This window comes from Micromonospora sp. LOL_021 (assembly GCF_048060215.1).
In the GTDB taxonomy this organism is placed as follows: domain Bacteria; phylum Actinomycetota; class Actinomycetes; order Mycobacteriales; family Micromonosporaceae; genus Micromonospora_E.
In genome coordinates this window covers 1-52,257 of record NZ_JBHMIN010000046.1, presented here as the reverse complement: position 1 = coordinate 52,257, position 52,257 = coordinate 1, and the positions used below count along the sequence as shown (strand labels likewise).

General features: G+C 70.2%; 53 protein-coding genes, 3 tRNA genes and 3 pseudogenes. 18 read left to right on the top strand and 41 right to left on the bottom strand.

The window, feature by feature from the left end; all coding sequences use genetic code 11:
* Positions 1-72: 72 nt before the first annotated feature.
* Positions 73-792 (top strand): dimethylargininase, encoded by a 720-nt coding sequence (gene ddaH / locus ACFHWT_RS24480; protein WP_416597034.1) that lies wholly within the window; start codon positions 73-75, stop codon positions 790-792.
* A gap of 32 nt (positions 793-824) precedes the next feature.
* Here the strand turns inward: ddaH and ACFHWT_RS24475 are convergent, their stop codons facing one another.
* Positions 825-2,030 (bottom strand): ABC transporter substrate-binding protein, encoded by a 1,206-nt coding sequence (locus ACFHWT_RS24475; RefSeq protein WP_416597033.1) that lies wholly within the window; start codon positions 2,028-2,030, stop codon positions 825-827.
* Between the two features lie 200 nt (positions 2,031-2,230).
* On the opposite strand from ACFHWT_RS24475, the gene ACFHWT_RS24470 reads away from it, so the two are divergent.
* Complete coding sequence (locus tag ACFHWT_RS24470; protein WP_416597032.1) at positions 2,231-2,899, top strand: bacterial proteasome activator family protein; 669 nt, start codon at positions 2,231-2,233, stop codon at positions 2,897-2,899.
* Here ACFHWT_RS24470 and ACFHWT_RS24465 read toward each other — a convergent pair.
* Positions 2,854-3,708, bottom strand: a complete 855-nt coding sequence (locus tag ACFHWT_RS24465; protein ID WP_416597031.1) for an HAD family hydrolase — start codon at positions 3,706-3,708, stop codon at positions 2,854-2,856. The genes ACFHWT_RS24470 and ACFHWT_RS24465 overlap by 46 nt on opposite strands.
* A gap of 4 nt (positions 3,709-3,712) precedes the next feature.
* A pseudogene (locus ACFHWT_RS24460) lies at positions 3,713-4,528 on the bottom strand (HAD family hydrolase); the annotation flags it as partial.
* Positions 4,529-4,738: 210 nt separating this feature from the next.
* Between ACFHWT_RS24460 and ACFHWT_RS24455 the strand changes: the two are divergent.
* Positions 4,739-5,746: a lysylphosphatidylglycerol synthase transmembrane domain-containing protein gene (locus ACFHWT_RS24455; protein WP_416597030.1), complete on the top strand. Its 1,008-nt coding sequence runs from the start codon at positions 4,739-4,741 to the stop codon at positions 5,744-5,746.
* Positions 5,747-5,760: 14 nt separating this feature from the next.
* On the opposite strand, the gene ACFHWT_RS24450 is transcribed toward ACFHWT_RS24455, so the two are convergent.
* The 7 genes from ACFHWT_RS24450 to ACFHWT_RS24420 form a co-directional block, all read right to left on the bottom strand.
* Positions 5,761-7,332: a hypothetical protein gene (locus ACFHWT_RS24450; protein WP_416597029.1), complete on the bottom strand. Its 1,572-nt coding sequence runs from the start codon at positions 7,330-7,332 to the stop codon at positions 5,761-5,763.
* Entirely contained in the window at positions 7,329-8,261 is a 933-nt protein-coding gene (locus ACFHWT_RS24445; protein ID WP_416597027.1) for a glycosyltransferase family 2 protein, read from the bottom strand. The genes ACFHWT_RS24450 and ACFHWT_RS24445 overlap by 4 nt, the downstream gene beginning before the upstream one ends.
* 497 nt (positions 8,262-8,758) lie before the next feature.
* On the bottom strand, positions 8,759-8,965 hold the full coding sequence (locus ACFHWT_RS24440) for a hypothetical protein (RefSeq protein WP_416597026.1): 207 nt from the start codon (positions 8,963-8,965) through the stop codon (positions 8,759-8,761).
* On the bottom strand, positions 8,934-9,302 hold the full coding sequence (locus tag ACFHWT_RS24435; protein ID WP_416597025.1) for an alpha/beta hydrolase-fold protein: 369 nt from the start codon (positions 9,300-9,302) through the stop codon (positions 8,934-8,936). Before ACFHWT_RS24435 ends, ACFHWT_RS24440 begins: the two co-directional genes overlap by 32 nt.
* 53 nt (positions 9,303-9,355) lie before the next feature.
* Positions 9,356-9,562 (bottom strand): hypothetical protein, encoded by a 207-nt coding sequence (locus ACFHWT_RS24430; protein WP_416597024.1) that lies wholly within the window; start codon positions 9,560-9,562, stop codon positions 9,356-9,358.
* An 8-nt stretch (positions 9,563-9,570) separates the two neighbouring features.
* Positions 9,571-10,836, bottom strand: coding sequence for a serine--tRNA ligase (serS, locus tag ACFHWT_RS24425; protein WP_416597023.1), 1,266 nt, complete (start codon positions 10,834-10,836; stop codon positions 9,571-9,573).
* A gap of 104 nt (positions 10,837-10,940) precedes the next feature.
* Entirely contained in the window at positions 10,941-11,957 is a 1,017-nt protein-coding gene (locus ACFHWT_RS24420; RefSeq protein ID WP_416597022.1) for a hypothetical protein, read from the bottom strand.
* A gap of 74 nt (positions 11,958-12,031) precedes the next feature.
* On the opposite strand from ACFHWT_RS24420, the gene ACFHWT_RS24415 reads away from it, so the two are divergent.
* The 3 genes from ACFHWT_RS24415 (at position 12,032) to ACFHWT_RS24405 (ending at position 13,769) form a co-directional block, all read left to right on the top strand.
* On the top strand, positions 12,032-12,463 hold the full coding sequence (locus ACFHWT_RS24415; protein ID WP_123606752.1) for an OsmC family protein: 432 nt from the start codon (positions 12,032-12,034) through the stop codon (positions 12,461-12,463).
* A 176-nt stretch (positions 12,464-12,639) separates the two neighbouring features.
* Positions 12,640-12,993, top strand: a complete 354-nt coding sequence (locus tag ACFHWT_RS24410) for a metallopeptidase family protein (RefSeq protein WP_281552250.1) — start codon at positions 12,640-12,642, stop codon at positions 12,991-12,993.
* A gap of 83 nt (positions 12,994-13,076) precedes the next feature.
* Positions 13,077-13,769, top strand: coding sequence for an AIM24 family protein (locus tag ACFHWT_RS24405; protein ID WP_416597021.1), 693 nt, complete (start codon positions 13,077-13,079; stop codon positions 13,767-13,769).
* 58 nt (positions 13,770-13,827) lie between these two features.
* Here the strand turns inward: ACFHWT_RS24405 and pheA are convergent, their stop codons facing one another.
* The 5 genes from pheA to ACFHWT_RS24380 all read right to left on the bottom strand — a co-directional run bounded on the left by pheA (position 13,828) and on the right by ACFHWT_RS24380 (position 17,246).
* Positions 13,828-14,784 (bottom strand): prephenate dehydratase, encoded by a 957-nt coding sequence (gene pheA / locus ACFHWT_RS24400; RefSeq protein WP_416597020.1) that lies wholly within the window; start codon positions 14,782-14,784, stop codon positions 13,828-13,830.
* A 10-nt stretch (positions 14,785-14,794) separates the two neighbouring features.
* Entirely contained in the window at positions 14,795-15,388 is a 594-nt protein-coding gene (locus tag ACFHWT_RS24395; protein WP_416597019.1) for a hypothetical protein, read from the bottom strand.
* Positions 15,389-15,392: 4 nt separating this feature from the next.
* A complete protein-coding gene (locus ACFHWT_RS24390) occupies positions 15,393-15,791 on the bottom strand; it encodes an ACT domain-containing protein (protein ID WP_416597018.1) in 399 nt (132 codons plus the stop codon).
* Between the two features lie 39 nt (positions 15,792-15,830).
* Positions 15,831-16,313 (bottom strand): hypothetical protein, encoded by a 483-nt coding sequence (locus ACFHWT_RS24385; protein ID WP_416597017.1) that lies wholly within the window; start codon positions 16,311-16,313, stop codon positions 15,831-15,833.
* 180 nt (positions 16,314-16,493) lie between these two features.
* Complete coding sequence (locus ACFHWT_RS24380; RefSeq protein WP_416597016.1) at positions 16,494-17,246, bottom strand: hypothetical protein; 753 nt, start codon at positions 17,244-17,246, stop codon at positions 16,494-16,496.
* Between the two features lie 166 nt (positions 17,247-17,412).
* Between ACFHWT_RS24380 and ACFHWT_RS24375 the strand changes: the two genes are divergently transcribed.
* Positions 17,413-18,624, top strand: coding sequence for an arginine deiminase (locus tag ACFHWT_RS24375; protein ID WP_416597015.1), 1,212 nt, complete (start codon positions 17,413-17,415; stop codon positions 18,622-18,624).
* Between the two features lie 12 nt (positions 18,625-18,636).
* Here the strand turns inward: ACFHWT_RS24375 and ACFHWT_RS24370 are convergent, their stop codons facing one another.
* The 17 genes and pseudogenes from ACFHWT_RS24370 to ACFHWT_RS24290 form a co-directional block, all read right to left on the bottom strand.
* Positions 18,637-19,518, bottom strand: coding sequence for a DUF5926 family protein (locus ACFHWT_RS24370; protein WP_416597014.1), 882 nt, complete (start codon positions 19,516-19,518; stop codon positions 18,637-18,639).
* Positions 19,519-19,614: 96 nt separating this feature from the next.
* Positions 19,615-20,040 (bottom strand): ATP-binding protein, encoded by a 426-nt coding sequence (locus ACFHWT_RS24365; RefSeq protein WP_416597013.1) that lies wholly within the window; start codon positions 20,038-20,040, stop codon positions 19,615-19,617.
* Between the two features lie 11 nt (positions 20,041-20,051).
* Positions 20,052-21,512, bottom strand: a complete 1,461-nt coding sequence (locus tag ACFHWT_RS24360) for an ATP-binding protein (RefSeq protein ID WP_416597012.1) — start codon at positions 21,510-21,512, stop codon at positions 20,052-20,054.
* A gap of 78 nt (positions 21,513-21,590) precedes the next feature.
* The gene (locus tag ACFHWT_RS24355) at positions 21,591-21,926 is read right to left on the bottom strand and encodes a rhodanese-like domain-containing protein (protein WP_278173045.1); all 336 of its coding nucleotides are present in this window, start codon (positions 21,924-21,926) and stop codon (positions 21,591-21,593) included.
* A 65-nt stretch (positions 21,927-21,991) separates the two neighbouring features.
* Positions 21,992-23,212, bottom strand: coding sequence for an LCP family protein (locus ACFHWT_RS24350; RefSeq protein WP_416597011.1), 1,221 nt, complete (start codon positions 23,210-23,212; stop codon positions 21,992-21,994).
* 174 nt (positions 23,213-23,386) lie between these two features.
* A complete protein-coding gene (locus ACFHWT_RS24345; protein ID WP_416597010.1) occupies positions 23,387-24,577 on the bottom strand; it encodes an LCP family protein in 1,191 nt (396 codons plus the stop codon).
* An 83-nt stretch (positions 24,578-24,660) separates the two neighbouring features.
* Positions 24,661-25,638, bottom strand: a complete 978-nt coding sequence (locus tag ACFHWT_RS24340; protein ID WP_416597009.1) for an NAD-dependent epimerase/dehydratase family protein — start codon at positions 25,636-25,638, stop codon at positions 24,661-24,663.
* A gap of 68 nt (positions 25,639-25,706) precedes the next feature.
* Positions 25,707-26,273, bottom strand: a pseudogene (locus ACFHWT_RS24335) (flavin reductase family protein); the annotation flags it as partial.
* Between the two features lie 17 nt (positions 26,274-26,290).
* Positions 26,291-28,012, bottom strand: coding sequence for an ABC transporter permease (locus ACFHWT_RS24330; RefSeq protein WP_416597008.1), 1,722 nt, complete (start codon positions 28,010-28,012; stop codon positions 26,291-26,293).
* A complete protein-coding gene (locus ACFHWT_RS24325) occupies positions 28,003-28,773 on the bottom strand; it encodes an ABC transporter ATP-binding protein (protein ID WP_282233132.1) in 771 nt (256 codons plus the stop codon). The genes ACFHWT_RS24330 and ACFHWT_RS24325 overlap by 10 nt, the downstream gene beginning before the upstream one ends.
* 131 nt (positions 28,774-28,904) lie before the next feature.
* Positions 28,905-30,548 (bottom strand): cation acetate symporter, encoded by a 1,644-nt coding sequence (locus ACFHWT_RS24320; RefSeq protein WP_416597007.1) that lies wholly within the window; start codon positions 30,546-30,548, stop codon positions 28,905-28,907.
* Positions 30,549-30,557: 9 nt separating this feature from the next.
* Positions 30,558-30,944, bottom strand: a complete 387-nt coding sequence (locus tag ACFHWT_RS24315) for a hypothetical protein (RefSeq protein WP_416597036.1) — start codon at positions 30,942-30,944, stop codon at positions 30,558-30,560.
* Positions 30,945-31,115: 171 nt separating this feature from the next.
* A tRNA-Phe gene (locus tag ACFHWT_RS24310) sits at positions 31,116-31,189 on the bottom strand.
* Between the two features lie 108 nt (positions 31,190-31,297).
* Positions 31,298-31,371, bottom strand: a tRNA-Asp gene (locus tag ACFHWT_RS24305).
* Positions 31,372-31,402: 31 nt separating this feature from the next.
* Positions 31,403-31,478, bottom strand: a tRNA-Glu gene (locus ACFHWT_RS24300).
* A gap of 124 nt (positions 31,479-31,602) precedes the next feature.
* A complete protein-coding gene (locus tag ACFHWT_RS24295; protein WP_416597006.1) occupies positions 31,603-32,505 on the bottom strand; it encodes a polysaccharide deacetylase family protein in 903 nt (300 codons plus the stop codon).
* 176 nt (positions 32,506-32,681) lie between these two features.
* Positions 32,682-33,597, bottom strand: a pseudogene (locus ACFHWT_RS24290) (IS5 family transposase).
* Between the two features lie 1,071 nt (positions 33,598-34,668).
* Between ACFHWT_RS24290 and ACFHWT_RS24285 the strand changes: the two are divergent.
* Together ACFHWT_RS24285 and ACFHWT_RS24280 are read left to right on the top strand one after the other, a co-directional pair.
* A complete protein-coding gene (locus ACFHWT_RS24285) occupies positions 34,669-35,634 on the top strand; it encodes a trypsin-like serine protease (protein ID WP_416597005.1) in 966 nt (321 codons plus the stop codon).
* 14 nt (positions 35,635-35,648) lie between these two features.
* A complete protein-coding gene (locus ACFHWT_RS24280; RefSeq protein ID WP_416597003.1) occupies positions 35,649-36,029 on the top strand; it encodes a hypothetical protein in 381 nt (126 codons plus the stop codon).
* A gap of 17 nt (positions 36,030-36,046) precedes the next feature.
* Here ACFHWT_RS24280 and ACFHWT_RS24275 read toward each other — a convergent pair whose 3' ends face one another.
* From ACFHWT_RS24275 to ACFHWT_RS24260, 4 genes are read right to left on the bottom strand one after another with little or no spacing between them, the layout of a single operon-like run.
* Complete coding sequence (locus ACFHWT_RS24275; RefSeq protein WP_416597002.1) at positions 36,047-36,994, bottom strand: MerR family transcriptional regulator; 948 nt, start codon at positions 36,992-36,994, stop codon at positions 36,047-36,049.
* Positions 36,984-37,568 carry an isopentenyl-diphosphate Delta-isomerase gene (idi, locus tag ACFHWT_RS24270; RefSeq protein WP_416597001.1) on the bottom strand — a complete coding sequence of 195 codons (585 nt, stop codon included), beginning with the start codon at positions 37,566-37,568 and terminating at the stop codon, positions 36,984-36,986. Before idi ends, ACFHWT_RS24275 begins: the two co-directional genes overlap by 11 nt.
* The gene (gene crtI, locus ACFHWT_RS24265) at positions 37,565-39,052 is read right to left on the bottom strand and encodes a phytoene desaturase family protein (RefSeq protein WP_416597000.1); all 1,488 of its coding nucleotides are present in this window, start codon (positions 39,050-39,052) and stop codon (positions 37,565-37,567) included. The genes idi and crtI overlap by 4 nt, the downstream gene beginning before the upstream one ends.
* Positions 39,053-39,085: 33 nt before the next feature.
* Positions 39,086-40,270 carry a polyprenyl synthetase family protein gene (locus tag ACFHWT_RS24260; RefSeq protein ID WP_416596999.1) on the bottom strand — a complete coding sequence of 395 codons (1,185 nt, stop codon included), beginning with the start codon at positions 40,268-40,270 and terminating at the stop codon, positions 39,086-39,088.
* Positions 40,271-40,335: 65 nt separating this feature from the next.
* On the opposite strand from ACFHWT_RS24260, the gene ACFHWT_RS24255 reads away from it, so the two are divergent.
* The 3 genes from ACFHWT_RS24255 to ACFHWT_RS24245 all read left to right on the top strand — a co-directional run bounded on the left by ACFHWT_RS24255 (position 40,336) and on the right by ACFHWT_RS24245 (position 44,075).
* The gene (locus ACFHWT_RS24255) at positions 40,336-41,328 is read left to right on the top strand and encodes a phytoene/squalene synthase family protein (RefSeq protein WP_416596998.1); all 993 of its coding nucleotides are present in this window, start codon (positions 40,336-40,338) and stop codon (positions 41,326-41,328) included.
* Between the two features lie 4 nt (positions 41,329-41,332).
* Complete coding sequence (locus tag ACFHWT_RS24250) at positions 41,333-42,625, top strand: cryptochrome/photolyase family protein (RefSeq protein WP_416596997.1); 1,293 nt, start codon at positions 41,333-41,335, stop codon at positions 42,623-42,625.
* Positions 42,626-42,689: 64 nt separating this feature from the next.
* Positions 42,690-44,075: a dihydrolipoyl dehydrogenase family protein gene (locus ACFHWT_RS24245; RefSeq protein WP_416596996.1), complete on the top strand. Its 1,386-nt coding sequence runs from the start codon at positions 42,690-42,692 to the stop codon at positions 44,073-44,075.
* Positions 44,076-44,410: 335 nt separating this feature from the next.
* Here the strand turns inward: ACFHWT_RS24245 and ACFHWT_RS24240 are convergent, their stop codons facing one another.
* Both ACFHWT_RS24240 and ACFHWT_RS24235 read right to left on the bottom strand, forming a co-directional pair.
* On the bottom strand, positions 44,411-44,701 hold the full coding sequence (locus ACFHWT_RS24240; protein WP_416596995.1) for a hypothetical protein: 291 nt from the start codon (positions 44,699-44,701) through the stop codon (positions 44,411-44,413).
* A complete protein-coding gene (locus ACFHWT_RS24235) occupies positions 44,679-45,014 on the bottom strand; it encodes a hypothetical protein (RefSeq protein WP_416596994.1) in 336 nt (111 codons plus the stop codon). Before ACFHWT_RS24235 ends, ACFHWT_RS24240 begins: the two co-directional genes overlap by 23 nt.
* A 255-nt stretch (positions 45,015-45,269) precedes the next feature.
* Here ACFHWT_RS24235 and ACFHWT_RS24230 point away from each other — a divergent pair, with 255 nt between their 5' ends.
* Positions 45,270-46,034 (top strand): helix-turn-helix domain-containing protein, encoded by a 765-nt coding sequence (locus ACFHWT_RS24230; protein ID WP_416596993.1) that lies wholly within the window; start codon positions 45,270-45,272, stop codon positions 46,032-46,034.
* Positions 46,034-46,219 (top strand): DUF397 domain-containing protein, encoded by a 186-nt coding sequence (locus ACFHWT_RS24225; RefSeq protein WP_416597035.1) that lies wholly within the window; start codon positions 46,034-46,036, stop codon positions 46,217-46,219. Before ACFHWT_RS24230 ends, ACFHWT_RS24225 begins: the two co-directional genes overlap by 1 nt.
* Before the next feature lie 10 nt (positions 46,220-46,229).
* Here ACFHWT_RS24225 and ACFHWT_RS24220 read toward each other — a convergent pair whose 3' ends face one another.
* From ACFHWT_RS24220 to ACFHWT_RS24210, 3 genes are all read right to left on the bottom strand, one after another.
* On the bottom strand, positions 46,230-46,559 hold the full coding sequence (locus ACFHWT_RS24220) for a hypothetical protein (RefSeq protein WP_416596992.1): 330 nt from the start codon (positions 46,557-46,559) through the stop codon (positions 46,230-46,232).
* A 146-nt stretch (positions 46,560-46,705) separates the two neighbouring features.
* Positions 46,706-47,896 carry a hypothetical protein gene (locus ACFHWT_RS24215; RefSeq protein WP_416596991.1) on the bottom strand — a complete coding sequence of 397 codons (1,191 nt, stop codon included), beginning with the start codon at positions 47,894-47,896 and terminating at the stop codon, positions 46,706-46,708.
* A gap of 261 nt (positions 47,897-48,157) precedes the next feature.
* A complete protein-coding gene (locus ACFHWT_RS24210; RefSeq protein WP_416596990.1) occupies positions 48,158-48,727 on the bottom strand; it encodes a DUF6985 domain-containing protein in 570 nt (189 codons plus the stop codon).
* 436 nt (positions 48,728-49,163) lie between these two features.
* On the opposite strand from ACFHWT_RS24210, the gene ACFHWT_RS24205 reads away from it, so the two are divergent.
* From ACFHWT_RS24205 to ACFHWT_RS24190, 4 genes are all read left to right on the top strand, one after another.
* On the top strand, positions 49,164-49,604 hold the full coding sequence (locus ACFHWT_RS24205; protein WP_416596988.1) for a DoxX family protein: 441 nt from the start codon (positions 49,164-49,166) through the stop codon (positions 49,602-49,604).
* Between the two features lie 82 nt (positions 49,605-49,686).
* Positions 49,687-50,067, top strand: coding sequence for a PPOX class F420-dependent oxidoreductase (locus ACFHWT_RS24200; protein ID WP_416596986.1), 381 nt, complete (start codon positions 49,687-49,689; stop codon positions 50,065-50,067).
* Between the two features lie 315 nt (positions 50,068-50,382).
* Positions 50,383-51,699 carry a hypothetical protein gene (locus ACFHWT_RS24195; RefSeq protein WP_416596985.1) on the top strand — a complete coding sequence of 439 codons (1,317 nt, stop codon included), beginning with the start codon at positions 50,383-50,385 and terminating at the stop codon, positions 51,697-51,699.
* A gap of 152 nt (positions 51,700-51,851) precedes the next feature.
* Positions 51,852-52,169 (top strand): hypothetical protein, encoded by a 318-nt coding sequence (locus ACFHWT_RS24190; protein ID WP_416596984.1) that lies wholly within the window; start codon positions 51,852-51,854, stop codon positions 52,167-52,169.
* Positions 52,170-52,257: the final 88 nt, after the last annotated feature.

The window sequence follows — 52,257 nt, the reverse complement described above, 5'->3', positions numbered from 1 at the left end:
GAGATCTTTCGCATTTACGGATTACGTTGAGAAGCCCGGTAATAGTTTCGGGAAGTCCTCCCGCAGTTACCGGTGGATACCGAACTCGCCGTCAAACAATGGGAAGGGCTGCGCGAGACGCTGACTGGTATCGGGCACCAGGTCCGGCTGCTGCCGGCCCGCGCCGACCTGCCCGACATGGTGTACGCCGCGAACGGTGCATTTTCCGTCGACCGCACCGTCTTCGGTGCCCGGTTCACCTATCCGCAGCGGGCCGCGGAGGCCATCGCACATCGGGAGTTCTACGAGGAGCTCGGCTGGCGGTACGTACGGCCCACCGAGACCAACGAGGGCGAAGGCGACTTCACCTACCTTCCGGGGGCGTACGGCGGCACGATCCTCGCCGGCTACGGGTTCCGTACCGACCCGGACGCGCACCGCCGGCTCCAGGAGACGCTAAGCCGGCCGGTCGTGTCGTTGCGCCTGGTCGACCCGCACTTCTACCACCTGGACACGGCGCTGGCCGCCCTCGACGACGAGACCGTCGCCTACTACCCACAGGCCTTCTCCCCCGCCTCGCAGCGGGTGCTCCGGCAGTTGTTCCCCGGGGCGGTGATCGCCGACCGGTCCGACGCGCTGGCTTTCGGGCTGAATCTGATCAGCGACGGCCGGCATGTGGTGGTCAACAGCGAGGCGACCGGGATGGCCGGCAAGCTGGCCGCCGCCGGCTACCAGCCGCTGCTGGTCGAGTTCACCGAGCTGCGCAAGGGCGGCGGCGGCGTGAAGTGCTGCGTCGCCGAGCTGCGCGGCTGACCCTACCGTTCCAGACCAGCGCGGCGCGGCGCTCAGCCGAGCGTGGCAAGCTCGGTGATCAGCACGTTCGACAGCACTGGGCCGTCGCGCAGCACCTCACGCAGGTACCACTTCTGCTGCGGCGTACGCGGCTGGTTGAACTGCCACAGCCCACGCGGGCTGTCAATCTGACCCACCCGACCGAGCGCCAGGTTCAGCTCCTGGGACGAGACACCCGGTCCGGCGGACCGGATCGCCTTGTCCAGCACCTGAGCCGCGTCGTAGGACGACATCGCGTACGTGGTCGGCGACGCCCCGTACCGCTTGCGGTAACCGGTAGCGAACTGCAGGTTAGCCGAATTGTCCAGGTCAGCCGAGTAGTTGAGAGCGGTGACGATGCCACTTGCCTCTTCACCCAACTGGTCGATGACGTTGCCTTCGGTGAGGAAACCCGGACCGTAGATCGGACCTTCGAAGCCGGCGTCGCGCAGTTGCCGGATGAACTCGACCGCCGCCGAGCCGGTGAAGTGGCAGTAGACCGCCTCCGGATCCCGGAAGATCACCTCCTGGACCGGCGCGGTGAAGGTGTCCCGACCCGGGTTCGGGGTGGCGTTGGCCCAGATGACCGCCCCGGAGATCCGATCATCGCTGGCCCCGAAGCCTTCCCGGAACCCCTGCACCACGTCGCGGCCGGCGGGCTGGTCGGCGGCGACGATCGCCACCTCGCCGTTGGCGGACACCTCTCGGGCCAGGTAGCCGCCGAGGGCAAGGCCGGGCTCGTCGGCGACGTACGAGGTGCGCCAGATGTAGACGACGCTCTGCAGGCTGCGTGGCGAGGCGTTCGAGCCGATCAACGGCACCCGGGCCTCTTCCACGGCGTCCCGGATGGCGAGCATCACCGCGGAGTTGGCCACCCCGGTGAGCGCCAGCACCTGCTGCTGGAGCAGCGAGTCGACCGCCGCCCGCCCGGACTCGGGGGTCTCCCCCTCGTCCGCGATCACCAGGTCGACCGGGCGGCCACCCAGCCGCTGCTGGTGGGTGTCCAGGTAGAGCTGGAAGCCGTTGAGCATCTCGTCGCCGATCGGTTTGTAACCGCCGGTCTGCGGGACGATCAGGCCGATGCGTACTGGCCGGTCGCTGACCAGGCCGTCGTCGTCGTTCGAGTCGTCACCCGCGCCGACGCTGCAGGCACTGGCCAGCCCGGTGGCGCCGAGCGCGGCCAGCAGCTTGAGGGCTTGCCGGCGGTCGATGTGCGGCACAGGGGTGGTCCTCTCCCATGGGTACGACGGTCGGTCGCGCAGGTGGAGTACGCCGACGGTGGCGAGCTGGTCGACAGTCCACTCGGCGTTCTACCCGCTCAGCTGCGTCCAGTCAATGCTAGGTGATCTGCCGGTTCATGCCGCCGACGGGCGGGGTGATCGGGGGACCGGCGAGCGGCCGGCCCTGGTGCTGCGTCAAGATGGAACCCATGACCGAGACGTCAGGCTCCCCGGAAGAGACCAACGAGTCCGCCTCGGCGGCTGGCCGGCCCGGCGCGGTGGTGGTGGTCGGCCCGGACGGACGACCGGTCGGCACGGTGAACGCCGGCGGTGCCGGTGCCGCAGGTGCCCCCGGTGACGCCACCGGTGCCGGCGACGAGCCGGTCGACCCGGAAGACCCGTCGCAGCTGATCGAGCAGCCGGCCAAGGTGATGCGGATCGGCAGCATGATCAAACAGTTGCTGGAGGAGGTTCGCGCCGCCCCGCTCGACGAGGCGAGCCGGCAGCGGCTGCGCGAAATCCACCGACGTTCCATCACCGAGCTGGAGGACGGTCTGGCCCCGGAGCTGCGCGAGGAGCTGGCCCGGATCTCGCTGCCGTTCGAGGACGGCGCCACCCCGAGCGAGAGTGAACTGCGGGTCGCCCAAGCCCAGCTGGTCGGCTGGTTGGAAGGGCTGTTCCACGGCATCCAGGCGGCATTGATGGCCCAGCAGATGGCGGCCCGGCTGCAGCTGGAGCAGATGCGTTCCGGCGGGCGGCCGGCGCTGCCGGTCGGCCCCGGCGGGATGATCCCCGGCATGCCGGGGCAGCCGGGCCAGGCCGGTCAGCCAGGCGAGGGCGGCGGCACCCGGACCGGCCAGTACCTCTGACTCTGCGCCAGCAACTGCTCCAGGTAGGCAGCCACCCCGTCGTCGGCGTTCGACGCCGTCACCGCGTCCGCGATCTCCTGCACCGCCGGGTGGGCGTTCGCCACCGCGACCGCCTGCCCGGCCCAGGTCAGCATCGGGACGTCGTTCGGCATGTCGCCGAAGGCGACCACGTCGGCGGCGCTGGTCTGCCAACGGGCGCAGAGCCAGGCCAGCCCGGCCGCCTTGGTCACCCCGGCGGCCGAGATCTCCACCAGCCCGGACTTCGATGAGTGGGTGGCCTCGGCCAGTCCGGCGAGCGCCCCGGCGACGATCCGGACGAACACCTCCGGGTCGTCGTGGCTGCTGCGGGCCAGCAGTTTCACCGCTGGCGCGGTGAGCAGCTCCGCCGAGTCGGCGACCTGCCGGGCGGTGGGGTGATCGCTGTTCCAGTGCGCCGGCCAGTCGGTGCCGTGCCGCATCAACCGGCCGTCCTCCACCTCGACGGCGAAGACCACGTCCGGGACTTCGGCGCGCAGCCGCCGGGCGACCTCGGCCATGATCTCCGGGGCGAGCGGGTCGGCGCGCAGCACGGTGTCGGTACGTGGCTCGTAGACCACGGCACCGTTCGCGCAGACCGCCGGCACTGGGGCCCGTAGCTGTTCGTAGACGGCCGGCAGCCAACGCACCGGTCGGCCGGTGACCAGCACCACCTGCCCGCCGCGCCGCTGGAACTCGTCGAGCGCGGTGGCGGTCCGGGCACTGAGCGACTTATCGGGCCGCAGCAGTGTCCCGTCGAGGTCGGTGGCGACCAGACGTGGATGCACTTCCATCTCCGGACAGTAGCCGGTCGAGGTAAATCGCTACGCCGTCATCATCATTACGCAGTGTAACCTCATCGGCGGCTCGGCGTACTGTCGGATGGGCGTTCGACACCGCCACCCGCGACCACCCGGCCCAGGCGAACATCGGCAGGTCGTTGGGCATGTCACCGAAGACCAGCACGTCCGCCGGGTCGACGCCGAGCGACTCCGCGACGACCGCCAGACCGCTGGCCTTGTCGACGCCGGGCGGGCAGATCTCGATGAAGCCCAGTCCGGCCTGGGTCACCGTCGCCAGCGTCGGTGGGACGACCTGCACCGCGGCGGCGAGCAGCGCGTCCACGTCGTGCGACGGCGTCCGGGCGAACGCCTTGATCACGTCGGTGGCCAGGCACTGCTCCCGGGTACGGGCCTCGAACCGTTCCGGGTACCGCCACTGCGGGTCGAAGTCGCCCCACAGCGGCGCCTCGTGCTCGTCGGACGCTTCGACCATCACGATCAGCGGACCGACGGCCGCCTCCAGCTCGGTGATCAGCTGGGCCAGCACGTCGGCGGGCAGCCGCTCGTCGCGCAGCACCCGTACGCCGGTCGGGTCGCTCTGGTCGACCACCCGCCCGCCGCCGGCCATCACCAGGTAGTCGGCGGCCCGGATGTCATTCCGGGTCAACTCCATCAGCCGGGGTCCGCGACCGGTCGCTCCGACGACCGGGATGCCGAGGTCGCGGGCACGGTCGAGCACCCCATGGGTGTACGCGGAGACGGTCTCGTCGCTGCGGACCAGGGTGCCGTCGAGGTCTGTCGCGATCAACTTGGGTAGACCGGGGCGCGGCATGCTGTCCTCCTTGATCCCCGGGTCGACGGGTCAGCAACCGTACCTCGCGTACCGTGACCTGACCATGACATCCGCGCGAAGCCCGGATGCACACTGACCAGCGCCGGGAGACGGGCGGTGGGGAGACGGCCGGGCGTGGCGGCCATGCGGCACCGGAACCCGGCCGGGGAGACCAGCGACCACAGCCGACGTACGAGTAGGGTGCCTGGCGTGCATCCCCCGGCGCGGCACCGTCCCAATCTGCTGCGACGAGCGCTGCAGGTCGCCGTGGTCGGCGCCTTCGCCGGATTCATCGGTTGGGCCCTCGCCGGCCAGTGGTCGCAGGTCCGGGCCACCGCTGCGGACCTGACCGTCACGAGTCTGCTCCTGGCCACGGCCGGGGCCGTCGTCGCCCTGTGGTTCAACTTCCTGAGCTGGCGGACGATCCTCACCGACTTCGGCAGCCGAATACCGCTTCGTGCCGGCATGCGGATCTTCTTCGTCGGGCAGCTCGGCAAGTACCTGCCCGGCAAGCTGTGGCCGATGCTCACCCAGGCTCGGCTGGGCCGGACCTACCAGGTTCCCGGCCGGGCCTCCGTAGCGGCGGCGCTGCTGGTCATGGCGGTCTCGCTCGGCACCGGCCTGCTTCTCACGGTGTGCCTGCTACCGCTGGTCGGCCCGGATGCCATCGACCGCTACTGGTGGGCGTTGCTGGCCCTGCCGCTGGCAGCGGTCGGGCTCTGGCCCCCGGTGCTCAACCGGGGTCTGACGATCGCCATGCGCCTGGCCCGCCGCGAGCCGATGCCGCGACCGCTGTCGCCGCGCGGGATCGGCCAGTCGGTGCTCTGGTCGGCGCTGGCCTGGCTGGCGTACGGCGGGCACATCTGGGCGCTGCTGTGGGGACTCGGCGCAGCGGACGGCCCGCGTCTGGTGTTCCTGTCGATAGCCGCGTTCGCCGGCTCCTGGGCGATCGGATTCCTGCTGATCGTCGCGCCGGCCGGGGCCGGGCCGAGGGAGGCCGCGCTGGTGGTCATCCTCGGTGTCAGCGTCAGCCAGCCGATCGCTCTGGTCGCGGCCGTGGTGTCGCGACTCTTATTGATCATGGTCGATGTGACCGCACCGGCGTTGGCAGTGCTGCTGGCCAACCGTCGACTCGGCGGCAAACCGCGGCCGCCGGACCAACCCGGCCGGACCGATCAGGTGGACGGCGCTCATCACAGCCGATCCGCATCTGACTAGACTGCACCCGCGGATCAGTCGGCGGCGGCCGGCAACGCCGCGCGGATGTCCGCCACCCGCAGCAGGCCGTACCGGCCCTCGGCGTCGACCACCGGCACCGACTCCGGCACCCATCCTTGACGTAGGTCGGTCCGGAAGAGGATCAGATCGTCCGGTTGTGCCTGCGACAGCACGTCGGGACTCATCACCGCCGGTGGGAGATCCCAGTAGTAGGCGACCCAGCGGGGGGTGCTGATGTTCATGACCCAGGCGCGCTGCTGCTGTGGGCCAGGGGCATAGGCCTCGATCAGCCGGCCGGCGTCAGCTGGCTCGTAGACGTAGTCGCGGGCCGTCGACCCCAGAGCTATCGTCCCGAAGGCGACCGACAGACCCACTCCGGCCGCGATGCCGGCGCTCGCCGACACCCACGTCGGGACGCGCCGGACGATGAGATCGAACAGGACACCCATCGCGACCACACCGGGAATGAGCACCGGGTAGGCCCAGTAGTCGTGGATGAACGATCCGTTGTTCAGCCCGATCACCCACGCCCCGACGAAGGCGAGCGTAACCACCAGGTAGAACCGGGTCCGCCGGACGAACAGGCCGGCGACGGCGGCGATCGGGAAGATCACCAGGTACCAGGTGGGCAGCAACTCGGTCGCGTAGTCGCGCTGGCGGACCAGGAACTGTCGGGCGGTGAAACCACCACCAGCTGTCCGGAACTCGGTCTGGCTGGTCAGGTCCTCCAGGCCACTGACGCCGACGATGAAGGCGAGGCTGACCAGGACGCCGAGCACCATGCTGGCTCCGACGGCTACGGTCACCCGGTCCAGCCGGCGGGCGGCCAACAGCCACAGCCCGAGAACCGCCGCAAAGCCGATTCCCGGCCAGGACGCCAGGGTCGTGAGCAGTGCGGTGACGCAGGCGCAGACCACCAACCAACGTGGTGGATCGGCACGCTTCCGTAACGCCACGATGGTGGCGGACAAGGCCAGGATCAGCCCCATGTCGAAGGTCAGCTGGCTGTACAGCCAGAACATTCCGGTCGCCGCCATCGTCCCGACTGCGACGAGGGTGGGGATCCAGGCAATCGCGAATGCCCGGAGCAGTGCCGCCGCAGCCGGCACCACCAGGAGGCCAAGCAGGAACGGGCTGATCAGGACCTCATACGTGCCACTGCCCGGCAACAGCCCGAAGGTGGCGTCGAGCATGTTCACCAGCGGCGGATGATGTGCGTACGCTTGGTTGCTGTACGGTGACCAGTCGGCGCTGAACGACGAGCCGACCAGGCCCTTCTCCTGCAGATTGCGCAGGTGCAACGCGTGCCGGGCGAAGATCCGCCCGACGTGGTTGTCGCCCAACGGCAGCGCCAGCTGCGGTGCCCAGGTCGCCGCGACCGCCGCGGTGATCGCGGCGATGCCGAGCCAACCCCACCGATCGGCCCGCCGGGCCGACGCACCCGTATGGTCGGCGGCCGGACTCGGATCCGGACGGCTTCCAGGCTGGCCGGTCCGCCTCTCCGGCGAGTGCTTGTCGGCACCGTCTCCGGGCTGCTCACCGGTGTTGGTGGTCTGGTCGGCCGTGCTGGAACCGGGCATGGTCATCCGTCGGACCTCGATCGCACAATCAGGTCGGCGAGTAGCGCCACCGCCCCGATGATCAGCGCGGTCATCACGATCATGATGGTGTTCGTCGCGATCCTGACCGGGTTGGTCACGACGTCGTATACCACTTTGCCGATGCCGAGCGCGAGCAGCCACAGGGCCGGCGGCATCAGCACCTTGAGCGGATTGAAGTACATCACCATCCGCAGGACCTGCAGAATGTAGCGGTAGGCGTCCTTGACGAAGTGAAACTTCGACGAGCCGGAACGCTTGGCGTAGTCGATCGGCAGATACCGGACCTCGTGCTGGTTGTGCAGGAACGCCATGGTGATCGTGGTGACGCAGGAGAAGCCGGGCGGCAACAGGCGCAGGTAGGGCAGAGCGACCTGCCGCCGGAACGCCCGCAGACCGGAGTTGAGGTCCGGAATCGTCGTCCCGGTCAATCCTTCCGCCACCTTACGGATCAGCCACTTCGCTGGGACCCGCAGCACCTTGTGCGTACCCTGTTCGCTGGTCCGGGCACCGACCACCTGGTCGATGGCGGGTTCCTTCTCGAGCATCTGGACCAGCTCGGGGATCCGCTCGTTGGGGTACGTCATGTCGGCGTCGGTCCATACGACGATCTCGCCACGGGCCTGCTGACTGCCGATCCGACGGGCGGTGCCGGACCCGCCGTTGCGGTGGAACGGCATCAGACGAAGATGCGGGAACCGCGCCTGGGCTTCCTGCAACACCTGCAGGGTCTGGTCGGTAGAGGCGTCGTCGATGGCCAACAACTCGTAGTCGTAGCCGCTGTTGTCCATCGCCTCCGTGATCCGTTCGATCTCCCGGAGTACGTGGTCCTGCTCGTTGTAGCAGGGCAGTACGATCGTCACGTCGAGGGGCTGGCCGATATTGCCACGGCTGACCTCGCCGCTCGGCTCGGTCACCGGCCAGACACTATTTCCTGGCCGCGCGAACCGGCTCGTCACCGTCATGCGAGTCTCCGGGGGGTCGTGGAGCGACGTTGGCGGGAGTGTGCTCTCCGCTTCGCAATGCGCCATGGTACATCGGAAGGCCTGCTCCGGCCTGCCTTTCGCCACCTCGACGAGATGACATACCTGGCTGCGGCTACCCAGGGTCGATGGTGTGTCTTGATCCAAAATGAGGACCAGGTGAAGCCCAGGTGTCCAGTCGACGAAGACAAGCTGGCGATCGGGTGTGCAGCCGACGGACTGCCTCCGAGGAAGGCGGCGAACTCGCCGGGGTCTCGGGCGTTCGTTGGTCTGGTCGGTGGTTGGGGTCGCCCCGCCGCTTGCGATCCGGCGGGGCCACCACCAAGTGGGAGAAGCTTGCCGACCACATCCGCAAGGGCCTGGTCGAGAGTGCCCACGGTGTTGGCGTGTTCGTGGCTGACCAAAGTAGGGCGGCGTCATCTGATCGCCCGTCAGTCAGGCCGCCACAGCCAGCGCAGCGCATCCGGCAGCAGCACGCCGTTGTGGTTCGGGTGGTGGCCGCCGTCGCCGAGCACGAGCCGGAAGTCGTACCCCGCCTCCGCCAGTGCGGCCGCGACCCGCAGGTTGCTGGCGAGCCAGTTGTGCTCCGGCTCGTTCCAGTGCAGATCACGGTGCCCGGCCTGCAGGAAGATCCGCAACGGCTTGCGTGGGGTGTCCCTGATGATCTCGGGGTAGGGGGTTGCCGCCCGGCATCTGAACAAAGCTGGACAGACAGCAGAGCACCCGGCGGAACCTGTCCGGGCGCAGCCAGGCAGCGGTGAAGGCGCAGTTGCCGCCGCTGCTGCCGCCGCAGATCCCCCACTGGTCCGGGTCATCGGTGATCGAGAAGCGCCCGGTCACCTGCGGGATGATCTCGGTCAACAGGAAGGTGGCGTAGCGGTCGTCGAATGCGTCGTACTCGACGTTGCGCTGCTTGCGTCCACCGCCGCCAGTGCCAGGACCAGCACCGTCAACGCCAGCACCATCGTCAGGCATTGCGCCGGGGTCGACGAAGAGGCCGACCGTGGGCGGGAGGTCGCCGTGCTGGATCAGGTTGTCCAGGACGATGGCGCCACGGACCGCGCCGGCAGGTGCACCCAGAACTTCCGTGCCGTACCCGGATAGGCAGCGCTGTCCGCCCAGTCGAACTCGATGGTCCGGCCGGCCGGCACGCCGGGCTGCCGTACCGAGTCGGGGCCGTGCAGGTAGCGGACGTCGGACTGGTCGACCGGCAGCGGCCGGAACGGCACCTGCACGGCGCGGGTCAGGCGGTGGCCAGGGGTTCGAGGACGTCGCGGCCGCCGAGGTACGGCTGAAGCGCCTTCGGCACCCGTACCGAGCCGTCCGGCTGCTGGTGGTTCTCCAGGATCGGGATCAGCCAGCGGGTCGTCGCCAGGGTGCCGTTGAGGGTGGCCACCGGCTGGGTGCGGCCGTCAGCGTCGCGGTAGCGGATGTTCAGCCGGCGGGCCTGGAATGTGGTGCAGTTCGACGTGGACGTGACCTCGCGGTAGCGGCCCTGCGACGGCACCCACGCCTCGCAGTCGTACTTGCGGGCCGCGCTGGTGCCGAGGTCGCCGGCGGCGACGTCGATCACCCGGTACGGGATCTCGACCTTGGCCAGCATCTCCTCTTCCCAGGCCAGCAGCCGCAGGTGCTCGTCATGGGCCTGCTCCGGCGGGCAGAAGGAGAACATCTCCACCTTGTCGAACTGGTGCACCCGCAGGATGCCACGCACGTCCCGGCCGTACGAGCCGGCTTCCCGCCGGAAGCACGACGACCAGCCGGCGTAGCGCACCGGGCCGTCGAGGGTCAGGATCTCGTTCGAGTGGTACGCCGCCAGCGGCACCTCGCTGGTGCCAACCAGGTACAGGTCGTCGGCTTCCAGCCGGTAGATCTCGCTGGCGTGCTCGCCGAGGAAGCCGGTGCCCTCCATCGACTCCGGCTTGACCAGCACCGGGGTGATCGTCGGGGTGAGGCCGTACTCGACGGCCTGGGCGATGGCCAGCTGCAGCAGACCGAGCTGCAGCAGCGCGCCGACGCCGGTCAGGTAGTAGAAGCGGCTGCCGGAGACCTTCGCGCCTCGTTCGACGTCGATCGCGCCGAGCGCCTCACCGAGCGCCAGGTGGTCGCGCGGTGCGTCGATGTCGGGCCGGTCACCGACCTCCCGCAGGACGACGTAGTCGTCCTCGCCGCCAGCCGGCGCACCCGCCTCGATCAGGTTGGGGAAGGCCAACTGCGCCCGGCGCAGCGTCTGCTCGGCCTCGGTGGCGGCGGCTTCGGCCGCCTTCACCTGGGCCGACAACTCCTTGGTACGGGTCAGCAGCTCGGCCTTCTCGGCCGGTTCCGCCCGGGGCAGTCGCTTGCCGAGCTGCTTCTGCTCGGCGCGCAGCGCCTCGAAGGCCTGCACCGCCGCGCGGCGGGCCTCGTCAGCGTCGATCAGATCGTCCACCCGGGACTCGGACTCGCCGCGGGCACGCTGGCTGGCACGGAAGAGGTCCGGGTCGTCACGGAGCAGTCGGAGATCGATCACGGAAGTCAACGATACCGGCCCACCGCGTCGGCCCGCGCGCAGGTTTTCGGCCGGCTCACCAGCGGGGCGTCCTCACCAGCGGGGCGTCCTCACCAGCGGTGCGTCTAGTGCGGCGGGTTGTCCGGCCGGACGAACGGGGCGGTCGGCCCGACCGTCAGATCGGCGGGTGCACCCCCGCCTGGATCCGGGCCGTCGTTAGGTGGCCGACGCCACGGCAGGTCGGTCGGCGCGGGCGCCGTACCCGCCGGATCGCCGGTCGCCGGTCGCCCGCTCCCGTTAGACCCCCGACCGGGTTCGGCACCGCCGCCGATGTCCGCACCGCCACCTCCAGTGGTGCCGCCGCCTCCGGTGATCCCGCCACGGCCGGCCGTGGTCCGCCCGGCCAGGTACAGCGCCAGCAGCAGCGCGCCGACGCCGACCAGGCCAGCGGTGGCCGCCGTACCACGGCTGACCAGCACCTCCATCTCGGTGGGAACCTGCAGCGACGACCTGATCAGCTCGTCGCTGTTCAGCATCACCGTGACCAGCAGCGCGACCAGCCCGGCACCGACGGTCAGCCCGGCGATCCGGGTGTCGGGGCGGTTGCGGTGGGAGCCGAACAGCGTCAGGGCCGCACAGACCAGCAACGCCAGCAGACCGAGCAGGTACCCGGTGCCGAATGTGCCGAGGTCGGCGAGCCGCACGGCGGCGGCGTAGGGGCTGCCGGTTCCGACGTCGATTCCGGGGATCTCGAAGGCCAGCCACTTGCCGCCGAGCGAGCCGGCAGCCGCGAGCACCCCGACGGCGGCGAGCAGCAGGCTCGGCAGGTTGCCGCGGCCGGGTGTGCCGAGTCGGGTCCCGGCTGCGGCGCGGGCCCGGTCTACCGTCGCGGTGGTCGCACCGGACAGCCGCTCAGCGACGGCGGTCCACCTGCCGGGGCCAGGGCTCGGTCCGGATCCAGGACCTGGACCGTCGGCCGGCGGGGTGGCGTCGCCGCCGAGCTCGATCACCACCGGCTGGTCGGCCGGTGGGCCGGGTGACGTCGGCACCGGAGCCGGTGTGGTGCGGACTATCGGCGGCTCCGGCGTGGTCCGGGGTGGTACGGGTTCTGCGCCGCTGCGGCGGCAGTCGTCGTCGGGCATCGGGTCCTAGCCTCCTCGGTGACCTTGCACGGGCATCGTCGCGTCGGGCATCGAGGTGAGCTAGCGTCATGCCCATGCCTATCCGTACCGCATCTGCCCGCTGGCAGGGCAATCTGACCGAGGGTTCTGGCACTATCCGCACCGGGAAGGGCGGGTACGAAGGGAACTACTCGTTCCGGTCCCGCTTCGAGGAGGGCGAGGGCACCAACCCCGAGGAGCTGATCGGCGCCGCCCACGCTGGCTGCTTCTCGATGGCGTTCTCGAAGGGTCTGGCGGACGCCGGGTTCACCCCGACGTCGGTGCAGACCACCGCAAGTGTGCACCTGGACAAGACGGACGCCGGGATGACCGTCACCCGGATCGACCTGGAGACGGTGGGCGAGGTGCCCGGCGTCGACCCGGAGACCTTTCAGAAGCTGGCCGAGGCGGCGAAGGCGAACTGCCCGATCTCCCGCCTGCTGTCGCCGGGTGCCGAGATCACTCTGAACGCCAGCCTCTCCGTCTGACCGCCCGCCCACGACTCCACCCTGACGATCCTGGGCTTGTCCGGCACCGTCGGACGATTTCGCGTTTTGCCGATACCTGGACAAGCCCGGGATCGATACCAGAGCAAGCCCGGTGATCGATACCCGGGCAGGCCCGGAAACGCCTCGGGGAGCCGGTGGTGCGGCAGAATGGACCGATGCCGGTCGACATGAGCCGCGAGCGCTTCGAGGAGCTGGTCGGGGAGGCGCTGGACGAGGTCCCGGCGGAGCTGCTGCGGCTGATGAGCAACGTGGTGATCCTGGTCGAGGACGACACCCCGCCGGGCGAGCCGGAGCTGCTCGGTCTGTACGAGGGACACGCGCTCACCAGTCGGGGCTGGGACTACGCCGGCGTACTGCCGGACCGGATTCTCATCTTCCGGCACCCGATCCTGCGGATCTGCGCGACCGAGGCCGACGTGGTCGATGAGATCGCGATCACCGTGGTGCACGAGATCGCCCATCATTTCGGCATCGACGACGAACGGCTACACGACCTGGGCTGGGGTTGACCAAGGATGGTCCGGCCGGGCGATGACGTGCGGTTGCGCGGGTTACCTACCCTTCGGTCGATCAACCTGACCAGGAGGAACCCATGCGCAGTGCCCTGTTCTCCGCCGATCACCTGGAGAAGGAGTCCGCCCAGCCCGGGCTGCGGCTGCAGAACTCCAAACTGCTGAAGATCGAGCTCAACGGCGAGGCGATGGCCCGGACCGGGTCGATGGTCGCCTACCAGGGCCACGTGCAGTTCCAGGCACTCGGCTCCGGCGGTCTCGGCAACTTCATCAAGCAGAAGCTCACCGGCGAAGGCGTACCGCTGATGAAGCTGACCGGCCAGGGTGACGTGTTCCTCGCCAACGAGGCCGCCGACGTGCACCTGATCGACCTGGAGCCGGGCGACGCGCTGTCCATCAACGGCTCCAGCGTGCTGGCCTTCGACTCCACGCTGCAGTACGACATCCGGATGGTCCAGGGGATGGGCTTCGCCTCCTCCGCTGGCCTGTTCAACTGTGTCTTCACCGGGCAGGGCCGGCTCGCCATCACCACCAAGGGCACCCCGGTCGTGCTCTCCGTCGACCAGCCGACCTACGTCGACCCGCAGGCCGCCGTCTGCTGGTCGGCCGGTCTGCAGACCGGCTACCACCGGGCCGAGCAGCTGGGCATCGGTACGCTGCTGGGCCGGCGAACCGGGGAGGCGTTCACGATGAGCTTCGCCGGTCAGGGCTTCGTGATCGTGCAGCCGTCCGAGGAGCCGCCGGTGCGCGGCGCCGGCCAGATCCCCCAGTAGCCCGGCCGACGCGCGGGACGCGCCGGTGACTGACCCCCGCTGGCGGTGTCCGCTCGGCTCAGTCCAGTTGGCCGGCGCGGATCCGGGCCAGCCAGGCGGCTGCCTGCGCGTACTCGTCGTCGTGCCGGCCGGCCGGCCCACCCGTGGTGCGGCCGCCGGCCGCCGGCGGCCAGTCGTGTCGCGGGTAGGAGCCGAGGAACCGTACGTCGGCGCAGACCCGGCAGAGCCCGCGCAGCGCGTCGCCGAGCCGGTCGTCGGCGACGTGCCCGGAGCAGTCCAGGAAGAAGGCGTACCGGCCGAGTGCCTCCCCGGTCGGCCGGGACTCGATCCGGGTGAGATTGACCTCCCGGACGGCCAGCTCCATCAGCACCGCGAGCAGGGCGCCGACCCGGTCGTGGGCGATGTAGACCGCCAGGGTGGTGATGTCGTCGCCGGTCGGGGCCGGCGGCGGTCCGGGGCGCCGGACCAGGACGAACCGGGTCACCGCGTCGGCGTGGTCGGCGATCTTGTCGGCCAGCACGGTCAGTTGGTGGCCGCTGGCACCGATCGGCGCGCAGATCGCCGCGTCGTATTCACCGGCCGCCGCGCCGACGGCCGCCGCGCCGTTTGACAGTACGTCGACCACGGCGGCGTTCGGCACCTGCTGCCGCAGCCAGGCCCGGCACTGGGTGGACGCCTGCGGGTGGGCGGCGACGGTGCGGATCTGCTCCAGCGTCGTGCCGGCGGGTGCGGCCAGCACGAAGTCGACCGGCAGCACCACCTCCTGGGTGATCACGAGCGGCTGGCCGTTGGTCAACTCGTCGAAGGTGACGCCGACCGCTCCGCCGACGGAGTTCTCCAGCGGCACCAGGGCAGCGTCGACGTTGCCGGCCCGGACCGCGTCGAGCGCCTCCGGCACGCTGCGGGCCGCGACCCGCTCGCCCTGTCGAGCCGCCGGGATGGTCAGCAGGGCCTGCTCGGCGAAGGTGCCCTCGGGGCCGAGGAAGGCGAATCGGGTCGGCGCGGGGACGGACATGCCGGCCAGCTTACGGAGTGCTGGGTGGGATCGGCACCGACTCGCAGGCGAGGGTACGGATCCCGGCCGGCGCGCCGACCCGGACCGGGATGACGCAGACGTCCGTACCGGCGGTGACCAGCGTGAACGAGGTCGGCGACCCTTCGGTGACCACCTGCAACGGCTCCCGGGACGGGATCTGCACCACGGTGTACTGCCAACTGCCGGCGCAGCGGGGTGCCACCGGCACACTGACCTGGGCGCCGGCCGGTAGTAGCCCGTCGGTGCGGCGCAGCAGCGCCACCACCTGGGCGGCGGATGGCCGGCCGGCGCAGTCGACCGCGACAGCCACCGGGAAGCCGTCGGCCGACGGGGAACTGCTCGCAGTGGCCGACGGCGGTTTGACCGGCGACGGCGTGCGGGTACCGGACGGTTCGGCCGACGACGGCGTGCCGGTCGGTGCCGGAGCCGCGTCCGCCGTCGGTGCGCCGACGCCGGGCGGCCGACCGCAACCGGCGAGTAGTGCCACGCCGACCAGGGTCGCGCTGATCAGCAGCAGTCCGCAGCCGGCGTGCCGGCTGGGGGGCCGGCTGCCGGCCCGGGACCGTTGACGTGCGGACAGCACCAGCTCATGGTACGGCTGCGCCGGCGACCCGGTGGCCGCTGCCGGTCAGCGTGGCCAGAGCTTCAGACAGCCGGACCGTCGGCACCAGCAGATAATCCGTGTCGAAGGTCGAGAATGCCACGATGTTGACCCGGGCTTCGGCCAGCGGGCCGACGAGCGACGCGAGGACCCCGGTCAGCGCTAGGTCAAGCGGGCCGACCACCCGCAGGCAGCGCCACGGTGTCTCGACTTTGGCGCCGGGCGGCACCCGGTCGGTGCGGCAGATCACCGACACCTCGTCCTCGGTCCAGGTCACCGAGACGACTCCGGCGGTGGGGCCGGCCAGGAACTCGGCCGGCAGCGAGGACCCGGCCGGTAGGCGGCAGACGGCGTACTCCGCTGGCAGCAGGTCCAGGTCGAGCATGAGGGCAGCGTACGGCAGAGGTGTCGAGCGGCGGGCCGGTCATCCGGTCGAGTACGCGGTGGTGATCGGGGCGAAGAAGGTCAGCGACCCGGTCACCTTCTTGCCGATCCACACCGGGGTGGCGATCGCGTCCACGGTGCCGTCGCCCTGCGCGGTGGCCGCGTCGCTGTCGACTCGCAGCAGGCCGCGGGCGAGCCGCCCGGAGCTGAGCGCGAGCAGCGGCGGGATCTTGTCGATCTCGGTCTCGTCGAGCTCGCCGCGTTGCGCGGTGAAGTCGACCAGCCGCAGGCCGGCCAGCAGCGGCCGGCCTTCGACCTGGCCGGGTTCGCCGAGGCCCAGCAGGTCGCAGCAGGACCGGGAGATCGCGGCGACGGTCAGATCCTGGCGCAGGACGAGACACGGCTCCAGCGCGGTAGCGGCGGTGGCCACCCACAGCTGGAAGTTGTCCACGCGCATCGGCTCGATCGGCTCGCGGGCCTGGGGGACCAGCGGTTCCGAGATCGAGAGCTCGACGTGCGCCACCCGCGCCTCCCCTGACTCAACCGGACAACAGCAACGCTATCCGGTCTATGCCGGGTCCGTCGACTGGTGCCGAGCAGGCTCCGGATCGGACATACCAGGGTAAACGGGTGCAGTCGTCACAAGCCGGTCGGCAGCGGGACGTACGCCGTAGTGAGGTCGTCAGCGCCTTCGCCCCGAAGGCTACCGCCGGCTGGTCGGCTTGTCAGCGGCCGAACGGCCGGCCCCGTACCACCGGTAGTCGGTCGCCGAGCGGTACGGAGCATTCAGCCAGGTCTCCGGATGCCGGGCCACCTGGTACAGCTTCTCGGCGGTGGCCGAACTGATCCGGGTCCCCCCGGCGATGAGCAGTCGGTCCAGCTCCCGATGGGTGGTGACCATGCACTCCTTGGGCAGCCCGTACACGCTGATCACCCCGGAACCGACGAAGGTGAGCACCGGGGCGACCGGGATGGTGTGCCCGACCGCGGCGGACATCGCCTTGCTCGCCCGCTTGGCGTCCCGACGGGCCTCGGCGACGTACGTCGGTCGCTTGCCGTTGATCTGCACCACGTCACCGGCGACCAGGACCCGGCTGCGGCCGTGGTCGACGACGGTGACCGCGAAGAGCCCGCTGGGCCCGATGGCCAGGAATCCGGCACGTTCCTCGCGCCCGGCGGTCTCCAGCCCGAGCGCCCGGTCCGGGCTGTCGGTACGCGGCCAGTTCACCACGTGCCAGGACGGGCCGAGCTGGTCCAGGCGGTTCAGCGCGCGGGCGCCGGCCGCCTCGATCCGCTTGGCACCGCGCTCGGCCCGACGGCGTCGGGCCCACTCCATCGGCGACGGCCGGATTGCCTCCAGCGTGCCAGGTGGGGACTCCTCCATGGCCCGTTCGTCCGCTCGGCGGGGTAGCGCCCGCTGGGCGGGCAGCACGCGGCGCTCATGGAAGACAGTCATCACGACCTCCGGCAAAGGTCCCCTGGACGATGGACTACCAACTACCGTACGTGGCGACACCGGTACTGAAGCAAGACGCCAGGCCGGAGTGAGTAGGGATGAATGCCCTATTCACCCCACGACTCTTTCAACAGATGGTGCCAAACGACTGCCATAGGCTGCGAGTGTGACGCACTACGTCGACAGTGAGGTAGGCCACCTCCGGGTGGTCCTGCTGCACCGTCCGGGCAGCGAACTGGCCCGGCTGACCCCCCGCAACAGCGGCGCCCTGCTCTTCGACGCGATCCCCTGGGTCGCCGGCGCCCAGGCCGAGCACGACACGTTCGCCGCCGTGCTGCGCGAACGCGGCGTCGAGGTGCTCTACCTCGAACAACTGCTCGCCGAGACGCTCGCCGCCGCCCCGGCCCGCGCCGAGGCCGTGGCGACCGTACTGGCCGGCCGCCGGCTGGGCGAGACCCTGCGCGACCGGGTCGCCGAGCAGCTCGCCTACCTCGACCCGGCCGGGCTGGCCCGGGTGCTCGTCGCCGGCCTGGCCCGTGGCGAACTGCACCGCCGCGACGACCGACCGGCCGGGCTGGTGCACGCCCTGCTGCGCGAGCACGACTTCATCATCGACCCGCTGCCCAACCTGCTGTTCACTCGCGATTCATCGGTCTGGATCCGCGACCGGGTGGCGGTGACCAGCCTGGCGATGCGCGCCCGCCGCCGGGAGGGCCGGCTCACCGATCTGATTTACCGGCACCACCCCCGGTTCGCCGGGACCGAGCTGATCCACCGACCGGACCAGGAACACGTCGAAGGCGGCGACGTGCTGCTACTCGCCCCTGGTGTGCTGGCCGTCGGCGTCGGCGAACGGACCACACCCGCCGGGGTGGAACGGCTGGCCCGGCGGGTACTCGGCGACGGGCTGGCCCACACCGTCCTGGTGGTGCCGATCACCCAACGGCGGGCGACCATGCACCTGGACACGATCTGCACGCTGGTCGACGTGGATGCGGTGCTGATGTACCCGCCGATGGCCGAGGAGCTCGCCGCGTACACGGTGATCCGTACCGCCTCGGGCGACCTGCAGGTCGCCGGACCCGCGTCGTTCCTGCGGGCCGCCGCCGACGCGATGGACATCGACCGGCTCCGGCTGGTCGGCACCGGGCTGGACCCGGTCACCGCGGAACGGGAGCAGTGGGACGACGGAAACAACACCCTGGCGCTGGCCCCGGGGGTATGTGTGGCGTACGAGCGGAACACGGCGACCAACGCGCAGCTGCGCCGGGCCGGGATCGAGGTGGTGACGATCCCTGGCGCCGAACTCGGGTCCGGCCGGGGCGGCCCACGGTGCATGTCGGCGCCGCTGGTCCGGGATCCGCTCCGGTCCGACTGACCGGCCGCCGGGTCAGCGCAGCGTGAGCTGCCGGCCCAGCAGGCCCTGCCGGGACCGGCGGGCGGCGGCGTCGAGCGGATCGGTGACGCTGGCCGCCGCCGCGAGCCGCTCGGCGAATTCGGTCAACGGCTGCTCCCATTCGGCGGCCTCCGGCCCGGACGGCAGGTCCCACACCGGCACCAGCAGCCCGTGGGCCCGGAACATCCCGGCGAACCGGGTCTGTGGACCCATCGGCAGGTCACCGGCGGCGCTCAGCCGGGCCAGCGTGTCCAGCGTCCGGTCCTCGTCACCGGGCAGCACCCAGCGCACGTGCGCCCGCTCCCCCACCCGGCACCAGTACGCGGCGGGCGCCGCCGCCATCCGGGTGGTCGGGTAGATGGACGCGTCGGCCCGCTCCAGGGAGGCCTGCACCGCCGGGTTGGCGGCCGCTTCGGGCTCCACCCAGAACGCGAAGCTGTCGTGCACCTGAACCGTCAGCGCCCCGTCGGCGAGCACGTCCTGCAGCCGGGGGCCGGGGCCGGGCAGCGGCGGCACCGGCACCGTGTCGCCCGGCTCGGTCTCCAGCGCGGCCAGCAACGCCGCCGCCAGGTCGCGGGAGACGTCCCCGGACTGGGCGTGCCGCTGAAGCCCGATCATGATCTGGCCGTCGGCTCGGACGACGGCCGGGGCCGCCATCGGCAGTACGGTGGCCAGCGTCACCGTCCGGTCGGCGTACTTGCCGGCCAGCTCGGGTTCGAGGATCAGCGGCGCCGTGGCCGCTGGGACGAGTTCGCGCAGCGCGACCCAGTCCGGCTCGTCGGCCAGCCCGGCGAACGGCCGGGGCACGAATACGTCGCGGATCTTCTCCCGCTTGCCGCCGCTGGCGGCCCGGTCCTGCTTTCGGCGCTTGCCCACGGCCAGACAGCCTAGAGGAACCGGCCCGCCGCCGAGGGAGCCGCCCGGACCCCGGGCCTGTGACCGGAGGGCATCCCGCCCGAGTCCCGCCCCGGCTCAGCCCGGATCCGGCTCGCCGATCTCGGCCCAGACGCAGCGGCCGGAAGCGGCGGGCTCCACCCCCCACCGGCGGGCCAAGGCGGCGACGATGCCCAGGCCACGGCCGTTGAGCGCGTCTGACGGGGCGGTCCGGACCTGCGGCACGTCCCCGGATCCGCCGTCGGTCACCCGTAGCAGGACCGTGCGGCTGTGCCGGCGCGGGGCAAGTTGCCAGGTCACCCGGATCATCCCGTCCGACAGCGGCCGGGCGTGCCGAACGGCGTTGCCGACCAGTTCGGCCACGACCGTCATCACGTCGGACAGGAAGTCGGGGCGGATCCGGTCGACCAACGTCCTGGCGAGCTGGTGACGGGCGAACCGGGCACCGCTGGCATGGTGCGGTACCAGCACGCTCCACACCCGTCCCGCCAGTGCCGAGGTCACGCCGCCTCCTCTCAGCTGCGGGGCAGCCGCACCTCGGCGACCGTACCCCCGCCGTCACGGGGCCGCAGGGACACCCAACCGTGCTGGCGCTCGACGATTTGTCGGACCAGGTAGAGGCCGAGTCCGGCGCCGGGGTAACGGCGCTGGTCGCCCGATTCGCCCTGCCAGAACCGATCGAACGCTCGTTCCACGTGTTCCGGACGTACCCCGATGCCGCGATCACTAATCCGCAAGGCCACCGAGCGTTCGTCGGCGATGGCGGTGACCTCGATCAAGCTGCCCGACGGCGAGTACTTGTCGGCGTTGGTGGCCAGTTCGGTGAGTACGGTGGTCAGGCTCGCCCGGTCACCGACCGCTTTCGGCAGGTCGTCGGGTAGCTCGACGGTGAGCCGCTGGCACAGTCCGGCGGGCAGATCCTCGACTGCGGACCGCAGCGCCTCGACCAGATCGAACGGGGCGGACGGCACGCCGACCGCCGGTCCCGAGTCGTTGGCGGCGGAGAGCAGCCGGTCGACCAGCCGGGCCAGTTCGGTGGCCCGCTGCCCGAGCACCCGGGCGGCCTCCCGTCGGTCCCGGTCGGTCAACGACTCCCAGTGGTCGCTGAGAGTCTCCGCGTACCCTTTGATCACGGTGACCGGGGTGCGCAGCTCGTGGCTGGTGACCGCGATGAACAGGTCAACGTCGTGGTCGCGGTGGTGCTGGTCGGTGATGTCCCGGAAGGTGACCACCCGGGAGGCGACGAAGCCCGGTAGCTCCCCGGAGGTGATCCGCAGCCACCGGCCGTCCGGCAGCTGATGGTCCACGACCTGTCCGGGGGGTGGCACCGGGAACGGGATCGGTCGGTGCAGCCGGTCCTGTGCGGTGCTGCCGGTGAGTCGCTCAGCCGCCGGGTTCCACAGCCGCACGCAGGACTCGTCGTCGACGATGGCCAGTCCGTCGGCGAGCGCGGCGACCACCGGCCCGTCGCCGTGCACCGGCAGCCCGGTCTGGTCGCCGTACATGTGGGCGATGCAGGACGCCAGGTAGGCGATCAGCGTGTGATGGTCAGGGCCGGCGCTGCGGTCCGGATCCGGGTAGTAGGCGTGCAGGCTGCCGATCAGCACCCCGCCGATCTCGGCGCGCGCGATCAGCATCCGGTGCAGGCCTCGGCCGGCGATCTGGTCGGCCACGGCAGCGGTGAGCGCCGTCACCGGGAACTCGACGGTCCGCGGTCCGGTGAGCAGCCGGGCGGTGGTGGGTTCGTCGAGGTCGACGGGTCGGCCGACCGACCATTCGGCGGCACCGGTGGCGGCGATGATCCGTCCCCTGCGTGGTCCGTACTCGGCGAACGAGGTCCCGGCGGCACCGAGCGCACGCTGCGCGAGTCGCAGCAGATGGTGCAGGATCGGCAGCCCCGACTCACCGCTGTTGATCATGTCGAGGACGACGGTGTGTCCAGCGATCAGACTCGGATAGTCGGGGCGTTCCGGCATGCTTCGAGTCTGCCCGGTGCCGGCGGATTTGGGCAGTGCCGGGCCGCCGGTGCCGGGCAACTGGCGTCGGGCCGCCGGTCAGAGGACCCGGGGTGGTTCGCCGGACTCGCTCACCATCGGCCGGGAGTGCGCCGCCCAGTCCTGCATGCCGCCGGTGAGGTTGCGGACGTTGTCCCAGCCGTGCTGGTTGAGGTAGGCGACGACCTGCCCGGACCGGCCGCCGGACCGGCACACCACCACCACGTCTCCCTCCTGCGGGACGTCGGCCAACCGGTGCGGGATCTCCATCATCGGCAGGTGGTGGGCGCCCGGCGCGTGCCCGGCCGCCCATTCCTCGGGCTCGCGGACGTCCAGCAGGTACGCGTCGGCGGATACGTCGGGGACGTCAACGGTGGGGATCGGTGGTCCATGCATGCCGAACAGCCTATGGGAATGCCGGCCGGACACGACTGCCTGTCCGGCCGGCTGACGCTGGCCGGCTATTCCTGACCGGCCAGCACCGACGGGTTGGCGAGGACGAACTCAGCGAGGTTGTCGTTCTTGACCGCCTGGAACATCTCCTGGCTGAGCGGATCGATGTTCTCCCGGCCGGCGTCGTTGCCGTTGAAGCTGCCGCCGTTGGTCCGCAGCATGACCAGGTCGTTGGCGGCCACCCCACGCAGGGTGAAGACGAAGTCCGGCAGCGGCACCTTGCCGGTGTCCAGCACGAACGCCTTGCCGGCCGCCTCGATCAACTCGTTGAGCTTGAGCGGGTTGGTCATCACCCCGTTGGCCATCGCCTTCTTGGCCATGGCCTTGATCAGCTTTTGCTGGTTCTTCTGCCGGTCGTAGTCGCCGTTGTCCAACCCGTACCGCTGCCGGGAGAAGTCCAGCGCCTCCCAGCCCTGCATCTCGCGGCAGCCCTTCTTGTGCACGACCTGCTGCTTCTCCCCGCTGACCTTGGCGGCTTCGGAGTTCCACATCGGCTTGCCGTCGACCAGGGTCATGTGGATCGACGGGGTGTCCTCGTCGACGCAGAGCCGGACGCTGCCGAGGCTGTCGATGACCGACTTGAAGCCGCTGAAGTTGATGATCGCGGCGCCGTCGAAGCTGACCCCGGTGAGGTTCTTGATCGTCTCCGCCATCAGCTGGGCGCCGCCGTCGTGCCCGGCACCGTTCTGCGCGCCGTGGAAGAACGCCTCGGTCGCCTTGCCGACCCCGCCCGGCCACCCGCTCCGCTCGAACGGCGGGATCTCGACCTCGGTGTCCCGGGGGACGGAGATCAGGTACGCCTGGTCGTGGGTGGCGGGGATGTGCAGGATGATGATCGTGTCGGCCCGGGTGTCCGACTCCGCCCAACTGCCCCGGTGATCGATGCCGAGCAGCAACATGTCGATCGGACCTTCGAGGCTGTCACCGCCCTCGGCGTCGGTCTTGCCGGCGACGCCGAGCAGGTTCGACTGCTCGATCCCGCTGGTCGCCTGGGCGATCAGCCATTTGCTGCCGACGATCGTGGTGCCGCTGAGCATCATCAGCAGTGCGCCCAGCACGACCATGGTGCGGGCCCAGATCGGGTCCTTGCGGTGGGGCCGCCGCCCGGAGCCGCTACGGCCGCCGCCCGGCCCCGACCGGCCACTCGACCGACGCCCGGCCGCGCCGCGGGTGGCGAGCGGGTTCCCCGACTCGGTCGACGTCGAACGTCGACGGGTCTGAACCGGCATGCCTGCTCCTGGGGGGCGTAGACAATAGGGCGAGCCCACTGTACGGAAACTTGGTCGATTTATCGACCCTGCTCGGGTTTCAAATTTGTGTCGGATTGACCCGTCACCGGCTGACGACCAATGATGTCCACTCAGTCACCGACCGATGTCCGCCCAGCCACCGACCCCGGGCCGTCAGTCGCTGGCACCCGGGCTTGGCGTGACATTGGCCCGCACCCAGGCGGTCATCTGGTCGGCCGCCATCGCCTGGTACATCGACAATGCCTTCTCCTGGTCGGAGACGACCACCGATTCGCCGTTGATCGTCTCGCTGCCGTTGTGCGGGCTGGTCAGGAAGTGCAGGTTCTCCCCCCGTAGCTTGCGGAACTGCAGCGCCATGTCGACCAGGGAGAAGCCCTGGTCGACCGTCACCGCCCGGGTCGTCGCCTTGAGAAACGCATTCAGTTTGACCGGGTTCGACAGTGTGCCGGAACTCACAGCCTTGTCCATCAGCGCGCGCAGGAACTCCTGCTGGTGACGCATACGCGCAAAGTCACCGTCCGGAAACTGTTTGCGTTGGCGAATCCAGTCCAGCGCCTCGGCGCCGTTCATGTGATTGACGCCCTCGCTGAACTGACGGTACGGCTTGTGGATCGACGTCGTGTCCTGCTCGACAGTCAGGTCGACGCCGCCGAGCGCGTCGGTGACCTCGACGAAACCGGCGAAGTCGATCGCCATCACGTGATCGATCCGTACGTCGGTGAAGCACTCCACGGTCCGTACCGCCAGCGGCATGCCGCCCCAGGCGAACGCGGCGTTGATCTTCGCCCGCTCGCCGGTCTCGCAGGCCGCAGCGGCGTCCGACGGGATCGGCACGTACAGGTCACGCGGGATCGACACCAGATAGGCGCGATCGTGCGACGACGGAATGTGCATCACGATGATCGTGTCCGCCCGCCACTTGCCGGCCTGGTCGACCGGGGCGTCCGGGTCCCGTGAGTCGGTGCCGATCAGCAGGATGTTCAGCGCGCCGTCCACCGCCGCCGGCGGCCGCCCCTGGGTGATCTGTGAGAACGGATCGGTCCGCCCCAGATCCTGGTCCAGCCCGCGGGCGTACGCCCACAGCCCGCCGCTGGCGAGCAGGGCCAGCACCACCAACGCCACCCCGCCGACCAGGGCGATGCGCCCCCAGCGGGGTCGCGGCCGGCGCGGCGGACCACCGTACTGGTTGCCGGCACGACCGCCGACCGGCACCTGCGCCCGGCCGGTCGAGGACCCGTATCCGGTGCCGGCCGGACCGGTCGTCCGGCCGGGGACGCCGGGGACGGCCCGGCCGCCGTGGCGGCTACTGGCTGACCGGTCACCGTGTTGGTTGCTGGCTGACATGCCTCCAGCGTACGTACCGGGCGCTCGCCCGCCGCCGACTCGACTGCCGGGCCGATGTCGCCGATCAGCCGGGTCGCCGCCGATCAGCCGAGTCGCTGGCGGAAGTAGGCGATGGTGCGGCGCAGCCCGTCCTGCGGATCCACCGTCGGCTGGTAGCCGAGCCTGGTGCGGGCCAGGGTCAGGTCAGGACGGCGCATCTCCGGGTCGTCCGAGGATCGGGCGACCAGGTTGATCGTCGACGAGCTGCCCACCAGTTGGACGATCTGCTCGGCCAGCTCCCGCATGGTCAGCTCATGCTCGGTGCCGCAGTTGATCGGCCCGGTCTCGGTGGAGTCGAGCAGCGCGACGATCCCGGTCACCAGGTCCGCCACGTAGCAGATCGACCTGGTCTGCGTGCCGGTGCCGTGCACGGTGATCGGCTCGCCGCGCAGCGCCTGGCTGATGAAGGTGGGGATGGCCCGGCCGTCGTCCGGCCGCATCCGGGGCCCGTACGTGTTGAAGATCCGCACGATGCCGGCGTCCAGTCCGCGGTACCGGTGGTACGCCATCGTCGCCGATTCGGCGAACCGCTTGGCCTCGTCGTAGACGCTGCGCACCCCGATCGGGTTGACGTTGCCCCAGTAGGTCTCCGGTTGCGGGTGCACCAACGGGTCGCCGTACGCCTCGGAGGTCGACGCCATGATGAACCGGGCCCGGTCGGCGACCGCCCGGTCCAGCAGATGCAACGTGGCGAGGGAGCCGACCCGGAGGATCTCGATCGGCAAGGTGGCGAAGTCCGTCGGGCTGGCTGGCGAGGCGAGATGCATGATCGCGTCGAACCGCTGACGCACCGCCGGGTGATGATCCGGCAACCCGTCCGAGATGTCCGCCTCGACGAGGGTGAACCGGGGTTCGTCGGTGAGGTGGGCGACGTTCTCCTTGGAGCCGGTGACGAAGTTGTCTACCGCCACCACCGCGCAACCACGCGCGACCAACCGGTCGACGAGGTGGCTTCCGACGAAACCGGCACCTCCGGTGACAAGCACTCGATGGCCGTCGCCGAATCGGGGAACAGGCAGCATGCCCCCGAGCCTAGTGGTAGTGCCCCGGCCGGGCTGCGGTTGCCACCCAGGTCGGCCCAGGTGGCGCGCTACCGGCCGCGCGGCTCGCCGAGTTCCCGGTACCGGCCGCGGTAGTGGATCAACGGTCCGACGTCGCCTTCGTCGCTGACCGTGACCGTCTCAACGGTCGCCTCCACCAGCATCGCCCACCCGTACGGTCGGGCGTCGTCGAGCCGGCAGCCCGCCCACCCGCTGGCCCCCGCCAGGACCGGGCCGTACCCGGTGGCCTGCCACTCCGCTGCCTTGAACGGTCCGCCCGGGGCCGGCATCAGCCCGGCGAACCGGTCCGCGAGCTGTCGATGCGCCGGACCCAGCGGAACCATCACGAACCTGCCCGACTCGCGGAGCACCTCCCACAGCTGCGACTCCTCGTCGAGCAGCCCGAGCAGTCGCGGCGGGTCGCCATCGGCCAGCACGGTCGACGACACGGTCAGTCCGGCAAGCGAAGCCGACCCACCACCGGCCGTCCACAGCGTCACCGGCGCGGCCAGCCGGCCACGCAGCCGCCGCGCGGGCGAACGGTCCGCACTCGCCGTGGCGAACGGGTCGCGGTAGTGGATCTCGGCACCGGGCTCGGGATGATTCACGTGAAACATTGTGACCCAGTCGGGAGTCACCGGCGCGGGGTCACCGTGGCGAGCAGCTCCGGCATCCGTCGGTCCAGCAGGTCACCGGTGATGTACAGGCCGAGCGCCACCGCGCCCAGGCCGTATCCGACGCCGACCGGCAGGGCCAGCCAGTACCAGACCTCGCCGAGGAACGCGGTGGCCAGCACCATCGGGACCGCAGCCGCCGCTGAGGCGGCCATCGACACCAGCGCCAGCATGCTCTTCGCCACGCCGGCACCGCTGTTCAGCGCGAACGGGTTCGACGTCTCCGGCAGTGAGTAGGCACCGACCACCGAGACGATCAGGTTGACCGCCAACCCGGCACCGTAGGCGGCGAACAGCGTCCCGGCGGCGACCGGGATCCAGCCCGGTTCCCGCAGGAACAACCCGAGACCGGCCGAGATCACTACCAGCAGCGGCACGATGTACACCGAGAACCCGACCACCCGGGCACGTAGCTCCAGCCGGCCCGGCACGCCGGCGATCACGTTCGCCGCGTACGCGCTGCCGTCGAATCCGAACTGGTTGGCCAGGGTCACGGCGGCGAGCGCCCCGACGAAGAGCATCGAGATGCTGACGCTGGTCGCCGACGCGGTCAGTCCGGCGTCCAGCGCACCGTCCGGGTCGTAGGTGAAGGCGCTGAAACCGCCGACGTTGATCAGCGCCGGGATGAACACCCCGACCACGGCGACGGTGATCAGGTTGGCCCGCCGCCGCATGTCCCGCCACCAGTAGCGCACCTCCCGGGCGACCAGTGCGCCGTACCGGTCGCGGGGGGTCCGGGTGAGCAGCCGGGGAAACAGCTGGCTCACCGGGGTACCGGCCGGAGCGGTTACCGCCCTGGCCGGGCCGCTGCTCGCGGTGCCGACCATCGCCGACTCCAGCGACCTCGACCACCACCGGTACAGGCCGGCCAGCGCCGCGGCGGTGACCGCCAATTTCACCGGTACCGCCCAGAGCCGCCCGTCGACCACGTCGACACCCATCGTGTACGGGGCGGCCAGCGGGGTCCAGCCGAGGATCCCCGCCACCTCGGCCAGCCGGTCCCAGTCGGCGTTGCCCAGCCCACCGATGACCAGCAGTTGCAGTGGACCGAGCAGGGCGGCCAGCACAGCGAGCAGCACGGCGGCCAGGTCACGCACCCGGCGTGACCGCAGCATGCCGGCGAACGCGCTGGTGATCGCCCGGCTGCCCAGGACGCAGAGCAGCAGACCGGCGGCGACCCCGAGCAGTTGGACCGCGCCGGCCAGCGAGCCGCCGAGCAGCGCCGCGCTGAGCACCAGGCCCAGGGTGGCCAGGCCGGTGGCGATCGACGGTACGCCGATCAGTCCGGTGACCAGTAGCCCGGTGACCATGGTCCGTCGGCGCAGCGGCAGCAGCGCGAACCGGGCCGGGTCGAGTGTCTCGTCCACCCCGAAGAAGGCCAGTGGCAGCAGCAGCCAGCCGAGCACCAGCAGGGTTCCGCCGAACCCGGCGGCCAGCAACATGCCCTGTTCGCTGTCGACGAACCCCGGCGCGGCGAGGATCAGGAAGCCGTTGCCGGCGAACCACAGCCCGGCGATGATCCCGCCGATGAACAACGCGATCCGCCAGCCTTGGCCCCGCAGGTTGTTGCCCATCACCCGTAGCTTGAGGCGGACGAAGTGACGGGCCCGTACCGGGCGACGGCCGGCGACGGCGGGCACGTCGGTGGCGGGCACGTCGGCGGTCAGCCCGGTCACAGCCATGCCAGTTCCTCGCCGGTGGCCGTGCGACCACCGACGACGTCGACGAAGACCTCTTCCAGTGACCGCCCGGCCCGGACCTCGTCCAACGTGCCGACCTTCTTGATGACTCCGTCGGCGAGGATCGCCACGTGGCTGCAGAGCCGCTCGACCACAGCCATCACGTGGCTGGAGAAGATCACCGTGCCGCCGCCGACGACGTACCGCTGCAGGATGTCGCGGATCAGCGCGGCGGAGACCGGGTCGACCGCCTCGAACGGCTCGTCGAGCACCAGCAGCCGGGGTCCGTGCAGCAGCGCACAGGCCAGCCCGATCTTCTTCTTCATGCCCGCCGAATAGTCGACCACCAGGGTGCGTCCGGCGTCGTCGAGCGCCAGCACGTCGAGCAGTTCGCCGGCCCGCTGGTCGACCACCGCCGGGTCCATCCCGCGCAGCAGACCGTGGTACGCGAGCAGCTCGGCACCGGTGAGCCGGTCGAACAGCCGCACCCCGTCCGGCAGTACGCCGAGCAGTTGCTTCGCCCGCACCGGGTCGGCCCAGACATCGTGGCCGAGGACGTGGGCGTGACCGGCGTCCGGCCGTAGCAACCCGACCGCCATCGACAGCGTGGTGGTCTTGCCGGCACCGTTCGGGCCGAGCAGTCCGTAGAAGGAGCCGACCGGGACGTCCAGCTCGACCCCGGCTACCGCGACCTTGTCGTCGAATCGTTTGGCCAGGCCACGCAGGACGAGCGCCTGCCCGCCGGGCTGGGCAGCATCTGTCATGGTCCGACGGTAACCAGCGGGACCTCGGATACGCTCCCGCTGAGGGACGATCCGGCTCTCATACCCGGGCACGACGGCGACACCGATCCGACCAACCTCGCCGCGAGTCCGTCACGGCAGCCGAAGGCATCTCACGGGCGCAGGCTCTCCGGCGCGTGCAGTCGCAGCATGAGGGCGTTCACCTGGCCCGGCAGCCGCCGCCGGGTGACCACCGACACCAGCATCATCACGGCGAACGCCAGCGGCACCGTCCAAGCCGCCGGCTGGGCGACCAGCACCGCCGGCCAGCCGGTCAGTGGCGGACCCAGCACGGTCCACAGCACCGCGCCGACGGCGGCGCCGCCACCGGTGACGATGCCGGCGGCGGCACCGGCGTCGGTCAGGCCCCGCCACCAGATGCCGAGCACCAGCAGTGGACAGAAGCTCGACGCGGCGACCGCGAACGCCAGCCCGACGACCTGCGAGACATCCAGCCCGGAGACGTTCAGCGCGAGGACCATCGGCACCGCGCCGGCGACCAGGGTCGCCAGCCGGAACCCGCGTACCGAGTTGCGCCGCAGCACGTCGGTCGAGACCGCCCCGGCGACGCTGGTCAGCAGACCGGACGAGGTGGACAGGAAGGCGGCGAACGCCCCGGCGGCAACCAGCGCGGCGAGCAGTTGACCGAGCAGTCCGCCGCCGAGCGCCGCCTCCGGCAGCAGCACCACGACCGCGTCCGAGCGTCCGGTCATCAGCAGTTGCGGCGTGTACACCCGGCCGAGCACCCCGTACAGGGTGGGGAAGAGATAGAACAGGCCGACCAGCGCGAGCACCACCAGGGTGGTCCGGCGGGCGGCGGCACCGTCGGGGTTGGTGTAGAACCGCACGAGTACGTGCGGCAGCCCCATCGTGCCGAGGAAGGTAGCCAGGATCAGCGAGTAGGTGGCGAACAGCCCCTGGTCGCCCCGGTCCGGGTCACCGGGCAGCAGCCAGGCGGCTCCCCGGTCGGCTTCGGCCCCGGACACCTCGGGGACCCGGTCCCCGGCGGCGAAGGTCAGCTCGGTGCCGGGGGTGACCTGCTCGGTCCGTCCGTCGGCGTAGTTGAGCGTCGCGGACCGCTCGACCACCACGGTGGTCGCCTGGGTGAAGGTCAGCCCGTCCGGTGGGCTGACCGGCGGCCGTCCGTCGGACTGCCACTGCATGGCCAGGAAGACCGCCGGTACGGCGAGCGCGGTCAGCTTGAGCCAGTACTGGAACGCCTGCACGAAGGTGACCGCCCGCATGCCGCCGAGCGCCACGTTGGCGGTGACCACCCCGCCGACCAGCAGCGCCCCGAGTGGGTACGGCGCGCCGGTGACCGTGGCCAGGGTCAGCCCGGCGCCCTGCAGCTGGGGCAGCAGGTAGAACCAGCCGATGAAGATCACGAAGACGGTGGCGAGCCGGCGCAGTCGCCGGGAGCTGAGCCGGATCTCGCAGAAGTCCGGCAGGGTGAACGCCCCGGACCGGCGCAGCGGGGCCGCGACGAACAGCAGCAGGGCCAGGTAGCCGGCGGCGAAGCCGACCGGGTACCAGAGCACGTCGACGCCGTACTTGAGGATCAGGCCGGCGATGCCGAGGAACGACGCGGCGGACAGGTATTCGCCGCTGATCGCCGCCGCGTTCCAGGACGGGCTGACGGTGCGCGAGGCGACCAGGAAGTCGGACGTGGTCCGGGCCAGCTTCAGCCCGTAGAAGCCGATCGCGACGGTCACCAGGGTGACCACGACCAGCGCAGGGATCACGTACGGGTTGGTCATCGGCGCCGCTCAGCGTTCCGGCCGGCGGACCAGTGCGACGAAGTCCTGTTCGTTGCGTTCGGCGAGGTGGACGTAGGTCAGGCCGACCGCCACCAGGAACGGGAACGCGGCCACCCCGAGCAGCAGCCACGGCAGGTTGACGCCGACGATCTTGATCTCGGCGACGCCGGGGGCGATCGCGAACAGCATCGGCAGCGACCCGAGGCCGACCACGACCACCACCGCCAGCCGCATCGCCAATGCCAACTGTGCCCGGACCAGGCCGCGTACGAGTGCCTCGCCGACCTGGGTCTGCTCGGCCAGGTCGGTACGCAGCCGGTCGGCGTGCCCGCGCCGGCCGACCTCGCCCAGCACGATCCGCACCCGCCGGGGTGGCGGGTCGGCGGGCGCGGGCACCGCAGCGGGCCCGGTGCCGTCGTGTTCGGCCATGCCGGCAGTCTCACGGCCCGTCGCGGAATGTCAAGAGCGAGCACCACCGTGGGCGTGATCCGTTACGCGTCGTCCCACAGCGAAGCGCCCAACCGCAGGAGGCGATTGGGCGCTGCTGAAGCCCGGCGAGAGGCTTTGTGGCCAGGGGCGGGGTCGAACCGCCGACCTTCCGATTTTCAGTCGGACGCTCGTACCAACTGAGCTACCTGGCCGGGTGTCCGGGACATCATACCCGCCTGCCGGTGAGAACACCGGACCGGTCGGGTCGGCCCCGAAAACGAAACGCCGCGCGTGGGAAACGCACGGCGATCGGCGTTGCGCGGTCCTGACGGGACTTGAACCCGCGACCTCCGCCTTGACAGGGCGGCGAGCACTCCGACTGCTCCACAGGACCTCGGTGTTGCTCCGGCCGGTCGGTCGGCCGGTGGTGCCCCCAACGGGATTCGAACCCGTGCTACCGCCTTGAAAGGGCGGCGTCCTGGGCCGCTAGACGATGAGGGCGGCCCCGTCATCATCGCACATCGCGACTCCGACGGTAGTGCTCCCATCCGGCCCCGCCGGAAGCTTGCGAAAGCATACGTGACGAGTATGCCCCGGACCAAACCAGATCGGCGAACCGGACGGATCAGGGGGAAAGGCTAGCACCGAGCAGGGTGATGCCGTACCGCTGCCTCAGCTCGTGGACCACGGCCGGGAGCGCGGCGACGGTGGCCGACCGGTCACCACCGCCGTCGTGCAGCAGGATGATCGACCCGAGCCGAACCTCGGCGGTGACCTGCGACACCAGCTTCTCCTTGGTGGGCTTGCGCCAGTCCTGCGGGTCGACGTCCCAGTCCAGCGGGACCATCCCCAGCTCCTCGACCACGGTGACCACCTTCGGCGTCCACAGCCCGCCAGGGTGCCGGAAGAGCTCGATCGGCACGCCGGGCACCACCTTGTGGATCTCCTTGTTGGTCCGCAGCAGGTTGGCCCGGATCTCGTCGGCCGACTGCGAGCCGAGGTCGAGCTCGTGGCTCCAGGTGTGGTTGCACAGGGTGTGCCCCTCCCGGACCATCCTCACGACCAGCGCCGGATACCGCCGCACCTGGGCGCCAACGACACAGAACGTGGCCCGCGCCCCGGCCGCCCGCAGTTCGTCGAGGATCAGCGGCGTCCACTTCGGATGTGGCCCGTCGTCGAAGGTCAACGCCACCTGCCGACCACCGGTACGGCGTTGCAGCAGGCTCTCGTCGACGGCGGGCCGGGCGGACGCCCCGGGTGTACCGCCGGTCACGGTGGCCGAGGGTCGCTGGTCGGCGGGGTCGCCCGTCGGCGTCGGCACCGGGTCACGGGTGGCGGGTGAGGGCACCGGCTCGGGGGTGGGAGCAGCGCGCTCCGGCGCGGCACCGAGAGCGGCGGTGGCCGGCACCTGGGTCGGCGCCTGCCGGGCACCACGCAGCGCGGCGATGCTTTCGCTGCCGACCAGCAGCGCGAACACCGCCAGGCCTGCCGCGACCATGGCACGTTTCGACACGGTGCGTTTCGACATGTCGACTCCGGGCGAGGGGGTGGACGGAGATCGAGCGAAGCACACGTTAGTCGATCAATCCGCACAACTCGACCCCGCACATCGGACACCAGCGACATGGATCGTCGACGCTGACAGGGCGTGCCGAATTAGGCCACGAAGCGTGTTGGAGGTGCTAGGGCGTGTATCAAAGTCGGTCACAGCCACTCGTTGATCGCTGCGACCTGCACGGTTGCCTCGTACCGGTCGGCGAGTTTGTCGTAGCGGGTCGCGACGGCACGGTTGCGCTTGAGCCGGTTGATGCCGCACTCGACCGCGTGGCGTTGCTGGTAGATCTCGGGGTCGAAGGCCGGTGGCCTGCCGCCCCTCGACCCAGTCTGCGCCGGTTGGCGTCCTGGTCGGCCTTGGACGGGATCGTCGCGGCGATACCCCGTCGGCGCAGGTAGGCGCGGTTCGCCTTCGAGGTGTACGCCTTGTCTGCCAGGACCCGGTCGGGTCGGGTCCGGGGCCGACCGGACTTCAGCCGGGGCACCCGGATTCGGTCGAGGACCGTCGTGAACTGCGGGCTGTCGCCACGCTGCCCGCCGGTCAGCACGATCGACAGCGGTTTCTGGCCCTGCTCGCAGCCCAGGTGTAGTTTCGTGGTCCGTCCGCCACGGGAACGCCCCAACGCGTGGTCGTCGGGTTCCGACCCGGTACCGCCGGGTGGTTCGGCCTGCGGATCCCCCTTTTACGCGCTCCGGCGGCGTGCTGGTGCGCGCGGGTGATCGTGGAGTCCACGGACACGTCCCAGACGATGCGTCCCGCCGCGTCGGCCAGGGCCTGCAACGCGGTCAGGATCCTGGCCCAGGTGCCGTCGCGCTGCCACCGGCGGAACAGGGCGTACGCCGCCGCCCAGGAGCCGTAGTGGTCGGGGATGTCCCGCCACGGGGCGCCGGCCCGTGTGCGCCACCGGATCGCGTCGATGAGCTGCCGTTTCGTTGATGCGGGCGGTCGGCCCGGCCTCCGCGCGGTGGGCAGGAGTGGCTCCAGGACTGCCCACTGAGCGTCGGTCAGGTCGTGCCGCCTCGTCACCGCTACGCTGGTCACGAGGTCTCCGTGTTGATGGGTCATCTTGGTCGATAAGCCATCTACCGGAGACCTCGCTGTTTACCGGGCAGCGACACGCCCGAAGTTCGTCACCCGCCCGCAGCCGACTTTGATACACGCCCTAGGAGGCGGGTGGCAAGAAGCTAGCCCATTGCCTTGACCACGAACGTTCACGGTGTTGGTTGACACGCCGTCGGCCTGCCGCGCTTGCGGCGTCGTGGCGGCCAGGCTGTCGCGGTGGCAGAACCCGTACGCGTACGGCTACCGAGCAACCGGGAAGGGTCAGCAACTGCTGCGCATCACTCGCAGAGGCACCGGTTCACCGATCCGACTACGGCGGGCCATGGCCGGCCCGGGAAGGCCGCGCCGGTGGGCGCAGCCCGGCGACCGAGGCCGCGCTCGCCGCGATCCGCGCCCGCGCCCCGCACACCTACGCCGGGCGGACCGCGCCCCTGCTCGATACTGCAGTCCACACACATCGTGTGGCCACACCCACTGGAACCTCGGCGCGTTGGCTGGCAGCGCCGTGTTCGAGATCGAGGTGCGGGGCGACGAAGACGGGTACCAGTACCAAGGCGGCTAATACGACCACTCGCCCCTGGTCTTGGTGGTGCCCTACGACGACCACTGGTACCTCGCTATCGACAGCAACCCCCGCCGCGCCAAAGTCGGGTGGAGCCAGGTCTTCGACTGGCCCCCGACCCGTGCGCGGCCGGGCGGACCCCCGATTCTGCGGAATCCCGCCAGCAGATACAGCACCCCGGCCGACCAGGGCCTTAACGACGGTATCGCTCGTTTCCGCTCAAAACAGCACTTTCCTGAACACAGAACGCGGCATCGACGAATGTCCTTGCTTGCGACGTGTGCTAACTGATATTTTCATTTCACCCTGGGACACGCACCTTTGGAGGAGAAGGGCGTCGTTGGACAGCACCCGTAGCGAGTCCCCTTTCGCTAATCGTTTTATTTGCTCTCTCCGTCACACCTTTACAACCCGTAGCCGCATCCGATGACCCGTCGGTCGAGGCTGCCCGCGTCTACGCGGCGGAAAACGGGATCCCGATCGACAAGGCGGCCCTCGCCATAAACGATCAGATGGAAATCGTTGACGCCATCTCCAACCTCGGGATCGAATTGGGTGTCGACGCCGACGTATGGGTCGAGCAACACGACGGCGCACAGGAACTGAAGGTTCGGACGGCACGAAAGGATATCGCCGCCGCCCTCGGCGGTCTCAGCCTGTCCGGTTCGACGAGTGTCACCGTTGTCGACGAGCCGACGATCGCGAGTCGGCGACTCGTCGTCACCGACGAGGTCGCGGAATCCGTTCGAGCGGTTTCTCCCGGAGTTCAAGGACTTTATGTACGCACTGCGGATGGGGCGCTCGTCGTCGACACGACCGACACCGCCGCGAAGGCGGACGTCGCGGCCCTCCAGCGGGCCACCGGGTTTGCGAAGATAGAGGTCACGAGGGTAGAGCCGGCCGGCGACACCGCGATCCTGGTGCGGGGTGGCGTGGCCCTGGGTGGGTGCACGGCCGGTTTCTCTGCCACCTACGGGTCGTACAAGGGATACTTCACTGCGGGGCACTGCGGATCGTCGCAAGTTACGTACAGCAATACCGCAGGTACCGGCAGCTGGGTGACCGGCACGAAGCGCATCCAGGCCTACAACACCAACTCGGACATCGCTTTCTTCAGCATCCCGTCGGACAACTACATCTCCAGCACATTTTTCGGATCGTCCTCGTCGAGTGCCACGTCTGTCGGATTCCCGGCCGATGTGCCGGAGGGCATCACCGCCTGTCACCGGGGCAAGGCGGTCGGCTGGGGATGCGGCACCATCACCTCGATCGCGTATCAGCCGACGTGGTCCGGTGCCTGCCCCGGTGGGACCTGCAACGCGGTATTCGTGCGCGTTGGCACGGGAACGGCCGCTGGCGACAGCGGGGGACCTTGGGTCAACGGAAACCGTCCCATCGGAATTCACAAGGGCGGCGGGTCCAGCTACAGCGTATACTCGAAGATCTACCGTATCCCGGCAGGTACTTCTATCTACTAAGAGGCGGATGTCGAATGCGACTCTTCGTTCTGAGGAAAATTTCCGTCGTGGGGGCGGTCGCATTGGCAATGGCCGGCTGTTCCCAATCAGCGAAGCAGCCCGCCGACACCCCACGGTTCGCGCAGTACGAGCCTGAGGAGCCTGGTGCCGGCGACAGCGCGCTACTGAAGGGGAGCGCCGTGGTGGTCGATGGCTGTCTGGCCGTCGAGGACGCCAGCTCCGGCACGACCTACACGCCGATCTTTCCAGTGCCCGGCAGCGAGCCGGCCTCTATCAGGGCCGGTGACGAGCTGACGCTCCGTGGCGGTGCCGCCGAGCGGCCGCCGGCCGGTGCCCAGGTGCCTGACCAATGCCCGTCGTCAGGGCCGTTCTGGCTAGTCGTGGCTGCGGATTGAGTGGCGGCAGCGGCTAGCTAGAGGGCGAGCCGCCGGGCGACGGCACGGTCGGCGGACCGGCAGAGCGTAACCGCAGCGGTCAGGTCGGCGCAGTGCCGTACCCCGTCAGGCAGCTCGGTGACCGGCCAGCCCGGTCCGACCGCCAGGACCAGCACCGGACGGTGCCGTCCGGATCGGGCCGCGCGCAACTGCCCGAGATCCGCGGTCGCCGGGGTGTGCGACCAGAGCACCACGGCGGCCGGCCCCGTCCGGTCGACGGCGGCGACCAGCGCGGTCGCCGGTACCCGGGCACCGAGCAACCGGGCGACCACGCCGACCTCGACGAGTGCGGCAGCCAGCGCCTCCAACGGCAGGGTGTGCTGCTCCTCGTCGGTGCAGGCCAGCAGCGCTCCGGGGCCACCGCCGTCATGCGGGCTGTCCGCAGAATCACCCGGCGGGGCCGGCCCGGTCACCGAGGCGAACGCGGCGGAGACGCACCGGGACAGCAGATGCTCCACCTCGATGAAGCCGGCGGTGGCCGCGTACCGGTCACCGACGCCGGCCAGCACCGGGCGGATCACCCGGTCCCAGGTGGCGATCACCCCGTCGGTACGCAGCCCACGCTCGATGATCTCCCGCATGGCCAGGTCGTCCAGGCGTACGGCGGCCCGGGCCAGGCCACGGGCGGCCGGGCCGGCGGTGCCGACCGCGATGGTGTGCCCGCCGCCGGCCCGACCCGGCCCAGCGGTGGGTGACGCCGCGTTGCCGCGTGCCCACCGCGCCGCCTCGGCCGGGGACACGCCTTCGGCGGTGAGCCGGCGCATCACCTCCAGCCGGGCCAGATCCTCCCGGCTGTACCGGCGATGGTGCCCCTTGACGTGCCGGGTCGGGCCGAGTCCGTACCGCTGATGCCAGGTGCGCAGCGTGGTCACCGCCACGCCGAGCCGGCGTGCCACGCTGCCCGCGCTCAGCGCGTCATCGCTCACCTGGCCGCTCCGCAGCCGCGCCGTGGTCCCGCCGGCCCGGCGCGAACAACTGGTCGACCACGCCGGCCAGCCACGGGGCGTAGCCGTGCGGGTCGTCGGTCAGGCCGGCCCGCAGCTCATCCGGCGGCATCCAGCGCAGCTGTGCGATCTCCGCCGGATCGGGGCGCAGTGCAGTGGCCGGGTCGAGCTCCCCCAGCAGTACGTGGTCGTACTCGTACTCGGTCCGGCCGGTGACCGGGTCGGTGGCCTGGTAGGTGTGCACACCGAGCTCGGTCAACGGCACCGGCGCGACGCCCACCTCCTCGCCGAGCCTGCGGTTGGCCGCCTCGGTCACCGATTCGCCGGGCAGCGGATGGCCGCAGCAGGTGTTGGCCCAGCGCAGCGGGAACCGGGTCTTCACCGCGGCCCGCTGTTGCAGCAGCAGCCGGCCGGCCGGGTCGACCAGGATCACCGAGAAGGCCCGGTGCAGCTGGCCCGGCGGCTGGTGGGCGGCGGCGACGGTGGCCGATCCGACCGGTCGCCCGGCCGGGTCGACCAACTCGACCAGATGGCTTTCCCGAGACGTCCCGGTCATCGGGCACCCCCCGCACCGGTGATCCGACCGGCGGCCAACTTGCCGGAGATCAGCACCATCGGCACGCCGACCCCCGGCTGGGTGCCGGAGCCGACGAAGACCACGTTCTCCAGGGTGGGGTGCAGGTTGCCGGGCCGGAACGGGCCGGTCTGGAACAGGGTGTGCGCAGCGGCGAACGGCGTGCCGGCGGCCATTCCGGCGTCGGCCCAGTCGGCCGGGGTGATCATTTCGCGGACCTCGATTCCGTCGGCCAGGCCCCGGTAGCCGCGCTCGGCCAGGGTGGCGATCAGCTCGTCGGCGTACCGCTGCGGCAGGTCGCCGCGCCAGTCCAGCCGGCCGCTGTCCAGGTTGGGTACCGGAGCGAGGACGTAGTAGGTATGCCCGCCGGGCGGGGCCACCGACGGGTCGGTCCGGCTGGGGTTGGTGACCAGCAGCGACGGGTCGCTCATCAGCTCGCCCCGGCGGATGACCTCGTCGAAGGTGCCCTTCCACAGCCGGCCGAAGTGGATGTTGTGGTGGGCAATCTGCTGGTAGCCCTGCCGGGCGCCGAGGTGCAGCACCACGCAGGACGGCGAGTAGCGCAGCCGGCGGCGACGGGCCGGCGGCAGCAGCTCGGCGTAGGCGACGGGCAGATCGGGGTTGAGCACCACGACGTCGGCGGGGATCCGGTCACCGTCCGCGGTGAGCACCGCGCGGGCCCGACCAGCGGCGGTTTCCACCCGGGTCACCGTGGTGTCGTAGCGGATCTGTACGCCGTGCTTCTCGGCGGCGCCGGCCAGCGCCCGGGGCACCGCGTGCATCCCGCCCCGGGGGAACGACACCCCGGCCACCGAGTCCAGGTAGGCGATGACGGTGTAGATGGCCAGCGCGTCGTGGGGCGCCAGCCCGGCGTACATCGCCTGGAACGAGAAGATCCGCTGGGTACGGGGGTCGGTGAAGAACTGCTCGATCTTGGTCTGCATGCGCCGGAACGCCCCGGCGGCCAGCAGCCGCAGCAGGTTGCCGGTGAGCAGGTCCGGCGGGCTGTCCAGGTTGCGGTCGATGAAGTCGGCCCGTTCCAGCTGCCACAGCCGCCGCGCGTAGTCGACGAAGCGCAGGTAGCCGTCGGCTTCCCGGGGGCCGCAGACCCGGGCCACCTCGGCCGCCATCCGGGCGGTGTCGGTGACGACATCCAGAGTGGATCCATCCGGATAGTACGCCCGGTAGGCCGGTTCGAGCGGGATCAGCTCCAACCAGTCGGAGAGCTCCTCGCCGACCGCGCCGAGCGCCTTGGCGATCAGTTCGGGCATGGTCAGCACGGTCGGCCCGGTGTCGAACTCGTAGCCGTCGAGCGCCAGCCGCCCGGCCCGTCCACCCGGCACCGACTCGCGTTCCAGCAGGGTGACCTGCCGGCCGGCACCGGCCAGGTGCAGGGCACAGGCCAGCCCGCCGAGCCCGGCACCGACCACGACGACGCGTTCGGTCGCCCCGGTCACGGTACGCATGCCGCCACCACCTCCTCCTGAGCAATGCTCACATCATGCCTGCCGAGTGGTGGCGGTCACCGCCAGGCCGGTGAGCACGCGACGGGCGGCCGGGTCGATCGGGGCGTCGGCCAGTGCGTCGACCGCGTCCCGTACCCGTTGCTCGATCAGCTGTTCCACCTGGTCGGCGGCACCGGTCTCGACGACGATCTCGACCAACCGGTCCACCCGCCGGTCGGACTCCCGGTCGGACTCCTGGTCGGACTGCCAACCAGCGCCGGACGGCGGCCGGGTGAGTTCGGCGCGTTGCGCCTCGGTGGCCAACTCGCGGGCGATCAGCAGCAGCACGGTGGGCTTGCCGGTCCGCAGGTCGTCGCCGGCAGGTTTGCCGGTGGTGGCCGGGTCACCGAAGACGCCGAGCAGGTCGTCGCGCAGCTGGAACGCCTCGCCGACGTTGGTGCCGTAACGCCGGTAGGCCTCGTGGATCACCGGATCGGTACCGGGTCCGGCGAGGGCCGCACCGAGGTGCAGCGGCCGCAGCACGGTGTAGCTGGCGGTCTTGTGCCGGGCCACCCGCAGCGCCCGGTCGACCGACCAGGTGTCGGCCTCGGTCTCGCCGAGGACGTCCAGGTACTGCCCGGCGATCGTCTCGACCCGCATCTGGTCGTAGCAGCGCCGCACGTCCAGCAGAGCGCGAGGTGGCACGCCGGCCTGGCCGAGCAGCCGGTCGGCCCAGACCAGGCAGAGGTCGCCGACCAGCACAGCGGCACCGTCGCCGAACCGGTCGGGGTCGCCGTCGCGGCCGGCCGCCCGGTGCTGCCCGGCCAGCCGGCGATGGGCGGTGGGGCGGCCGCGACGGGTCGCGGAACCGTCCATCACGTCGTCGTGCACCAGCGCGAACGCATGCAGCAGCTCCAGCGCTGCCAGCGCCGGCAACACCGGGGCCAGCGGCGCGTCCGGGCCGGCCACCCCGCGCCAGCCCCAGTGGGCGAAGACCGGCCGCAGCCGTTTGCCGCCAGCGAGCACGGTGTCCCGGGCGATCTGGACGAACGGGCGTAGCGCCGGATCGATCCGGTCGAGCGCGTCGATCTCGGCGGAGAGGAAATCGATCAACGTGTCGTCGACGGCTGCGGTCAGCAGGTCACGGCGGCGAGCCGGCGGCGAGCCGGGGGTGGCCGACCCGGCCGGCTCGTCGACCGACGCGCTGCGGTCGGTGCCGGCAACTGTGTGATTGGCCACGCGATCGAGCGTACCCTAGGGTCAGAAGTTGCGTCGATTCTTGCGTCGATAATCGAGGAGGCCCGGTGAACGTCGATCTGCCCGCTGCCTACGCGAACTGCCGTGACCTGCACCGACGACACGGGCGCACCTACTATCTCGCGACCCGGCTACTGCCGCAGTGGAAACGCCGGCATGTTCACGCTTTATACGGATTTACCCGGTACGCCGATGAGATCGTCGACCGCACCGACCAGTTGCCGCCCGCCGACCGGGCCGCCGCCCTCGACCAGTGGGGGCAGCGGTTCCTCGCCGGGCTGCACGGTGCCCCGGTCGACGACCCGCTGCTGCCCGCCGTACTGCACACCATCGCGGTGTTCGACCTGGACAAGGCGGACTTCACCGCGTTCCTGCGCAGCATGGCGATGGACCTGACCCTCACCTCGTACCCGCGCTACACCGACCTGCTCGACTACATGGAGGGCTCGGCGGCGGTGATCGGCACCATGATGCTGCCGATCCTGGGCAGCACCGACCGGGCCGCCGCCCGCGAACCGGCCCGACAGCTCGGCTTCGCCTTCCAGCTCACCAACTTCATCCGGGACGTCGCCGAGGACCTGGACCGTGGCCGCACCTACCTGCCGGACGAGGACCTGGCGCGGTTCGGGGTGACCCGGGACGACCTGGTCGACGCCGCCCGACGCCGCCGGGCGACCCCGCCGATCATCGAGCTGATCCGGTACGAGGTCGGCCGCGCCCGGGGCCACTACGCGGCGGCCGCCCCCGGCGTCACCCTGCTCGAACCCGCCTCGCAGGCCTGCATCCGCACCGCGTACGCGCTGTACGGCGGCATCCTCGACGAGATCGCCGCGCAGGGCTACGACGTGTTCCGACGCCGGGCCACCGTCGGAAACCGCCGCCGGGCCACCGTGGCGCTGCGGTCCCTGCTCACCCCGGCCGGCACCCCGGTCACCCTGCCCGGCCCGGTCGACGTCACCGCCCCGCCGACACCGACACCGACACCGCCGCCGACCTCGCCAGCGCCTGAGCCGACCGTTCCCTCACCGACCGCACCGTAGCGCCGTGCGTACCGCTGTCGTGCTGTTCACCCGCGACCTGCGGGTGAACGACCAGCCGGCGCTGGCCACCGCCTGCGCCACCGCCGAACAGGTGGTGCCGCTGTTCGTCCTCGACCCACAGTTGGCCGGCCGGTCGGCCAACCGCGACCGGTTCCTGCGCCAGAGCCTCGCCGACCTGCGGGCGACCCTGCGCGGGCTCGGCGGCGACCTGCTGATCCGCCGCGGCGACCCGGTGGCCGAGACAGTTCGGCTGGCCCGTGAGGTCGACGCCGACGGCGTCGCCGTCTCCGCCGACGTCAGCCACTACGCCCGGGACCGGCAGCGGCGGCTGTCCGACGAATGCGAGCGGCACCGGATCGCGTTCCGCGCGTTTCCCGGGCTGACCGTCGTCGACCCGGGCGCGCTGACCCCGACCAACGGCGACCACTACAAGGTCTTCACGCCGTACTTCCGGGCCTGGGCCGGCGCCGACTGGCGCACCGCGTACGCCGCTCCGGAGCGGATCCGGCTACCCGGCGGTCCCGGCGTCGGACGGCTGCCGGCTGTGCCGGACGGAGAGTCGCCGCAGGCTGCAGCCGGGGGCGAGACCGTCGGGCGGCGCCGGCTGCGCGACTGGCTGGGCGACCTCGACCGGTACGGCGACAGCCACGATGACCTGGCTGGCGACGCCACCTCGCGGCTCAGCCCCTACCTGCGGTTCGGCTGTCTGTCGCCGCTGGAGGTCGCCACCGCCGCCGGGGACCGCGCCGGTCCGTTCGTCCGGCAACTGTGCTGGCGGGACTTCCACTACCAGGTCGCGAACGCCTTCCCCGACCTGGCGACCACCGCGTACCGGCGCGGGGCCGCCGAGCAGTGGCGCTACGACGCCGACGCCCTCGACGCCTGGCAGACCGGGCACACCGGGGTGCCGATCGTCGACGCCGGCATGCGGCAACTGCGGGCGCAAGGCTGGATGCACAACCGCGCCCGGCTGATCACCGCCGGGTACCTCACCAAGGAGCTCGGCCTGGACTGGCGGGACGGCCTCAGCTGGTTCGGCCGCTGGCTGCTCGACGGCGACCTGCCGAACAACTCAGGCAACTGGCAGTGGGTCGCCGGTACCGGCAACGACACCCGTCCGTACCGGGGTTTCAACCCGCTGCGCCAGGCGCACCGCTTCGACCCGGCCGGCGAGTACGTTCGGCGCTGGGTGCCGGAGCTGGCCAGCGTTGCCGGGGCGGCGGTGCACGAGCCGTGGCGGTTGCCGCTCGCCGTCCGCGCCGGCCTGGACTACCCGCCGCCACTGTCGGACCGCTGAGTCGGCGTCCGATCAGCGGGCCGCCCGGTCGGCGGGCCGCCGACGGTGGTGACATGCTGGCCGGATGAGTGAGCCGCAACAGGTGGACGTCGTCGTCGTCGGGTTGGGCGTGGCCGGTGAGGAGGTCGCCGGCCGGCTCAGCCAGGCCGGGCTGGACGTGGTCGGTGTGGAGCGCCGGTTGGTCGGCGGCGAGTGCCCGTACTGGGGGTGCGTACCGAGCAAGATGATGATCCGGGCGGCGAACGCGCTCGCTGAGGGCCGCCGGATCGACGGCCTGGCCGGCACCGCCGACATCCGTCCGAGTTGGACGCCGGTGGCCCGACGGATCCGCGACGAGGCCACCGCCGGCTGGTCGGACACGGCCGCCGTCGACCGGCTCACCGGCAAAGGGGTACGGGTGCTGCACGGCACCGCCCGGCTCGCCGGACCCGGGCGGGTCGACGTCGACGGGCAGGAGTTCAGCGCCCGCCGGGGCGTGGTGCTCGCCACCGGCACCGTGCCGGTGGTGCCGCCGATCGACGGACTGTCCGGCACGCCGTACTGGACCAACAAGGAGGCGATCGAGGTCACCGACCTGCCCGAGTCGCTGGTCGTGCTCGGCGGCGGCGCGATCGGGCTGGAGCTGGCCCAGGTGTTCGCCCGGTTCGGCGTACGGGTGACCATCGTCGAGCCCAGTGAGCGGCTGCTGTCCCGGGAGGAGCCGGAGTCGTCGGCGCTGGCCGCCCGCGCCCTCGGCGACGACGGGATCCGGCTGCGGCTCGGTAGCCGCGCCGAGTGGGTCGAGCACCGCGACGACACGTTCGCCGTGCACCTGTCGCAGGGCGGCCCGGAGAGCGGGCAGCGGCTGCTGGTCGCCACCGGTCGGCGCAGCGACCTCGGTGGACTCGGCATCGACACCGTCGGGCTGGATCCGGCGGCCCGGCACCTGCCGGTCGACGAGCGGATGCGGGTCACCGACGAGCGGATGCCGGTCGCCGACGGGCTGTGGGCGGTCGGTGACGTGGCCGGTCACGGTGCCTTCACCCACCTGGCCATGTACCAGGCGGACGTGGCGGTGCGCGACATTCTCGACCAGGGCGGCCCGGCGGCCGAGTACCGGGCGGTCCCCCGGGTCACCTTCACCGACCCGGAGATCGGCGCGGTCGGCCTGACCGAACGCCAGGCCCGCGAGCAGGGCGTGAACGTCGCGGTGGCGGTGACCGACGTCGCGCAGTCGTCGCGTGGCTGGATCCATGGGCCGGGTAACGACGGTTTCATCAAGCTGGTCGCCGACGCCGACCGGGGCGTGCTGGTCGGGGCGACCTCGGCGGGACCGACCGGCGGCGAGGTGCTCGGCGCGCTCGCCGTCGCGGTGCACGGTGAGGTGCCGTTGACCAGCCTGCGGCACATGATCTACGCGTACCCGACGGTGCACCGCGCCATCCAGTCCGCCGTACAGCAGCTCACCTGACTCCATGATCACTTGACGACTCCATGATCACTTGACGGAAATTCGGGCGACACGCCGGCGGCGTCCCAGTTTTTCGTCATGTGATCTTGAGCCAGCGTCCGTGCCGACGGTCTTCGCCGAGCGGTCCGGCCGGGCCTGCAACAGCTGGGACCTGTGGCGCGACGACCTCGACCTGGTGCAGGCGATGGGGCTGGGCGCCTTCCGGTTCTCCGGGGAGTCGTCCAGCGGTCCCGGGTCGAGCCTGAGCGGAGAGCCATCCTCGGTTGAGGATCGGATGCGCTCCATCTGCACGACACGCCGAGCGTGGTTCAGATGGAGCGCATTCAATCATGGAGTCATCGGGAGCAGGCGGTCGGTCGGGTCATGCCGTGCGGCGGTAGCCGGTAGCCGAGCTGCTGGCCGTAGGTCATCAGCGGACGCAGCGTGGGGATCAGGACGGTGGCCTCCGCCGACCAGTGGCGTCCCCGGTTGCCGTCGAGTCGACGGTGCCGGGCCGTCGTACGGCTGCGTTGGTGTTGTCCGTGGCGTTCGCGGCGCAGGTATTCGAGACGCCTGGACGCCGTCGACCGGCCGGAACGCCAGTCGAGCCAGCGCAGCCACCAGTCACGCACCATCTCGGTGATCATCTTTTCTCTCCTTGATCAATTGTCCCGTCGACTGCCGTTTCGCCAGTCGGTAGAGTCCGTCGCGTTGCACGAATATCTCCCGCCGATCGGCGGCGTATCCGCGTTCGTCTATGACGTAGCCGGTGAGCCAGACCCAGCCGTCGTAGGTCGGTTTCCGGTCCACCGAGATGACACGAAATCGAATTCTCCGGTCGCCGGCGAACTGCATGCTCGCTTCCCGGCCGATCAACAGCACGTCCCCTGGTTTCGGCTCCGGCGTCCGCAGCAGCCGGCTACCCACCGGGCCTTCCATCGCCGCGTGGCCGTTGGACACCGTCGGCGCCCCGCTCCATCGGCCAGGTCGCACGCCCGCAGCTGGGGCACCATCTGGACTTCACTTTGAACGACCACAGCCCGGCGCAGAAGCCGAGCAGCGCCGCCCCGACGAGCGCGCCCACCTCCACCGTCGACCCCCCTCACTCGTCGAGTCGATTTCCCGTCGTGATCCACCCTGGACCTCTACTCGGACATAGGGCAATATGAAAGTCACAGAGGTAAAGATGAGCCCGAGTTATTGGAGGTTATAAACATGACTGAACTGCCTGCCGAGCTTCGACGGCTCCGGCTGTCTCAGCGCATGAACCAGACCCAGTTGGCCAAAGCGGTAGGCGTGTCGAAGTCGCTCATCGCCAGCTTCGAGACCGGCCGGCTGGTGCCGAAGGAGGACACCGCGAAGGATCTCGACAAGTTACTGAACTCCGGTGACCAGCTTCAGCAGCTGTCGAGGGAGGGCAGAGAGGACCGCCAGCCGTGGCTGCGCTCCTGGGTCGATCACGAGCGACGCGCGGTGTTGCTGCGGGCCTGGGAGCCGACCCTGGTCCCTGGGCTGCTGCAGACCGAGGCGTACATGCGGCAGGTCTTCGCTGCCGTGCCGTCCAACCGGGGGCGGCTCGAGGAGGTGATCGCGACCCGTCAGACGCGGCAGCGCGCGGTGCTGGACCGCGATCCTCCGGCGGATCTGGTGGTCCTGGTCGAGGAGACGGCGTTGCGTCGTGGTCCGCGCGAGGTGATGAAGGACCAGCTTGCCCACCTGGTCGACCTCGGGCACCGGCCGAACATCCGGATCCGGGCGGTTCCCGAGTCGGCCGGGCTCCACGCTGGCCTCGGTGGCCCGCTGGCGCTGGCCACCATGAGCGACGGGAGGCGGGTTGGCTATCTGGACGATCTGCTGCGTGGTCGCGTCGCCACCACCGCTGGTGACGTACTCGAACTGGAACTAGTCTGGGAGGCAGTCAACGAGTTGGCGCTGTCCGCCGACCAGACCCGAGACCTGATGTTAAGGATGATTCAGTGATCAATGAACCAGCGTGGCGGAAGTCGTCTCGGTCGAACGGTTCATCCGGCAACTGCGTCGAGGTGGCCGACAACCTGCCCGGCCGGGTGCTGGTCCGGGACACCAAGGACCGCGACGGCGGCACCCTGACCTTCGGCCCGTCCGCCTGGCGCTCCTTCGTCGAGCTGGCCAAGCACCACCACTGACCAGCCGCGCCTACCCCTGCGCCCAGACACCGTCGAAGCGCCGGCCCTGCCGCGAGCGGGCCGGCGCTTCTTCACGCTCACGCTGCGGCAGCTCGCCACCAATCCACCGACAGGTGTACGGCAGATCAGGCACGTTGTTCGCGCGAATAACGTGCCTGAGCCCTTCACTCGAAGCAGCGTCGCCGATCGCGGGCGTCCGAATCTGAACCTGCCGCCACGCGCTGCTTCGGCGGTTGACGGTGTCGGGGCGGTACAGCGAGATCCGCTCACGCCGCGAACCGATCGTCCAATGGCTGATGGCGGTGCCAGCTGCCGGCTCCGGACGCGCCGAGATCAGCACAGCCAATCATCCGAATGTTCGTACAGGTGCCCCGCTGGCAGTCGTGTGCGCGGCCCGACCACAGCCCACGCCGAGGGTGATTTCGTATCTCGTTGCCGACCACCGAACCGCGATGCGCAACTCGGCGCGACGCCCTCGCGTTGAGGTTAGGTGAGCCGGTTCATGGCAGCCCGGATCTTCAGCCATGACGGGTCGCTGTCTGATGCGTCGGTGACCGTTTGCAGATCGCTGGGCTGCCAGATCCGGTTTCCATCGGTGAGGTCAAGTTGGTTCATGTCGATGACTGAAGCCTCAGAGGTGCCGGCAAGGAACTCGGTTACTGCGGCGGTTGATGCCTCGGCTGGGCCGGCCCGTCCCCCCGACAGCACCAGAAGCCTGCCGTCGCGGCCGGCAACGATCAACTCGCCGGTAGCGGCGGCCGCCAGGGCCGTCACCATCGACCCGGGCAGCGCCTCATACTCGGCCGCCCGTTTCCCGTCGATCTCGAACTCGATGACGGCACCCTCCGGCGTACCGATCCAGAGAACACCCGGAGCTGGCCCGAACGCGACATTGTGGCGCGACCAGGCGCGCATATTGTCCACCCGCTCCTGCGGGCACGGGTACCCCGGACTTGGGTCCCCGAGTGTCAGGCCGAGAACGCGACGCAGCGAAGGAAACTCGAACACCTCCAGCGATTCTTCGTAGGCGTTGCCCCGCACTACGAAATGCCGCCCATCCGGGCTGAAGATAGGTGTCTCGTAGCCGTCGCAGTCGAGGACCAACACCCGCCGCAATGGCCGCAGCACCGGCTCATCCCGGGAGAAGAGCACCAGCGTGGCACCCTGCTCGCTTTGTAGAGTGGCTAAGAGGCCACCGCCCGGATACGCCGCGACTCCGGTGTCCCAGCGCGGGCCGACTGCGGTTGCGCCGGAGGCGAGGTCGAGCGCGATGGAGGACTCCCAGCCGTTCTCTCCGCCGCTGGGCGACAACCAGAGCGTCTGACCGTCCGGACCGAATGCCACTTCCCGTTGGTACTCAGTCGGCGGAACGCCATCGATTGTGGTGATGCCCAAAGGAGTCCAGCAGGCTGTGCTGTTACCGTCCGCTACGATCAGCTGCGGCTCGTCCGGATGCCAGGCGGCGGAGGGTGTCCGCTTGCGCCGGGCATAGCCGGGGGCGTCGTAGACGACCGAATCTGCACCGACACCGCCAACCTCACGCAGCTGCCCGACCGTGTACTCCCAGATCCGGATCGCCGGGCGTTCGGTCTCCCAACCGGCTATCAACGGCAGCCTGGGATGGCAGAGCAACCGTTCGAGCGTGGATACGGACCGCATCTGCGCCAAGATTTCCACCGGCGCATCGTACCGGTGAGAATCGCTCATGGACGGGCTACCGGGCCGGCGGATATGACCTTGACCTCGCCGACCTGCCGCTGCTGTCTGGATCTGCTGCGGATCGGGCGTTCAGGGGATCCGAGGGGGTAGATGGCGTCCGTGCTGCTGATCAGTTCGTCCAGCGTCCACCAGCGATGTCCGACTGGTGTCGGCCCAGCCGAGATCGGCGTACCCGGAGCGCTTCGGGTGCGTCGAGCGCAGGCGGGTCCAGCTACACCGTTACCGGAAACTGTGGTAGACGACGCCATCGAGTTCGTCGTCGGCGTAGGCGGCCGAGTTGGTGAGGTGTCCGTCGTACGGTCCCACCTTGGTCACCCTGGCACCGTCGCGGAACACGATCTGCAAGCCGTGCTCAGGTTCCCATGCGCACTCGCCCCCGATCGAGACATAGACGCGGCGATCGTCGTAGGGGTCGCGCACGACGATCGGCTCGTTGCCAAGCTGGACATGGGCCAGGACCTCGTCGGGGCCGCTGATCTCAACGTGCCACTCGTCGTCGCCGGCGGCCAGGAGGTCATCCGCAACATCGCGGTAGTAGGCGTAGATCGATGGCGCAGCCACCGCAAACGCCGATCGGTCGAGCGCGAGGAAATTGCGAATCGCGGCGTGGAAGTCCTCCTGCGCCGGGTCGTCGTCGTAGCCGTCGACCCGGATGCGGCAAGGCCCACCGCCCAACACCGGCACCGGTATCGGCGCACTGCGATACCAGCCCGGCTCGGCGGTCTTCGTCACCGTACCGAGATGGGGAATCTGCACACCACCACCGTAGTCCTCGCGGTGAGTCAGCATCTGATGAAGCATCCGCATCTGCCGCCGTCGGGCGTCACACCGAGTTGCAGGCGGCAATCGAGGCGCGACCTTGCCGATGTAGTGCGCGGGGTGTCGAGTCGTCGCAGGACAACGACGGCCAGCTCCGCGAACGGTTTGCGGGCGTGCCCCTTCCCGCGGCCCCCCTCCGCGGCCGGCAAGGCGGCCCTGGTCGATGAACTGGCCACCACCTTGCGAGGAAAGACGGCACGACCCGTGCTCCGGGTCAAGCTCGGGCGGCGGCCGATAGGTCCAGGCCGAGCTCAGGCGGGAGATTGTCGGTACGCGATGCTCTGGTCGAGCAGGCTCTTCTCGACCTCCCGTGAGGGTACGGACTCATGTGGCAAGACCAACTTGTCATTGACAAGATACGCGCGCTGGACGCTATCTTGTCGATGGAAAGATATGGAGGTACGCGATGGCTCCCCTGATCGCCCTCATCGGCGGCTGGCTGGTCCTGCGCATGGCTGGACTGCTCGGCATCGACGCGCTCGACGGCTGGCAGCCGGCGCTGCGTGGCGGACTGGCCCTCATGTTTGTGCTGACCGGTGTGGCCCACTTCAGTGCGAAGCGGCGCGACTCGCTCATCGCGATGGTGCCGCCTCGGCTGCCCCGGGCACCGCTGCTGGTCACCATCACCGGGGTTCTGGAGTTGGCCGGAGCCGTCGGCCTAGCGTTCCCGTCGACCACACCGGTCGCGGCGATCTGTCTCGCGCTCCTCCTCCTGGCGATGTTCCCAGCCAACGTGTCGGCGGCGCGGCGTCAGCGCAAGATTGCCGATCGGCCGGTCACGCCCCTGGTTCCGCGCACGCTGCTGCAGGTGCTCTTCGTCGCCTCCTGCGTCGCCGCCGCACTCTGACCAGAGGATGGCCACTTTCGACGGGCTGCATGTCTGCTTGATCAGCGGGCGCGGCCCGGACACGACTCGCTACGCTGGCCTGGTGACCGCGGCCGATGAGATCGCCAGTAGCCGGTACGTCAGCCTGACCACCTACCGCAAGGACGGCACCCCGGTGGCCACACCGGTCTGGCACGTACCGCACGGCACCGAACTCTGGATCGTGACCGAAGCGGGCTCGGGCAAGGTCAAGCGGATCCGGAACAACCCGCGCATTCGGGTACAGCCGTGTTCCTTCCGCGGGGCGGTGGCACCGGACGCGCCGAGCATGACGGGAACGGCCCGGGTGCTGGACGACGACGGGACGGCGCTGGCCCGCAAGCTGCTGGCCCGCCGGTACGTCATGGCACGGGCAGGGAACTGGCTCGCTCGCCTGCTCCGACTACGCCGCCCCCCGATCGTCGGCATCATCGCGTCGTTCTGATCGACCCGACTTTCCGACCCGTGACGGAGCCTAGTCAGCTGCGAAACTGTCGCCGCCCGTGCAGGCCAGCCAACCGGGGACCGTCATTCTCCATGGTTGGACCTCCCATGCCGGCCGACGCCACACATGCCCAGATCAGCGCGTCGTCGCTGTCAGAAAGTCACCGTGAGTAGTACGAGCGCCGTAGCTCAAAGGCAGGCGTGCCTGCACGACATCGTCCACTTCCGAGGAAGTCGAGACGAGCGGACCATGGTGAGGCCGGTGAAGCCGACATAGCGTGAGGCCGATCCCTGCCCCACTTCAAGGAGCAAGACGTTGGAGAACGAGATCCAGCTGATCAGTGACGGCGATGGCCTGGCGGTCATCGGGCATCCGGCGGCTGTCGATCGTTTCCTCACCGCGGAACGGCTGCCGTCGAAAGACCTTGGGCTGAAACGGCTCAGCAGCGCCCTCGGTACCGGATCCAAGATCGCCGAAGCCGGGGCCGAGATCTCCGAGCATTCCGGTCGATGGGTCCAACTGTCTGCGGAGTCCGCCCAGGCGATGAAGAAGTACAACCTGATGAGCGGCTCGGAGAACGGTCTCGGCCGTGCCGTGCTGACCGACCACGGCAGGATCACCGGCCTGCTCGAGATCGTGCAGACCCCGAGCGCGATGCTGACAAACCCGGCGATCCTGACCGGTGCCGCTGGCCTCATGGCGCAACTCGCGATGAAACAGAGCATGGACGAGATCACCGACTATCTCGCCGTAATCGACGCAAAGGTCGACGCCGTGCTCCGCGCTCAGACCGACGCGGTGGTGGCTGACATGATCGGGGTAGAGCTCGTCATCGACGAGGCGCTGACCATCCGAGAGCAGGTGGGCAGGGTTTCCGAGGTCACCTGGTCGAAGGTGCAGGCAACGCCGGTGCCGCTGGCTCGGACCCAGGCGTACGCGTTGCGGCAGCTCGACGCCATCGCAGAAAAACTCGAGACCGCCAACGTTGGTGACCTTGCCGCGACGTCGAAGGAAGCCGAGATCAAGGTCCAGGAGTGGCTCGCTGTCCTGGCCCGCTGCTTCCAGCTCCAGGACGCGGTCGCCGTACTCGAACTCGATCGCGTGCTGGACGCGTCCGCGCATGAGTTGGAAGAGCATCGCGTCGCTATCCGGATCGCCCGACAGAAGCGCCTCGAGCTCATTTTCCGCACCACGGAGCGCCTGATGGCCCGGATCGACGCGGCCGCCGGCACTGCCAACGCGAAGGTGCTGCTCAACCCGACCTCATCGCGCGCCGTGGTGCGGTCGACCAATCACGTCGCGACGATCGTCGTCGATTTCAACGGCCGGCTCGGCGTTGAACGCGACCGCCGGTCATGGGATCACCGACGCTGGCTCGACGCGGCCATGGAAGCCCGCGACAAGGTCCTCGAGACCGGGTCCGAGGTGGGCGCCAAGGTTCTCGACACCGGAGTCGAGGTGAAGGGCAAGGTTTTTGAGACTGGGGCGGAGGGTGTTGGTGCCGCTAGTCGTTTCGGTATGCAGGCTCTCGGCCGGGCGAGATCGATGATGGGTAGGGTCTCCGAGGAGGTCGCCGAGCGGTCCCAGCGGCAACTTGGAAGTAAAGAGAAACTTGATCGAGAACACCCGTAGTAGGTGCATCCGGGTCTGTCGCCCGACCGCGCGGCTGCGGAGGCGGGAGCGGTCAGCACAGGGGTGATCGGTACATCCCTACGGTTGCTGGTTGACGATTCGGCGCGCCGCAGCTGCGGCGCTACCACTGTCAGGTGGTAGCTTCCGGCGGTATGACGCGGGCGATCGAACGCACTTTATCCATATGCCCCGAGGTCGACCGGATGCTCACTGCTCATGTCCAGCGCACGTCCGGGGCCACGATGTCCGCGACCGTCAACGCCGCACTGGCCGAGTACCTGGAGGCTTCGGCGCTGGAGGCGTACCGGCGATGGGACGCCGAAGCCGACGAGGATGAGCGGGCAGCCCTGGATGAGATTGCCGCCACCATGACGAGTCCTGGTCCGCCGGATGAGGCGGGAAAACACAACTCTCACCGCTTGACGAGCGCCGTCCGCAGCTACTTCGACGCGACGGACCGCGTTCCGTAGAGCTCCAACTTGCCCCGGAGTATGCAAGGAGGCTTATTCAGCAGGGCCCCGATAACCCACAGTGGACCCCCCGATAAATGAGACGGCC

Coding starts and splice junctions, on each gene's coding strand:
- ACFHWT_RS24470 (WP_416597032.1), top strand. CDS start 2,231: ATGGAACCCATGACCGAGACGTCAGGCTCCCCGGAAGAGACCAACGAG.
- ACFHWT_RS24465 (WP_416597031.1), bottom strand. CDS start 3,708: ATGGAAGTGCATCCACGTCTGGTCGCCACCGACCTCGACGGGACACTG.
- ACFHWT_RS24450 (WP_416597029.1), bottom strand. CDS start 7,332: ATGACCATGCCCGGTTCCAGCACGGCCGACCAGACCACCAACACCGGT.
- ACFHWT_RS24435 (WP_416597025.1), bottom strand. CDS start 9,302: ATGCCTGACGATGGTGCTGGCGTTGACGGTGCTGGTCCTGGCACTGGC.
- ACFHWT_RS24420 (WP_416597022.1), bottom strand. CDS start 11,957: ATGCCCGACGACGACTGCCGCCGCAGCGGCGCAGAACCCGTACCACCC.
- ACFHWT_RS24415 (WP_123606752.1), top strand. CDS start 12,032: ATGCCTATCCGTACCGCATCTGCCCGCTGGCAGGGCAATCTGACCGAG.
- ACFHWT_RS24410 (WP_281552250.1), top strand. CDS start 12,640: ATGCCGGTCGACATGAGCCGCGAGCGCTTCGAGGAGCTGGTCGGGGAG.
- ACFHWT_RS24405 (WP_416597021.1), top strand. CDS start 13,077: ATGCGCAGTGCCCTGTTCTCCGCCGATCACCTGGAGAAGGAGTCCGCC.
- pheA (WP_416597020.1), bottom strand. CDS start 14,784: ATGTCCGTCCCCGCGCCGACCCGATTCGCCTTCCTCGGCCCCGAGGGC.
- ACFHWT_RS24390 (WP_416597018.1), bottom strand. CDS start 15,791: ATGCTCGACCTGGACCTGCTGCCAGCGGAGTACGCCGTCTGCCGCCTA.
- ACFHWT_RS24380 (WP_416597016.1), bottom strand. CDS start 17,246: ATGACTGTCTTCCATGAGCGCCGCGTGCTGCCCGCCCAGCGGGCGCTA.
- ACFHWT_RS24360 (WP_416597012.1), bottom strand. CDS start 21,512: ATGCCGGAACGCCCCGACTATCCGAGTCTGATCGCTGGACACACCGTC.
- ACFHWT_RS24355 (WP_278173045.1), bottom strand. CDS start 21,926: ATGCATGGACCACCGATCCCCACCGTTGACGTCCCCGACGTATCCGCC.
- ACFHWT_RS24350 (WP_416597011.1), bottom strand. CDS start 23,212: ATGCCGGTTCAGACCCGTCGACGTTCGACGTCGACCGAGTCGGGGAAC.
- ACFHWT_RS24345 (WP_416597010.1), bottom strand. CDS start 24,577: ATGTCAGCCAGCAACCAACACGGTGACCGGTCAGCCAGTAGCCGCCAC.
- ACFHWT_RS24340 (WP_416597009.1), bottom strand. CDS start 25,638: ATGCTGCCTGTTCCCCGATTCGGCGACGGCCATCGAGTGCTTGTCACC.
- ACFHWT_RS24330 (WP_416597008.1), bottom strand. CDS start 28,012: ATGGCTGTGACCGGGCTGACCGCCGACGTGCCCGCCACCGACGTGCCC.
- ACFHWT_RS24325 (WP_282233132.1), bottom strand. CDS start 28,773: ATGACAGATGCTGCCCAGCCCGGCGGGCAGGCGCTCGTCCTGCGTGGC.
- ACFHWT_RS24320 (WP_416597007.1), bottom strand. CDS start 30,548: ATGACCAACCCGTACGTGATCCCTGCGCTGGTCGTGGTCACCCTGGTG.
- ACFHWT_RS24295 (WP_416597006.1), bottom strand. CDS start 32,505: ATGTCGAAACGCACCGTGTCGAAACGTGCCATGGTCGCGGCAGGCCTG.
- ACFHWT_RS24285 (WP_416597005.1), top strand. CDS start 34,669: ATGGAAATCGTTGACGCCATCTCCAACCTCGGGATCGAATTGGGTGTC.
- ACFHWT_RS24280 (WP_416597003.1), top strand. CDS start 35,649: ATGCGACTCTTCGTTCTGAGGAAAATTTCCGTCGTGGGGGCGGTCGCA.
- idi (WP_416597001.1), bottom strand. CDS start 37,568: ATGACCGGGACGTCTCGGGAAAGCCATCTGGTCGAGTTGGTCGACCCG.
- crtI (WP_416597000.1), bottom strand. CDS start 39,052: ATGCGTACCGTGACCGGGGCGACCGAACGCGTCGTCGTGGTCGGTGCC.
- ACFHWT_RS24245 (WP_416596996.1), top strand. CDS start 42,690: ATGAGTGAGCCGCAACAGGTGGACGTCGTCGTCGTCGGGTTGGGCGTG.
- ACFHWT_RS24240 (WP_416596995.1), bottom strand. CDS start 44,701: ATGATCACCGAGATGGTGCGTGACTGGTGGCTGCGCTGGCTCGACTGG.
- ACFHWT_RS24230 (WP_416596993.1), top strand. CDS start 45,270: ATGACTGAACTGCCTGCCGAGCTTCGACGGCTCCGGCTGTCTCAGCGC.
- ACFHWT_RS24210 (WP_416596990.1), bottom strand. CDS start 48,727: ATGCTGACTCACCGCGAGGACTACGGTGGTGGTGTGCAGATTCCCCAT.
- ACFHWT_RS24205 (WP_416596988.1), top strand. CDS start 49,164: ATGGCTCCCCTGATCGCCCTCATCGGCGGCTGGCTGGTCCTGCGCATG.
- ACFHWT_RS24190 (WP_416596984.1), top strand. CDS start 51,852: ATGACGCGGGCGATCGAACGCACTTTATCCATATGCCCCGAGGTCGAC.